Source organism: Bartonella sp. AC130YNZD (assembly GCF_042196865.1).
Lineage (GTDB): Bacteria > Pseudomonadota > Alphaproteobacteria > Rhizobiales > Rhizobiaceae > Bartonella.
Genome location: NZ_JBHIQZ010000014.1, coordinates 1 through 44,675, shown reverse-complemented (window position 1 = coordinate 44,675; position 44,675 = coordinate 1). Strand labels below are relative to the sequence as shown.

The 44,675-nt window shown below is 36.3% G+C and carries 40 protein-coding genes, 3 tRNA genes and 1 pseudogene; 24 read left to right on the top strand and 20 right to left on the bottom strand.

What is annotated here, in order from left to right; genetic code table 11:
* The first annotated feature begins 6 nt into the window (after positions 1-6).
* The 3 genes from ACFINU_RS06650 (at position 7) to ACFINU_RS06640 (ending at position 1,483) form a co-directional block, all read left to right on the top strand.
* A complete protein-coding gene (locus ACFINU_RS06650; protein ID WP_375618525.1) occupies positions 7-234 on the top strand; it encodes a hypothetical protein in 228 nt (75 codons plus the stop codon).
* A 24-nt stretch (positions 235-258) separates the two neighbouring features.
* Positions 259-1,044, top strand: coding sequence for a DNA adenine methylase (locus tag ACFINU_RS06645; protein ID WP_375618521.1), 786 nt, complete (start codon positions 259-261; stop codon positions 1,042-1,044).
* 64 nt (positions 1,045-1,108) lie between these two features.
* Positions 1,109-1,483, top strand: coding sequence for a helix-turn-helix domain-containing protein (locus ACFINU_RS06640; protein WP_375625180.1), 375 nt, complete (start codon positions 1,109-1,111; stop codon positions 1,481-1,483).
* A gap of 88 nt (positions 1,484-1,571) precedes the next feature.
* Here the strand turns inward: ACFINU_RS06640 and ACFINU_RS06635 are convergent.
* The 3 genes from ACFINU_RS06635 to ACFINU_RS06625 form a co-directional block, all read right to left on the bottom strand.
* A tRNA-Val gene (locus ACFINU_RS06635) sits at positions 1,572-1,646 on the bottom strand.
* 97 nt (positions 1,647-1,743) lie between these two features.
* Positions 1,744-2,106 (bottom strand): cell cycle two-component system response regulator CpdR, encoded by a 363-nt coding sequence (gene cpdR / locus ACFINU_RS06630; RefSeq protein WP_005773448.1) that lies wholly within the window; start codon positions 2,104-2,106, stop codon positions 1,744-1,746.
* Positions 2,107-2,948: 842 nt separating this feature from the next.
* Positions 2,949-3,866 (bottom strand): serine aminopeptidase domain-containing protein, encoded by a 918-nt coding sequence (locus tag ACFINU_RS06625; protein WP_375618519.1) that lies wholly within the window; start codon positions 3,864-3,866, stop codon positions 2,949-2,951.
* A gap of 260 nt (positions 3,867-4,126) precedes the next feature.
* Between ACFINU_RS06625 and ACFINU_RS06620 the strand changes: the two genes are divergently transcribed.
* Positions 4,127-4,594, top strand: coding sequence for an Hsp20 family protein (locus tag ACFINU_RS06620; protein ID WP_375613075.1), 468 nt, complete (start codon positions 4,127-4,129; stop codon positions 4,592-4,594).
* Positions 4,595-4,845: 251 nt separating this feature from the next.
* Here ACFINU_RS06620 and ACFINU_RS06615 read toward each other — a convergent pair.
* Positions 4,846-4,922: transfer RNA gene (locus ACFINU_RS06615), tRNA-Pro, on the bottom strand.
* A 608-nt stretch (positions 4,923-5,530) separates the two neighbouring features.
* Between ACFINU_RS06615 and ACFINU_RS06610 the strand changes: the two genes are divergently transcribed.
* Positions 5,531-5,896 (top strand): iron-sulfur cluster assembly accessory protein, encoded by a 366-nt coding sequence (locus ACFINU_RS06610; protein WP_375618518.1) that lies wholly within the window; start codon positions 5,531-5,533, stop codon positions 5,894-5,896.
* Between the two features lie 63 nt (positions 5,897-5,959).
* Here ACFINU_RS06610 and mazG read toward each other — a convergent pair whose 3' ends face one another.
* From mazG to ACFINU_RS06570, 8 genes are all read right to left on the bottom strand, one after another.
* Positions 5,960-6,781: a nucleoside triphosphate pyrophosphohydrolase gene (gene mazG, locus ACFINU_RS06605; RefSeq protein ID WP_375618517.1), complete on the bottom strand. Its 822-nt coding sequence runs from the start codon at positions 6,779-6,781 to the stop codon at positions 5,960-5,962.
* A gap of 33 nt (positions 6,782-6,814) precedes the next feature.
* Positions 6,815-7,744: a lipid A biosynthesis lauroyl acyltransferase gene (locus ACFINU_RS06600; protein WP_375618524.1), complete on the bottom strand. Its 930-nt coding sequence runs from the start codon at positions 7,742-7,744 to the stop codon at positions 6,815-6,817.
* A 6-nt stretch (positions 7,745-7,750) separates the two neighbouring features.
* Positions 7,751-8,779, bottom strand: coding sequence for a zinc-binding dehydrogenase (locus ACFINU_RS06595; protein ID WP_375618516.1), 1,029 nt, complete (start codon positions 8,777-8,779; stop codon positions 7,751-7,753).
* Between the two features lie 57 nt (positions 8,780-8,836).
* Positions 8,837-10,111: a beta-ketoacyl-ACP synthase gene (locus ACFINU_RS06590; RefSeq protein ID WP_375618515.1), complete on the bottom strand. Its 1,275-nt coding sequence runs from the start codon at positions 10,109-10,111 to the stop codon at positions 8,837-8,839.
* A gap of 15 nt (positions 10,112-10,126) precedes the next feature.
* Positions 10,127-11,302 carry a beta-ketoacyl-ACP synthase gene (locus ACFINU_RS06585; RefSeq protein ID WP_375618514.1) on the bottom strand — a complete coding sequence of 392 codons (1,176 nt, stop codon included), beginning with the start codon at positions 11,300-11,302 and terminating at the stop codon, positions 10,127-10,129.
* A 10-nt stretch (positions 11,303-11,312) separates the two neighbouring features.
* Positions 11,313-11,597, bottom strand: coding sequence for an acyl carrier protein (locus ACFINU_RS06580; protein ID WP_005773457.1), 285 nt, complete (start codon positions 11,595-11,597; stop codon positions 11,313-11,315).
* A gap of 189 nt (positions 11,598-11,786) precedes the next feature.
* Entirely contained in the window at positions 11,787-14,105 is a 2,319-nt protein-coding gene (locus ACFINU_RS06575) for an NADP-dependent malic enzyme (protein ID WP_375618513.1), read from the bottom strand.
* Positions 14,106-15,096: 991 nt separating this feature from the next.
* The gene (locus ACFINU_RS06570; protein WP_375618512.1) at positions 15,097-19,656 is read right to left on the bottom strand and encodes a hypothetical protein; all 4,560 of its coding nucleotides are present in this window, start codon (positions 19,654-19,656) and stop codon (positions 15,097-15,099) included.
* Positions 19,657-20,307: 651 nt separating this feature from the next.
* Here ACFINU_RS06570 and hfq point away from each other — a divergent pair.
* The 4 genes from hfq (at position 20,308) to ACFINU_RS06550 (ending at position 25,143) form a co-directional block, all read left to right on the top strand.
* On the top strand, positions 20,308-20,547 hold the full coding sequence (hfq, locus tag ACFINU_RS06565; protein WP_005773461.1) for an RNA chaperone Hfq: 240 nt from the start codon (positions 20,308-20,310) through the stop codon (positions 20,545-20,547).
* A 53-nt stretch (positions 20,548-20,600) separates the two neighbouring features.
* Entirely contained in the window at positions 20,601-21,944 is a 1,344-nt protein-coding gene (gene hflX / locus ACFINU_RS06560; protein WP_375618511.1) for a GTPase HflX, read from the top strand.
* Between the two features lie 144 nt (positions 21,945-22,088).
* A complete protein-coding gene (locus tag ACFINU_RS06555; RefSeq protein WP_375618510.1) occupies positions 22,089-23,915 on the top strand; it encodes a hypothetical protein in 1,827 nt (608 codons plus the stop codon).
* A 151-nt stretch (positions 23,916-24,066) separates the two neighbouring features.
* Entirely contained in the window at positions 24,067-25,143 is a 1,077-nt protein-coding gene (locus ACFINU_RS06550) for a COX15/CtaA family protein (RefSeq protein ID WP_375618509.1), read from the top strand.
* 20 nt (positions 25,144-25,163) lie between these two features.
* Here ACFINU_RS06550 and argC read toward each other — a convergent pair whose 3' ends face one another.
* Complete coding sequence (gene argC / locus ACFINU_RS06545; protein WP_375618508.1) at positions 25,164-26,096, bottom strand: N-acetyl-gamma-glutamyl-phosphate reductase; 933 nt, start codon at positions 26,094-26,096, stop codon at positions 25,164-25,166.
* A gap of 320 nt (positions 26,097-26,416) precedes the next feature.
* On the opposite strand from argC, the gene glyA reads away from it, so the two are divergent.
* From glyA to nusB, 6 genes are all read left to right on the top strand, one after another.
* The gene (gene glyA, locus ACFINU_RS06540; RefSeq protein WP_375618507.1) at positions 26,417-27,730 is read left to right on the top strand and encodes a serine hydroxymethyltransferase; all 1,314 of its coding nucleotides are present in this window, start codon (positions 26,417-26,419) and stop codon (positions 27,728-27,730) included.
* 11 nt (positions 27,731-27,741) lie between these two features.
* A complete protein-coding gene (gene nrdR / locus ACFINU_RS06535; RefSeq protein WP_375618506.1) occupies positions 27,742-28,224 on the top strand; it encodes a transcriptional regulator NrdR in 483 nt (160 codons plus the stop codon).
* Positions 28,217-29,347, top strand: coding sequence for a bifunctional diaminohydroxyphosphoribosylaminopyrimidine deaminase/5-amino-6-(5-phosphoribosylamino)uracil reductase RibD (ribD, locus tag ACFINU_RS06530; RefSeq protein WP_375618523.1), 1,131 nt, complete (start codon positions 28,217-28,219; stop codon positions 29,345-29,347). The genes nrdR and ribD overlap by 8 nt, the downstream gene beginning before the upstream one ends.
* Entirely contained in the window at positions 29,329-29,946 is a 618-nt protein-coding gene (locus ACFINU_RS06525) for a riboflavin synthase (RefSeq protein WP_375611571.1), read from the top strand. Before ribD ends, ACFINU_RS06525 begins: the two co-directional genes overlap by 19 nt.
* Before the next feature lie 81 nt (positions 29,947-30,027).
* On the top strand, positions 30,028-30,483 hold the full coding sequence (locus ACFINU_RS06520; RefSeq protein ID WP_375618505.1) for a 6,7-dimethyl-8-ribityllumazine synthase: 456 nt from the start codon (positions 30,028-30,030) through the stop codon (positions 30,481-30,483).
* A gap of 2 nt (positions 30,484-30,485) precedes the next feature.
* Complete coding sequence (gene nusB / locus ACFINU_RS06515) at positions 30,486-30,956, top strand: transcription antitermination factor NusB (protein WP_015856452.1); 471 nt, start codon at positions 30,486-30,488, stop codon at positions 30,954-30,956.
* Positions 30,957-31,032: 76 nt separating this feature from the next.
* Here the strand turns inward: nusB and ACFINU_RS06510 are convergent, their stop codons facing one another.
* Positions 31,033-31,512: an outer membrane protein assembly factor BamE gene (locus ACFINU_RS06510; RefSeq protein ID WP_375618522.1), complete on the bottom strand. Its 480-nt coding sequence runs from the start codon at positions 31,510-31,512 to the stop codon at positions 31,033-31,035.
* Between the two features lie 221 nt (positions 31,513-31,733).
* Here ACFINU_RS06510 and ACFINU_RS06505 point away from each other — a divergent pair, with 221 nt between their 5' ends.
* From ACFINU_RS06505 to ACFINU_RS06485, 5 genes are all read left to right on the top strand, one after another.
* A complete protein-coding gene (locus ACFINU_RS06505; RefSeq protein WP_375618504.1) occupies positions 31,734-32,291 on the top strand; it encodes a DUF177 domain-containing protein in 558 nt (185 codons plus the stop codon).
* A 149-nt stretch (positions 32,292-32,440) separates the two neighbouring features.
* On the top strand, positions 32,441-33,511 hold the full coding sequence (gene plsX, locus ACFINU_RS06500; protein WP_375618503.1) for a phosphate acyltransferase PlsX: 1,071 nt from the start codon (positions 32,441-32,443) through the stop codon (positions 33,509-33,511).
* Positions 33,512-33,560: 49 nt separating this feature from the next.
* Complete coding sequence (locus ACFINU_RS06495; protein ID WP_375607115.1) at positions 33,561-34,535, top strand: beta-ketoacyl-ACP synthase III; 975 nt, start codon at positions 33,561-33,563, stop codon at positions 34,533-34,535.
* Between the two features lie 77 nt (positions 34,536-34,612).
* Positions 34,613-34,927, top strand: a complete 315-nt coding sequence (locus tag ACFINU_RS06490; protein WP_273791377.1) for an integration host factor subunit alpha — start codon at positions 34,613-34,615, stop codon at positions 34,925-34,927.
* Positions 34,928-35,123: 196 nt separating this feature from the next.
* Positions 35,124-35,627, top strand: a complete 504-nt coding sequence (locus ACFINU_RS06485; protein ID WP_375618502.1) for a MerR family transcriptional regulator — start codon at positions 35,124-35,126, stop codon at positions 35,625-35,627.
* Between the two features lie 1,045 nt (positions 35,628-36,672).
* Here ACFINU_RS06485 and thrS read toward each other — a convergent pair.
* From thrS to ACFINU_RS06470, 3 genes are all read right to left on the bottom strand, one after another.
* Complete coding sequence (thrS, locus tag ACFINU_RS06480) at positions 36,673-38,649, bottom strand: threonine--tRNA ligase (RefSeq protein WP_375618501.1); 1,977 nt, start codon at positions 38,647-38,649, stop codon at positions 36,673-36,675.
* A gap of 112 nt (positions 38,650-38,761) precedes the next feature.
* A complete protein-coding gene (gene yidD / locus ACFINU_RS06475) occupies positions 38,762-39,112 on the bottom strand; it encodes a membrane protein insertion efficiency factor YidD (RefSeq protein WP_375618500.1) in 351 nt (116 codons plus the stop codon).
* A complete protein-coding gene (locus ACFINU_RS06470) occupies positions 39,113-39,541 on the bottom strand; it encodes an iron-sulfur cluster assembly scaffold protein (RefSeq protein ID WP_375618499.1) in 429 nt (142 codons plus the stop codon).
* Positions 39,542-39,666: 125 nt separating this feature from the next.
* Here ACFINU_RS06470 and folE point away from each other — a divergent pair, with 125 nt between their 5' ends.
* The 4 genes from folE (at position 39,667) to ACFINU_RS06450 (ending at position 42,511) form a co-directional block, all read left to right on the top strand.
* Entirely contained in the window at positions 39,667-40,278 is a 612-nt protein-coding gene (folE, locus tag ACFINU_RS06465; RefSeq protein WP_375611579.1) for a GTP cyclohydrolase I FolE, read from the top strand.
* Positions 40,279-40,415: 137 nt separating this feature from the next.
* Positions 40,416-40,500: transfer RNA gene (locus ACFINU_RS06460), tRNA-Leu, on the top strand.
* Between the two features lie 194 nt (positions 40,501-40,694).
* Positions 40,695-41,867: an alpha/beta hydrolase gene (locus ACFINU_RS06455; RefSeq protein ID WP_375618498.1), complete on the top strand. Its 1,173-nt coding sequence runs from the start codon at positions 40,695-40,697 to the stop codon at positions 41,865-41,867.
* Between the two features lie 137 nt (positions 41,868-42,004).
* A complete protein-coding gene (locus tag ACFINU_RS06450; protein WP_015856440.1) occupies positions 42,005-42,511 on the top strand; it encodes a hypothetical protein in 507 nt (168 codons plus the stop codon).
* 401 nt (positions 42,512-42,912) lie between these two features.
* On the opposite strand, the pseudogene ACFINU_RS06445 reads toward ACFINU_RS06450, so the two are convergent.
* From ACFINU_RS06445 to ACFINU_RS06435, 3 genes and pseudogenes are all read right to left on the bottom strand, one after another.
* A pseudogene (locus ACFINU_RS06445) lies at positions 42,913-43,956 on the bottom strand (tyrosine-type recombinase/integrase).
* Positions 43,957-43,965: 9 nt separating this feature from the next.
* The gene (locus tag ACFINU_RS06440) at positions 43,966-44,178 is read right to left on the bottom strand and encodes a hypothetical protein (RefSeq protein WP_375618497.1); all 213 of its coding nucleotides are present in this window, start codon (positions 44,176-44,178) and stop codon (positions 43,966-43,968) included.
* A gap of 197 nt (positions 44,179-44,375) precedes the next feature.
* On the bottom strand, positions 44,376-44,675 hold a 300-nt coding region (locus ACFINU_RS06435), incomplete at its 5' end, for a DUF488 family protein (protein ID WP_375618496.1).

The window sequence follows — 44,675 nt, the reverse complement described above, 5'->3', positions numbered from 1 at the left end:
GCTTATGTGGTTGGCAAAATGAGTAGGAAACGTCATGAGGAACAAGATCTCTCAGAAACAGAACGACAGCTTCTTCATGAGATGATAGAGACTTATCAAGGTTTAAAGATGATGTCACGTTTTATGAAATGGATAGCTTTTATTGTCTTTATGTTTGTTATCGATTTTGCCCGCCTTATGGACGCACTAGACAATATCTTATCACACCTCAAAAAATGGATAACAAAAAGTTAGATATCAAATCTCTCCTTTAAAAATATGATGAAACAAGAATTTACACAAACATTGTTTGCGTGGATGGGTGGTAAACACTATCTGCGTAAGAAAATTATACCGATTTTAAATAGCATTGACCATGAAACCTATGTTGAACCATTTTTAGGTTCTGGTGTTATTTTCCTAAATAAAGGACCAGCAAAATATTCCGTTATTAATGATTTGAATGGAGAGATCACGAATCTGTTTCAATGTGTTCAAAATGACTTTGATGATTTAGCCAAACGACTAGAATGGTTTGTTTGTTCAAGACAGTTGTTTTTTGAACTTGCGGCGATTGAACCAGAAAGCCTTTCCAAAGTTGAAAGAGCCGCCCGTTTTTTGTTTCTCCAACGTTGTGTCCTTTATGGGAAAAAAGATTACGTTTCTTTTAGTTTTGGAAGAAAGAGACCCGCTGGTTTTAATCCCGAAAAGCTATTATCAAGGATGAGACGTGTAAGGCAAAAATTGCTTGATACAACCATATTAAATTTGTCGTGGGAACGGGTTATCGAGCTCTTTGATGCGCCCGATAGTTTGTTTTATTTAGACCCGCCTTATTTTTTGCAAAGGAAATATTACAGTTCTGGAGATTTTGTTGAAGAGGATTTTGTCAGTATGGCAAAAGTTCTCAAGGGTATCCAAGGGAAATTTGTCTTGAGTCTGAATGATTGTGATGCGGTTCGAGAGATCTTTAAGGATTTTGACTTTTTAGAAGTTGAGACCCTTTGGACCTCTGGTTTTGCTAAAAAAACACCCCGAAAAGAACTCTTGATTCGTAATAACTGAAGAAAATCATAAAAAGATTTGTTAGAATCAGAAGAAATATTTCTTCTCTAATAGGACTTTTTATATGGTTACATCTTTTGGTAAAATTTTACGGAAACTTCGCATTGATCACTCCGAACGCCTCTTAGATATGGCTAAGAAATTAGACATATCTGTAGCATTTTTATCTTCTGTCGAGATTGGCAAAAAATCTGTTCCTGTAGGACTGGAGGAAAAGATCATAGAGCTTTATGGTTTAGATAAAGAGAAGGCTTCTCTCTTAAAAAAAGAAGCCTATTCTTGTCGAAAAAGCATCATCATAAAGCCTTCTACTCCGTTGCAACGTGAAACTGTTGTTGCGTTTATGAGACTTTTAGATGGCTTACATCAAGAAGCGTTAGCAGACTTCAAAGAAACATTAGAAACATTGTGCGAAGCGTGCTTTATAGAGAAATGTTAAAAATCCTATTCCCTAACTTTTATTTACGCGTCCCTCACTGTAAAAAATATATGGAAAATCAATAAATTATTGTTGATATAAAATGCAATGGTGGGCGTGACAGGGATTGAACCTGTGACCCCTACGATGTCAACGTAGTGCTCTCCCGCTGAGCTACACGCCCATTCATTGATGTTGCATACACCATATAGAATGCCAAACGTCAATGCCTAATTTTATTTTCTCTTTCAACAGATGCAAATAACTTTAAAAAATACTTTTTAAGCAGCGATAAGGATCTTTTCAACTTCATTGACGAGTTCACGTAAGTGAAATGGCTTAGAGAGAACCTTTGCATCAGGAGGGGCATCACTATTTGAATTGAGTGCTACCGCTGCAAAACCCGTAATGAACATTACTCGTAAATCGGGGTCAATCTCAGTCGCACGTCGTGCAAGTTCGATTCCGTCCATCTCTGGCATCACAATATCAGTCAGGAGAAGGGAAAATGGCTCTTCTTGTAAACGTTCATATGCGCTAATACCATTATCGAAATCGGCGACTTCGTAGCCTGCACGTTCTAGGGCTTTTACGAGAAAGCGACGCATATCGTTATCATCTTCTGCGAGCAGGATTCGTTTCATGATTATATTCCAATGGCTCCATTTGTCAGAGTTTTGCCGCATCAATTATACAATATAGAGTATTTATAAAAAAGATGGTAAAATGCTCATAATTGAAATGAATGGCAAAATGGTTAATTCTTACATTCTGATTCAAAATACAGCATATTCGTTGTGAGTTGGTTAAATTCGAAATATATGTGATTTTGAAAAAAGAAGGGGTTTTCTAAAACTACTAAGATGATTCATTACTATCTTTTCTTTTAAAGTTACTGATTATTATCAGAATTCCATTAAAAAACTTATGAAAACCGTTATTGTAGGGTTTTCATATATCGAGAAATTAGAAGAATATTATGTTAATTTATTGTTTTTAAAAAGTTCTCCTAAGAAATAGAAATTTTATAGTTATTTATTTTTATAGAGATTTGTAATAAATATTATAAATGCGCTTTATTTCCATTTTTTTCTTAAATAGATGAAAACTATTGTTTTCCTAGATATAATATTAAATTATCACTTAATAAAATATCAAAAATAGTATTTTGATGCTTTATTTGTAAATATGTATCATGTTATATTAAGATATATTTATTATTTTTATTTATATAAATAGTTTTTTTATTAAGTTATTTTTTATGATGTAAAATAATATTGTTTAATGTAATGATATACTTTGTATATTAGTTTTTTATTAGAATGCGTGGTGAATATTTAGGTCATGGCTTGCCTGTAAAGGCTAGAAAACGAATCATATGAGTGGTTGGAAAGAAAAATCTATTATATTTATAAAGTGTTTGTAGATCCAATGCTCGTAGAAATTTTCTTTTTTGATGGGGTGGAGCGGAAATTAAGGTTTAGTGTTATTTTACAGATACATTATCGGGAATAAAGGCATCAAATGCAGCCCAAAATTGTTTTTTATAATCTTCGTTAACCATAATTGTATCCAGTTCAGCGCCTGTAATAGTAATACTTTCTGTTAGACGTGTGTGTTGGCATAATTGCCGCACTTCAATGTTGTTTGCAATATTGTTTTGATTGGCAAGAATAAAGAGTGTTGGGATTCGTAAATTTCCATGAAGTACATTTCTTTTCATAGAATCAATCGCATTAAATACTGAAGCCATCCATTGGGATGTTGGGGGCTTAATGGAAGGGAGCGGCACTTTATGTATGTGTCCCAATTGTATATTTTTTTGTTTTGTCTTGTTTAATTTTTTCCCATCTTTCACTGGTATAAAGCCAAGACCTATATCAGAAAGAAATTGTGTTAATTTATGTTGAAAACTATTCGTTTTATTGCCGAATGGAGCAAAAAGAGGAGAAACACAGAGCAATCTATTAAACTGATGATTAATGAGATCTAATCCGCTAAGTGCTATCAATCCACCTATGCCATAGGTGAGCATAGAGTAAGGCGGCGGACAATTAGGATAAACAATATTTTTAAGAAATTTATATAAGTCATTAATATCATTATTTATATCAAAACAATGATATCGTCTTTGTTTTCTTATCTTGAAGGATATTTTTTTTTGATCAAAGCAGCCAAATATTGCTGTATGAAAACCGCGTTTAGAAATTTCATTTATTAATAAAAAATATTTTTCTAAAGTATTTGCGTAGCTTTTGAGAATAACAATTGTTCCCTTAGATTTTTTCACCTCAGGATATGTTATAGCAAAACGAATTTCGTGATCTATTGCTATTTTAAGAGTATCATGATGGATATTAAGAGAAGTGGAACCCCAGTCTATGGGATAAAGAGGTGTTTCCAATTGAAATCCTTTTTACAGTGTATTTGCCGTTTAGTGCTTTGATATTTATGTAATGAAGAAAGAGGATTAAAAAAGGGGTATATTGCTTTTTAGATAGTTTTTATCAATTTAGGTCCCAAAGAGTTGAAATAAAGAAAAACGATTACTAGATAATATAGTGCGGTTGCCATGATGGGGCCGCAGGTTCACAAGTAAGTTTGCCATGTGGGAACTTTGTGAATTAATTATAAATTATAGTCGCTCTAGAGGAGGGCAATATTATGCGTCAAGTAGATTTTTCACCATTTTATCGTTCCACAGTAGGTTTTGATCATCTTTTTAACTGGTTTGATTCTAGAACACAACCAGACGAAGTTTCTTCTTATCCCCCTTATAATATCGAGCGTTTAACTGAAGATTCTTATAGAATTTCTATGGCTGTTGCTGGTTTTTCTCAAGATGAAATTGATATTGAAACGCATTGTAACCAGCTGATCGTTAAGGGAGATAGAAAGTCTAAAAATGATGATGAAGAGCGAGAATTCCTTTATCGAGGTATTGCTTCGCGTGCTTTTGAACGGCGTTTTCATTTGGCTGATCATGTTAAGGTTATTGGGGCAGAACTTGGAGATGGGCTTCTTCATATTCAGCTTAAAAGGGAAATGCCAGCTGAATTAAAACCCAAAAAGATAACCGTACAGATGTCACCATCCATTACAAAAAATGATAACAGCGACGTTATCGTGTAAAGAAAATTTAGAAAATATGAGATCGGATAACTATAAATTTTTCTGAAGAATAAAAACGCGAGGCAAAAGGTCTCGCGTTTCGTATGTGTTTTCCTAAGAACGAAGCGCGTTTTAATAAAACAGCTTATCTCGAATTTATGATAAAATATCATTGCACATTATTCTACGTTGAAGAAAAAGTTCATGTGTGTGCAATTGAAATGCATAATAATTCACTTTTTAAGTAAGCTTATTTTATAGCATTTTAAAAATGGTCGGAGCGGCGGGATTTGAACCCACGACCCCTTGACCCCCAGTCAAGTGCGCTACCAAGCTGCGCTACGCTCCGAGTTCGTGTAAAACGATTAAATGACTGTTTCTTTAAAGGCAAGAGAAAAAATAAACAGAATAAAATCTAAAATGCTTTTGCACTTAGAGCTTTTGAAAGTAAAAAATTTGGGACATCAATATTTTGTTGTTAATTCAAGATAAATAACGAATTTGTAAAATTCTTTGTGATCATTAAATTTTTAGCTTTATAGTTAATAGATGTATGCATTTAATTACTTTTGAGATTGTGAGTAGGGGGGTAAGATTGGTGACTTTAGGGGTATGAATTGGAGCAAATGAGTGCGGAAGGTATATTGTTTTTTTACCTAATCGTTACTTTTCTAAAAAGATAAGGATTTTCAAAAGAAGAGGAGTGAATGTATGGTTTTGAAAAGTTTCGTTTTTTTAGAGTTTTATAGATGAGGTATTTTGCATTTTATGTGGATAAAAAATTGTAAGTTCTGGATTGTATAATTACAAATCTCATTTTACGGGTATGTATTTTTATCCAAATAAACAAGGTCAGAATGCTTTAATTGATGTTTCGTTTTTTTTCTAAAATATCAGATAAAATATTATAGAGGAAAAACTTTCAAAGTGTCTATTGAACTAAGAAAAGAGTAAAGGATGAGCCGTTTTTCGGTAATAAATTTGACGCAAGCAGCAGTGGATCGTGTTAAAGCGATTATGGATGCAAAAGATGCACAGGGTATTCTTGTTGGTATCAAAAAAGGTGGTTGTGCAGGGATGGAGTATACAATTACTCTTGTCAAAGAAAAGGGGATAGATGCGGATGTTGTTGAAGTGAATGGTGCCCGTGTTTTTGTAGCACATGATGCGGTATTATTTTTATTAGGGACGCAGATGGATTATGAAGTGACAACGCTTCGGTCGGGTTTTGTCTTTAAAAATCCTAATCAAGTTTCAGCATGCGGGTGTGGCGAATCGGTGGAACTTCGTCCTGCTACGCAGGATCAATATAAAACAAATTGAGCTGAGCTAAATTATAATTTAGTAATTTTAGAGGGGCTTGTTCTTTTAGGTAGAAGAAATCTACTATTTTTTATCGTTCATTTTAGCTTGCTTCCAAAGTTCTTCCATTTCATTCAAGGATGCGTCAGTGAGTGTTTTAGATTGAGTGGATAGCTTTTCTTCAATATAGGCGAAACGATTTCGAAATTTTATATTCGTTTTTTTTAATGCTTTTTGTGAATTAATCGCTAAGTGGCGCGCGAGATTAAGGAGTATAAAGTAGAGATCTCCAAACTCTGCTTCTATCTCTGAGTTTTGTTTATTTTTGATGGCTTCTTTGAGCTCTTCGAGTTCTTCTTCTATTTTTTCAAAAACTTTATCACTTTTTTGCCAATCAAAACCTACTTTAGCTGCTGCTTCTTGTAAAGCAAGTGCCTCTTGGTTTGCTGGCTGGATTTGTTTTACTTTTGCGAGTATGCTTGTGGAGGAATTGTTGTTTTTTTCTTCGCACATTCTTTTTTGTTCAACCTGTTCTCTTTTTTTTATATATTCCCACTCCTCTTTTATAAATCCTCGTTTTTTTTGCTCGGCATTTCCAAAAACATGAGGATGGCGTCGAATCATTTTTTCTGTGATTGCATAAACAACATCTTCAAAAGTAAAGCTGCCTTCTTCTTGTGCTATGGTAGCATGATATACAACTTGTAAAAGAAGATCCCCAAGTTCTTCACAGAGATCCTTTCGATTTTTTCGTTCAATGGCATCGATGACTTCGTAAACTTCTTCGAGCATATAGGGTATGAGGGATTCAAAAGTTTGTTTTTTATGCCAGATACAACCATTATCAGAGTTTCGTAATGCAGTGATAATTGTAGTGAGATCTCTGATATCTTTTGAGGCTAACATTTTGCACTTCCTTTGTAAGCAATAGAGCTTATGTTAGATGTCCCAACGTCTATGTAACCACATCCATTGTCCAGGATATTCACGGACCCAAGATTCAACAATATCATTTAATTTTTGCGTAGAAGCAGCTATATCGATATCATTTTTTTCATCACGTGGAAGTTCTACATGTTCATATAACTCTAAACGATGACGTCCACTAGGCAAACGAATACAACGTGCTGGATAAATATCACAGTCATATTGTCGAGCAAGTTTTATAATTAAGGGGTTTGTTTTAAGAGGTCTGTTAAAAAATGTTCCCATGATACCGCGGCGAAATTTTTGATCAACGAGCATACCAACATTTTCACCATCTTCTAATTTGGCTGCTAATGCCCATGCTGCACCGGCCTTGGAGGGAACAAGATGTCCCATAGAAGTTTGTCGTGCTTTAAGGATTCGTTTGGCAACATAGGGATTATTGGGTGGTCTAAATAATACCGTAACATTAAGATTAAAACTTTGTGCACAAATAGGCAGAAGTTCAAAATTGCCAGTATGTGCGGTGAAAAAAATATGTGGTTTTTTTTCATTTTTTAATCGCTCAAATATTTCAATGCCTTTAACCTCAATGAAACCTGGCTCGTCTGCATGAGGATCAAAATCAAAAATTTTATCAAGAAAAATATATTCAGCTAGGAAACGTCCTATATTTTCCCACATTTCTATTGCAATCGCACGGAGTTCTTGCTCTGCTTTTTCTGGATATGCACTCCTAAGGTTTGCAAGTGTGATTTGATGACGATGTACAAGGGGACCAATTTTTTTTGCTAACCAAGCAAAAAAAGAAATTCCCATTTTGGCTGGAAAACATTTTAGAATAAATAAAGAACCAAAGAGTAGATATGCCCATAACAAGTAGGATATTTTTTTAGCTATAATTTTAATACGATATATGAGATTTTTAAGAGAAAGCTTCATCATGATTTAATCGATTTTAAGGATAATTTTACCAAAAACATCACGACTCTCCATTCGTTTTAAAGCTGTATCAATTTCATCCAGCCCAACAATTGTATCAATGACAGGGTGTACGGCTTTTTGTGCCATTTTTTGCATGGCATTTTTCATATTTTCCATACGGCAGCCAAATGAACCGAATATCTTAAGCTGTTGCTGGAATAATTGCATGAGATTTATTGGTACTGAAACACCAGAGGTAGAACCGCAAGTCACTAAACGTGCTCCTTTTTTCATACATAACAGAGAACCGTTCCATGTATCGACACCAACATGCTCAAAAACAACGTCAACACCTTTTTTTTGGGTTAATTTACGCACTACACCTTCAAAACGATCTTTACGATAATTAATCACATGATCTGCCCCAAGAGAGTGCGCTTTTGCAATTTTTTCATCTGAACCTACAGTTGTGATAACTGTACAGCCCATGTGTTTTGCAAGTTGAATGGCTGCAGAACCAATACCTGAGCCACCAGCCTGTACCAGGATTGTTTCTCCTGCTTGTAGTTTTGCGTTATCGAAAAGCATATGTTCTACGGTACCAAAAGTAATTGGAGCAACTGCTGCTTGCAATTCATCACATTGGGGAGGTGATGGAACTAATAAACGTGCTGGCAAATTGACAAGCTCACACGCAAATCCATCAAGGTGAAAACCATAGACTCCCTTTACATTACTGCAAAGATTATCCCGCCCTTCATGACAAGCTTGGCATACTCCGCAGGTTTGTGCACCATAAATTGAGACAATCTGTCCAAGTTGGAGATGTTCAACGCCATCTCCTATTTGTATAACCTCACCAGAGGCTTCTGCACCAATGATGAGTGGCATTTTTCTTTTCGCAAAAGCCATGCCACGCCATCCCCATACATCAATATGATTAAGAGCAACGGCTTTTATCCGCACAGTTACTTCACCTATACTAGGTGAAAATGGCGGGGAAATATTGCTGATTTCAAGCCGACGATCATCGAAGAGTTGCAGTGCACGCATTATCATCCCCCTTAAATATATTATTGGTTAGCGTTATAAAATTTTATTATTAAAGGATTATCCTTTATATGCAGTGATAACAAGACTCATATTTTGACCACCAAATCCAAATGAGTTTGACAAAACCGCATTGACACAGGACTTACGGCTATGATGAGGAACAACATCTAAAGGGATAGTAGGGTCAGGATTATCATAATTTATTGTCGGTGGAAGTATTCCCGATTGAATGGTTAAAAGCGAAAAAACCGCTTCTATTGCACCAGCTGCAGTTAATGTATGCCCAATCATTGATTTATTAGAAGAGACAGGAATATGCTCTAAAAGATCACCGAATACTGTTGATAATGCAAGATATTCCATTTTCTCATTTTCAGGTGTTGAAGTTCCGTGGGCATTAATATAGTCAATTTCATTGATGGTTATTTTTGCATCGTCTAAAGCTTTGCGAACGGATTCAATTGCTGGTGATGCATCGGGTTTTGAACGTGTACGGTGAAAGTCATCGGCGGTTTCTCCACAGCCAGCTAAAATTCCTAAAACTGTAGCATTACGGTTTAATGCGCTTTGAAGAGATTCAAGAACAAGAGCGCCTGAGCCTTCTGCCATAACAAAACCATCTCGATCACGGCTAAAGGGTTTTGCTGCTTTTTCTGGAGGCTCATTCTGAGTTGAAAGAGCAGATAGTAGCGAAAAACGAATAAGAGATTCTGCTGAAACTGATCCATCTGTCGCAATTATGAGAGCTCTATTTGTCTCTCTCCGTCTAATAGACTCAACACCTAATTGAATTGCTGTTGCACCAGATGCACAGGCAGTGGAAAGTGTAACAGGAAGTCCTTTTGTGCCAAATGTTTTTTGAAGTTTTTCTGCAATTGCACCAAATTGTGTGGATTCAAAAAGCGTCTCATGGAGTTTATCTTTACAGACTTTAAGAAGATGTGCATAAGAAGGCTCATTATTGAATTCTTCCTCTTGATCAAGACTAAAACGTGCTTTCCATTCAAGTTCAACAGGAGGAGCAGCTAGAAAGAGTGGTCCATTAAAATTTTTTTTATCAATAGTAGCTTGTTCTAAAGCTTCTTCAGCAGAAAGATGTGCAAGCTTCTCAGAGAGAGCTGAAGCACCAAACGTACTTTCTTTGAGGAAATCAATCGTTCCAGCAATATATGTGTTTAATCCCTCAATGGGAAAACGTGTTATTTTGTGGATTCCGCTTACACCGCTTGTTAATTTTTGCCAATTTTCATGTTTTCCTCGTCCTAGTGATGTGACAACGCCTACACCAGTTATTGCTACAAGTGGACGTCCAAAATGATCATGATATTTCACGATAGAAATTCCCCTTCAAACAGCTGTAAGACGCACGATACCTTCAGCTCTTTTTATACCAATAGTTGTAATAAATATTTCACGCACTTCTTTAGGAAAAGGTTTTTCATGAGGACTTAATGCTGGAAAACAGTGTTTTTTTTCAATTGCAAGTGCTGCCAGAGCAAGCGCTAGAGGAAATTGTGCTTCCCGCATATAACCAAATAATGTTGTAATACCGCGATAAGATAGATCAGCATCGTCAAGAGCATATTGTTCTGCTTTTGTTGCTTCGTGAGCACCTGAGGCTGCTGAAATGACTAAGGCAGATTTAGCGCCCACAGTTTTCAACATTGTTGCAATTGACTCTCTCAGTGAAGTTTTGGTTCTATCTGTTTGGTCTGTAACAATTTGACTAATTTCAGCATAAGCACGCGCGTTACGTTTTTTCGCATGCTCTCTACTTTCAAGAACTAGAAAGATACCACCAGAACCGGTTATAATACCGCCGCCGGGGTGAATTTCACGATTCCACACTGGGCTCCATCCATTATGGGTTAAAAGACCACCAAGCTCATGCGCCAACAACATATCATAACTTTGTGCATTATAGGAACTTCCTACAAGAGCATGGGTACTTTGACCTGATTTAATACGAGCTACAGCAATTTGAAGTGCAGAAAGACCACTGCCTTCTTCTCCCATAAATGTACGAGATGATCCAGTGACTTTATGAACAATTGAAATGTTTCCTGCCAAAAGGTTTGAAAGTTGTGCCAAAAATAATGTTGGACGAAGTTCAGTTGAAAGAGCAACATTTAACATAGAAGCATGATCGGCAACTGCGCGCGCTTTAGAAAGAATCTGTGTATCAACAGTAATATCACGTTCTCCCCCACTTGCCGCTACGATCATATCCATTGTTGAAGTGAGTTGTTCATTATTTTTTATGCCGGCATCATCAAGAGCAAGACCAGCCGCATAGGTACCAAGACGCTGCCATGTTCCCATTTGCCGTTGATCACTTTTTTTAGGAATTTGTAAACTCCAATCAATTTCGGGCAATTTATGAACCGTGTAAGGTGAAAAAGTTATATAATCTAGGTTTGGTGTACGGATTGGATCATTTAAGAGATTCCAATGTTGATCAGTTCCTGCCCCCAGAGAGCTTATGAGACCTATACCAGTAATGAATACAGATTGATCATGCATGGCGAAAAAACTACTCCGCCTGTTTTAAGGCAACGAGATCATCAATTTTTGCACAAAGGTTTTTAAGAACAAAGTATTCTTCTGTTGCAACGGTACCTTCGTTGACTTCTTGTGTCCATTGTTCTAGAGGGACTTTTATTCCGAAAGCTTTATCAATAGCGAAAACAATATCAAGAAAATCAAGACTGTCGATTCCTAAATCGTCAATTGTATGACTCTCAGGTGTAATTGTATTGCGATCAATTTCACTGATTTCTGCAATGATATCAGCAACTTTATCAAACGTGGAAGGCAATGTACGGATTCCTTATTATAGAGTTAGTAAATTCAAAATACATTTAATATTGTTCTTCTAGCCTTTTTTCTCTTTAAAAAAAAGACTTAATCCAGAATATAGCTGTCTTTATCTATAGAGAAAAGAGGTTTACAGTACATGAAATACTATATCTCAATATTTAAAAAACTTTGAAATTTTATTGCGCATTTATTTTACAAGACTATTTTTTCTATTGGCAGCAAGGACAGCAAGGGCTGTTATATTAACAACTCCCCGGGAAGTTACTGAAGGCGTTAAGATATGGGCGGGACGTGCTGCCCCGATTAGAATAGGACCAACATGGAGTGCATTTGTGAGGCTTTTAACAGTGTTGAGCGTGATATTGGCTGAATCAAGTGTTGGAAAGACAAGCAAATTAGCTTCACTTTTAAGACGAGAATTAGGAAAAACACGATCACGAAAAACTTTGGAAAGGGCAGCATCAGCATGCATTTCACCATCTGCTTCTAAATCAGGGTGTAATTTGGCAAGAATTTCTGTTGCACGTCGCATTTTACGCGCACTTTCTGTGTTTTTAGAACCAAAGTTTGAGTGTGATAATAAGGCTGCTTTTGGTGTTATTCCAAATGCTTCAACTTCTTGAGCTGCCAACACAGTCATTTCAGCGATTTCTTCTGCAGAAGGATTTTCATTGACGTAAGTATCTGTGAGGAAAAGAGTACGTTGTTGAGAGATAAGCAAACTCATAGCAGAAAAACGGTGAACATGAGGATCAAGACCGATAATTTGTTCAATCAATTCAAGTTGACGTTCAAAGCGTCCTTCTAAGCCGCAAATCATTGCATCTGCTTCTTCACGCATAACGGCAAGAGCAGCAATAGCCGTTGTTGATGTTCTCACTACTGTTTTTGCCATTTCAGGCGTAACACCACGCCTCCCTGTATAATGAAAAAATAAATTAACATAATCACGAAAACGTGGATCATCTTCAGGGTTTGTTAATTCAAAATCTATACCAGGACGAATTCTTAAACCAAAGCGTTTTAATCTTGCTTCTACGACATGTGGACGGCCGATAAGGAGGGGCGTTGCTGTTTGTTCTTCAATGACAACTTGTGCTGCACGAAGGACGCGTTCATCTTCACCATTGGCATAGATGACGCGTTTACGTTTTGCTGTTTTTGCTGCAGCAAAAACAGGTTTCATTGTTAAACCAGAAAGAAAGACAAATCGATTGAGGATATCATAGTAGGCCTCCATATCTTCAATGGGACGAATGGCGACACCAGTTGTCATTGCTGCTTTAGCAACAGCGGGAGCAATACGCAGTATTAAACGCGGATCAAAAGGAGAGGGGATCAGATAGTCTGGTCCAAAATTGGGTGGTTCTTTCGAGTATGCACGTGCTACAACATCTGAAGTTTCTTCACGTGCAAGGGCAGCAATCGCATGAACAGCGGCCATTTTCATTTCTTCATTAATTGCACTAGCACCTACGTCTAATGCACCACGGAAGATATAGGGAAAACAAAGGACATTATTAACTTGATTGGGATAATCAGAGCGTCCTGTGCAGATCATTGCATCTGGTCGTATAGAGCGTGCTTCTTCAGGCATAATTTCTGGTACTGGATTAGCCAGTGCTAAAATGAGTGGATTTTGAGCCATTCTTTTAAGATATTCAGGCTTTAAAACACCACCCGCAGATAGTCCTAGAAAAATATCCGCATCATCAATAATATCAGATAAAGTTCGTGCGTCCGTTTTTTGTGCGTAATTGATTTTCCAACGATCCATAAGGGTCTTGCGACCTTCATAAACAACTCCCTCTAAGTCACTAAGCCAAATATTTTCAACTTTTGCCCCAAGACGAACCAAAAGATTAAGGCAAGCGAGGGCAGCAGCACCTGCACCTGAGGTAACTATTTTTGCATTTTCAATTTTTTTTCCTGAAAGATTTAAGGCATTTAATACAGCCGCAGAAACGATAATGGCAGTTCCATGTTGGTCATCATGAAAAACTGGAATTTTCATTTTAGCACGAAGTTTTTCTTCGATGTCAAAACATTCAGGAGCCTTAATGTCTTCAAGATTAATACCACCAAATGTAGGTTCTAAGGTCGATATTGTTTGTACCATTTGTTCTATATCGGATGCATCAATTTCAATATCAAAAACATCAATATTCGCAAATTTTTTAAATAAAACGGCCTTGCCTTCCATAACTGGTTTGGAAGCGAGTGGACCAATGTTCCCTAAACCAAGAACAGCAGTTCCATTGGATATAACAGCGACTAAATTAGCACGGGAGGTATATTGAGCAGCGAGATTGGGATCTTCATGAATCGCAAGACATGGTGCAGCAACGCCTGGAGAATAAGCAAGAGCTAAATCACGTTGATTATCAAGAGGTTTTGTTGCTTGTATTTCCAATTTTCCAGGTTTTGGGTGTTGGTGATAAAAAAGTGCGGCACTGTCAAGTTCAGCTTTTGGTGAACTGAAATCACTATTTTGTTCTCTAGACATTTTTATGATATCCAAGTTAGCGTATGTGTATATGAGATGTTCCATCTACGATAAGGTTTTGTCCACTAATAAATCCTCATTTCTCTGAATATCAAAATGTATGAGTATGAGAAAACTCTTCTGGATCGTAAAACCAGTTTGATAATTCTTTTTGTTTGTGTGCATGAATAATTTCATTGATAGCAGCACGATCAGTTTTTTCTTTCCTTAATAAAACCCGTAAAAATTGATTAGTCTACAAACGAATAAAATATTACTAATAATTACATTACCAAGCCATTATTTTTTTTGCAATGCTTACAACTTAAGGAAAGAAAAGAAGAGTGCTTTCTATTAACTTCATCTTCTTTATTTAAATTTCTATAGGGAGGTAGAAGAAATTTTAAATAACAATTTGCAATTTATAAATTATTTTTGCAGCTATTTAAAGGAAATTGGAACTTTAAAAATGGGAGTTGTTTTGTTTATTATTCAATTGAACTCTTAATAATGCAAACTTTATAATTTATAATGAATCATCTCGTATGTTGAATGAGAAATTTGAATACAATAAGATTCTTTTAGCTCAAATTCACCTAATATAATAAAAAATATTTACTTAGATAATTCAACGAGAGTAATATGTGGATAAAAAAAATAAATAGAAGTGTTTCTATGAGCTATTTTAATACAAAAGCATGAATTTTTTTCACAATTAATAAAAATAATTATTACCGATTTTGTACCTTTATAAAACTATGAAAAATAAAGGAGTTAAGAAAAAGATAAGGAAATAGAAAACATGCTTTATCATTCTTAGAATGATACGGTGTTCGATAAGTCATTACGCTTCTTTAGGGTTATTGCTTAGGATGTCAAAGAAAACCGCATGCCAATTATCCCAACCTTTGAAGTACAAAGCTACAGTTGAAAAAAAAGCATTCTATGATGAGCCATTAAAACAACTGGAGAGAGAAAGTGGAAAAAATATCTTTTTCCACTTTCTTATTTGTTATTGGATTCGACCACTTGCATGAGCAAGCATAGTATAAACTTTTCCGGTATCTGATATCAAGTACTTGCGAACTAAGTTGGAAGAGCCAGAACTGCGCGATATATCACGTAAGAGCTTTTCGAAATCTGTAACATATTGATTCACTGAACGTTTAAACCCAAAATCGCTCATATATTTTTTCTTAATCATTTCAAATATTTTTTGTCCATTTAAGGTATAAAGGCGTTCTGTTACGATGTTTTTTTGTCCACGTTGATAATGATCCCATAGCTCAACAATGGCATTGTGATTAATAGCTTGCACTATACCAGAAGCTAATGAATTAAGAGAACAGTTTGCAGGAGATGGTTTTGTTTGCACTGATGTTAAAACATCATCACTAGGGGGAGCATCATAAAATGTTTCTTCACGTGAAGCTCTTTCTAAGAGATTTGATACCCATTTATTTGGTCTTTTTTTGCTTTGATCTTGTTGCAAAATAGGCTTAGGTGGCACAATCTTTTTAACAGACTCAGTAGAACTGTCACTTTTTTGATTAAACATTGATGATGTAGGAAATGCTGATATTAGCTGTTTTTGTGCGCTCTTTTGATCATTTTGTATAACACTGACTAAATCTTGTAACGCTGTAATCTGTTCATTCAAAGCTGTGCGAATTGTTTGCGTTGTTTCTTTTGTTTTTTCTGGAAGTTTTTTTACATTTTCATTGATATCATTATTAATCTTTGAAAGCTCTAAACGAACTTCATCAGCGGAGCGACGTATATCTTCTGCTGCTTCTGAAAAACGCGTTGATGCTTCACTAACAAGCTTATTAAGTGATTGTTGGAATGAATTTGTGGAGTTACGCGCATTCTTATCAGAGCGTTCAAGTGCTGAGTTGAAGATTTTTTCATAATGCCCAATCATTTGATTAATTTCATGAGACTTTGAAACAAGAGCATCGCTTAATACAGAAAGCGTATTATGTTTTTCTTCAAGTGTTGCACTAAGTGAATTTTCAGACTGTTCAAGAACATGAATAGTTTGGGAAAGTGTCTTTGCATGTTCACCAAAACTGCTCGTTATATGATTAATTTGTTCAAAGGTACTCTTTGAAAGTCCTTGCAGAATTTCAACATTAGTATTGAGCGCTTGATTTGAGGCTGACAAACGCTCTGCTACTTGGTTCGTGTTGCGGAAAAAATTATTTGTACTCTCATTAAACTGCCCATCAATATTTTGAACAGCCGATAATAAAACATTACTATTTTCCTGAAAATTGTAAATTGATTGATTCAACTGTGTTAAGATGGATGAGACATTATTAACAAGCTCTTCCTTCATAATCGTTATTGTTTGAAGTGTTTCAGAGTTAGCTTTGGTTAAGCTATTCACTAAAGATTCATTATGTGCATAAATTCTTTGTTCAGCATCTTGTGTGGAAAGAGAGAGTTGTTCACCGATATGCTGTGTTAAAGAATCAATTGATTCTGTTGTATTTTGCGCTGCTTGATTTAAGTGATTTGTAAGCTCTGTTATTTTTCCAACATGTTCTGAAATTTGTGTTGTTGTTTGATTTCCAGCATCTTCCAGACGGCTCGTTACATCAGAGAGTTGATATCCTAAATTATTTTTAAGATTTTGCATAGAGTGATGAAGAACATCACAGCGTTCATTAAGAACTTGTTCTATTACTGTTGTTGATGTGTGAATAGTTTCATTCAATAATGCTTGTGCATTATGACTGGCTGTTGCGAAAGCTTCGACAGTATGCGCTGTTTGTTCAGACAGAACGGACAGAACTTTTTCACTGGTATCATAAACAGTTTTTTTGACATTTGATACAATGCGATTGCCTGATTCTGAGAGAATATTTTCTGCTTGTGCAGTAACATTTGTAACAGATGAAAGAATTTGTTCACTCGTAGAAGAAAGAATATCAGAAGCTTTTATAATCTTATTATGCAGGTTATCTGTCACTGTATTAACAGAGTCTTCTAAGGTTACACGCATATTGTCAACACTGCTTTCCAGCGCTTGTTGAATTATCTGACTTTGCTCATTATTAATCATGAGAGACGTTTTTAATGTGTCAGAACGTTCCTCAATAACAGATGTTTGCATATCAATGGCCTCACAGATTTGGCTAAATTTTTCAGATAATGTTTCCTCTAGCGTTGTTGTCCGTTCAAAAATTTTGTGTGCACGATCTTCTAGATCTGTATCGAATGATTCCATACGTGTTTCAAGGGTTTCAAAGAAAACACCACTCGATTGAGAGAGAGTATTCTTTAAAATTTCGGCATGGCTTTCAAGGTTTTTGATATGATCTTGAACCGTTTCAGTAATGTTTTTATTATTGGCGACAATTGCACTCTCAACTAAATCTATTTGTTGTTTCAATGCAACATCGACACGTATATCACTTTTTGCAATGAGGTTATGGATTGTTTCCATGCGTTGTTCAAGTGTACGTGCTTGATCGGCAAGAACTTCATTGAGAGAAAAACTATTAATCGCTAAAGAATCGCGCAGAGCATCGGCACGGATATCAATATTTCTCGCTTGTGCTTCTAAAGCATCTTGGGTTGTATTACAACTTTGTACAATGACATCTTGTAACTTTTCAGTGCATTGAATGATGTTTGTAATATGATTTTCAGCTTGTTTATCAACGACTTGAACATTGTTAGCCAAAACTTTTTCAATATGAGAAGTATTTTGGGATAAAACATCAATTTGATTTCTTAATGTGTCCGCAATTTTATTCTTCTCGTTATCGAGCATGTCTGCCATAAGAGCTCGTTGATCAGAAAGTTGTACTTTAAAATCTTGTGAACGTTCTTGTATGATATCAACAATGGCATTGTCGACATATTGAATTTCTTCTCTCAGACTTTCTTTACTTTTATCAATTGCAGAAAGAATAGCTTCACGTCCATTTGTAAATGCATGGGTAATGTCTGCTGTTTTTTCTTGGAGGTTCTCATTTATTTTCAAGACATGAGCTTCCAAGAAGTTACCAAGTTTTTCAGCATTATCCTCTAAAGCCTGACTACGTTCTATAAAGGAATCAATGATGGAATCACTATGTTTTTTAAGAGAAAGATCAACCGTTGCTAAACGTTGTTCAAAGGCTCCAATTGCTTGCGAGGTTACGTTATCAAATTTAGAAGAGAGTTTATGTGCTTGGTCGTCGAGCTTTAAGATCTTCTCATCAAAATTCTGTAGAGATTGATTATTACGATCAATAAGAGCTTTATCCAAGGCTTTAAACTTTTCATCGACAGCGTGCAAAGTTTGATCTGTTACTGCTTGTATATGTGTTGCAATTTTAGCAACATGTACTTCTGCTTTTTCAGCTGTTTCATTAAAAGTTTTTTCTATTTGTTTTTCATTATGATCAAGTCGTTTTGCAAAGCCATCGAAGTTTTTTCCTAATTCATGAAAAAATTCCGTGTTTTTCTGCTGAATTTGTGTTGTTGTTTTGTTAAATTTTTCAACAAGCTGATTTGTTACGCCATCACCAGCATAGGAAAGTTTTTCAACGAGGTCTTCGCCTTGTTTTTGTAAAGTTTGAGAAAGGGTTTGTGCAAGCTTTTCAACATTAGTTACAATGTTAGAGGTAACCAAACCAAATTCATCACTCAGTTGTTCTTGGGTTCCTTTAATTGTTGATTGTACGCGATCTGCATGATTCAAAATGGCTATGCGTTCATTACTCAATTCTTTGATTAATGTGTGAATGCGTGATTCATTCTCAGCATAGGCTTGTTCTAGATTGTGAACTTCACCTTGTATGATTGCTTCAAGTTCAACAGCACGTCCGAGGGTACGTTCAATACCTTCGTTCATTGCCGCTACTTCTTCACGAATGGTTTGCCCTATAGCAATAGCTTGTTTTTCAGATAGATGTTGTGGTTCACTAAGGCGCTGTGCAGCATTGGTCATAAGAAGTGCAATATTATGTAAGTCGTTTGAACGTTTTGTTAATTGAGCAACGCCCCAAGATATAAGGATAGGAATTGCTGTTCCGGCTGCTACAGCAAGTCCTGTTGGGGATGTAACAAAAGTGCTGATATTGGATAAGGAGCTGAGTCCGGTAGGTGCGAGCTTATGCGCAATAAAAGCTCCTCCCGTTGCCCATAAAGCACTAAGCGCTGTTGTATACCAGTAGACTCGCGAGGAAGAACGCTGCTTGAATGGTCCAAAATTTACAGGGGTTGTTATATCATCATTTGCGGGAAGAAGTTTTGTAGGCAATAATGTATTATGAACAGTTCCACCTGAAATATCAGGTGAAGGTTTTGGAGCAAAAAGCTGTTCAACAACGGATTTATCAATAACAGCTTCATCATGAATATTAGAAACAAAAGTTGACGTACCGTTTTCAGCAAAAAATTCTTCTTCTGCCATTGCAATTTTTTGAATCAGATCATCGACATTAACAACATTTTCAGAATTATTGGATGATATCGTTTCAAATCCTGTGTCATCGAAATCAAAGTTCATAGCTTTTGTGAGGGCTTCTTCAACTTCAACTTCAAATGTTTGCAATTTTGTTCTGCGTGCCATACTCGCCTCGTACTCTTACAGCCGGAAAAGGGATACGTCCTCTTCCACATAATTTCTACATACTAGCTGTTAATTATTTAGAAAGGAATATGCTTAGGGAAAAATTTTAAAAACTTATCAAGATAAAGTTAACGCGATTTCTTGTACCCTGTTTAAATATGTTATAAAATATAGTAAAAACAATTTATTATTTAAATCTAACTAAAACAAAAATACTGTTTACAACTTGTGTTTATAGAAAGCTTTATAAGCCGGCAGTCTTTGAAATAAGGACTTTAATAGCGGTTATATATACAGTAAGGTGCAAATGCCTCTCTTTAATATCGATAATCGTTAATAAATGTTGTTGTCCGCTTACTTTTATTGATTCTAAACGAAGCAGATTCATCATCACATATAGTCTGTAATAGCTTAGGATGTATAAAAGTATGCCTTTGAATTGTAAGCTCATAAAAAGTAAACGTGGAAAAATTTTTAATTTAATATAGCTTTTCGTAAGTTGTACTTTATTATTGTGTTAAAGAGCCGTTTTTTCTCTAATTTCAGTTGTTTGTTGCTGAATTTTTAAGCTTCTACGTTGACAATTGGATATTTTTCAGTCGATATGCATGCACGAATATTTTATGCAATCTAGATAAAGGTGTAAGAATAATGGCAGAGCGATCACAACACCTGCAAGATGTGTTTTTAAATACGGTGCGTAAGCAAAAAATTTCCCTTACAATTTTTCTTGTCAATGGCGTTAAACTCACGGGTATTGTAACTTCATTTGATAATTTTTGTGTTCTTTTGCGCCGAGATGGACACGCGCAATTGGTTTATAAGCATGCTATTTCTACGATTATGCCTGGACAGCCTGTACAGATGTTTGAGGGTGAAAGTCCTGAGTAAACATATCATTTTAAGATAGACCTCTTATCCCATTTAAAAGTACTTAGATTGCTATGATAAATGAAAATGAGAGATTAGGAGGGGTATTTTCGCAGAATACAGGACAGGTGCGCGCACTTGTTTTAATACCGATTTTTCAAGAAAATAGAAGTGAAAGCTCTTTGAGAGAGTGTTCTATATCTTCTCGTGTTAAAGAATCATTGGGGTTAGCACGTGCTATAAGGTTAGAAGTTGTTAATTATGAAACGATTAATATTGCAACGCCTCGCTCTGCGACTCTCTTTGGAAAAGGTAAAGTAGATGCGTTAACCTGTTATATAGATGAATATTCTATTGAGCTTGCGATTGTAGATCACTTTTTAACGCCAGTACAGCAGCGTAATTTAGAAAAATTGTGGAATTGCAAAGTTATCGATAGAACGGCTTTGATTCTTGAAATTTTTGGGGACCGTGCACGAACAAAAGAAGGAGTTTTGCAAGTAGAGTTAGCGCGTTTGTCCTATCAAAAAGGGAGGCTTGTGCGGAGTTGGACGCACTTGGAAAGGCAACGGGGGGGGCGTGGCTTCCTAGGTGGACCTGGTGAGACGCAAATTGAAGCAGATAGGCGTCTTTTACAAGAAAAAATTATTCGTATTCGCCGCGAATTGCAAACGGTTATTAAAACACGTGCACTTCATAGAGCAAAAAGGAAAAAAACATCTTATCCTGTTGTAGCACTGGTAGGATATACGAATACAGGAAAGTCAACTCTCTTTAACCGTTTAAGCGGTGCAGATGTTTTAGCAAAGAATATGTTATTTGCAACGCTTGATCCGACTTTGCGCAAAGTTGTTCTTCCCCATGGAAAAACTGTTCTTTTGTCTGATACTGTAGGGTTTATTTCTAACTTGCCAACGAATTTGATTGCAGCTTTTAGAGCAACCCTTGAAGAAGTGGTTGAAGCGGATCTCATTCTTCATGTAAGAGATATGTCAGATCTTGATCATCTAGCACATGCCCAAGATGTTTTAGAAGTGCTTTCAAGTCTTGATATCGATATTGATGATATGGAGCACATCATAGAAGTTTGGAATAAGATTGATATGTTAGATGAGCAAGCATTGAATGTTTTACAAACAAGCGCAAAGACGCGATTAAATCCTGCTCTCATGGTATCAGCACTTAAGGGGGATGGACTCGATCAATTATTAAGAGCCATTGAAAAGCGAATTTTTGGAGAGGTGCAAAGCATTGAATATCTTTTACAACCTCATGAAATGTCGCTTATTGATTGGTTTTATGAAAACTCTGCGGAAATAGTGCAAGAAGGGCATGATGATGGGTCTATTACCATTAGAGCGGTTGTTACTTCTGAAGCAAAAAAACAACTAGAGAGCCTCAAAAAAAATATGAATTAAGTTCTTTAAAGCTATTTTTGAACATTTGTGCTTAAATTTTATATTTTTATTATCTCAAAATAATATGACAGCAAGTTAAGAGGATAGTTACTACTTTCTCTTAATAAAACAATATGAAGAAGTATTTTGCTGGTTAAAATAAAGATGAGTCTTATATGTAATAAAAGACTATTCGTACGTACCGTATGGCGAAGCATTTTGATTGTTTTGCTATTACAAATGCTATGTGTATCTTTGATTTGGTTGTATTATTTTGTCCAGCCCCGTGGTTACCAAGCAACTTTAACATTTTCATTATCTGATTCTGTAGGAAAGCCATTACCAATTAAAAAGCAAGACAATGTTATCGCTTTTTTGTTTTCACAGCCTATGTTCTTCAATGATTCGAATTTTTCTTTAAGTGCTTCTTATAAGAAAAAAAATCATGAAAATATCCGTTTATCGCGTCATGGTGATTTTATCGATCTTATTTTTGAAGCCGAGACACTTGAAGCAGCTCAACGTGGGTTGGAAACTTTGTTTTCCGCATTTTCACAAGCAATCATAAAACAGAAACAATTCTTGTTAAATGATAAATTAGAAGATAAACAATATGATAATATTGCAATCCTTAATATCGTGCAGGAATTTTGTAAATCTATTGATTCTTTTATTCAGCGTGGTGTAAAACAAACAGAGCTTCATAATCTTTCGATGCAATTAACGCAAGCAACTTTAAAGCGTATTCATTTAACAAGTTTGAATTCAACGATTAACATGATGCGTGAAAATGGGCAGTCTTTACTGTCTTTATCGTTTATTGCAGGCAATTCAGCAATTGTTGCTCTGGAATCTAAACGTGATCTCTTGGAAACGCAAAGAGCACATATGGCTGCACAATTAGGGTGGACACATCCTCAAATTAAAGCGATGACTGCAGAATTAGAGACAGTTTCTCATCAATTAAAAAATAAAATTTTACAGATTGTTTATCAAGTTCATTCAGATGAGGTTATTGCAACGGAATTGGAAAAACAGCTTCAAAAAAGGGTGAGTTTTTTTATAAAAGATCAATCCCAATCTTTGAATGAAATATTTAATGAATTTGAAAATAAAATAAAAGCAGCGATCGATGTCCAAAATAAAGCGATGAGTAAGTCTGTTCAACGAAGAGAAAAAGTCATTGGTTCATATTGGGGATTGAGTGATAATCCTCTTCTCTTACAAAATACAAATATCCACGTGGTTATGCCAATAACGTTAGCACCAATTTCTTTTATGGCTCTTTATGGAAAAAATATTCTTGTGAGTGCATTGGCCAGCTTCCTTACTCTTTTGCTAGGAATCTTGTTATTCTATCCGTGCTTTAAAAGGAAAAAAGACCAAATCTCAGAAGAGGATTTGAGATCAAAAGAAAATTCTCTTAAGAAGAATGAGAATATTTTAGTCTCTCAAGAAATGAAAAATTTTGAAGCTTTTATTACGATAGAGGGATTATCTGATGTTTTGAAATGGCGTGCTTCAACCATTATTTCAATCATTGGACCAGAGGCTGCACGGACAGCGGCAAAGCTTTCACTTCATCTCACAAAAGAGAACAAAACAATTTTGTTGGTCGATATTTCTGGTCAACAAATAGAGAAAGTCATTGGCCCACATCGCGGACTGAGTGATATTTTAACGGGCAATGCCAAGTTGCATGATGTTATTTACCGTGATTATGATACGGGGGTTGATATTCTTCCTCAGGGGTTAACAAGTGCCATTTCAGCACAAGATTTTTCAAATGATATTTTTCATATATTACAAGAATTTAAAAAAGAATATGATTTTATCATCCTAGAGATGGCAAGCGAACCAAAATATGGGTTTGAGCAATTTGCAGAGCTAACAGACTATTATATTTGTAATACTGTTCTTAATGAACAAGAATGGATGATGCGGATGGTAGACAGCTTTCCAAAGACTGTTTATCGTGTTGTAACATCATAAGCTTCGTAAAGTAAAAAAGAAATATATATCGCATGTTATAGTGGTACGCTTGTTTTTTGCTAAAGTTGTAGTACATACTAAAATAGACAAAAAGTTAATGTTTAAATTTTAAAATGCATTTTAGTTGGAGAGAAGCGTGGGGCAATCAGAGATGGTAGTAAAGAGATTAAACAATAGCATTTTAACGCCTGTGCAAAAGGAAAATAGAAAACATATACAGGTGTGGCTTTACTCTATTTTATTGCTGTGTTTGGCAATTGTCTTAGTGGGTGGCGCTACTCGTTTGACGGGATCAGGATTATCTATAACGGAATGGAAGCCAATACACGGCGTTATTCCACCGATTGGTGTGGATCAATGGCAAGAGGAATTTTTAAAATATCAACAGATAGCACAATATAAGCTGCTTAATCCTGATATGACCTTAAGTGCTTTTAAGGTCATTTTTTGGTGGGAATGGGCGCATCGTGTTCTTGGGCGTCTTGTTGGTCTTGTCGCTTTATTGGGGCTCATTTGGTTTTGGGCGACTAAGCGTGTTGAAAAAAATATCTTACTCCCGCTTATTGTTGTACCTATTCTTATCGCCTTTCAAGGCTTTATTGGTTGGTGGATGGTTGCTTCAGGGATTGGGCAAAGTAGTTTAACAAGTGTGAGCCAATATCGTTTGGCATTTCATCTTATAACGGCATGTTTTGTTATTGTTTTTGTTACTTATTTATCTCGAGGACTTGCAGAATACTCAGAAAAGCCAGCAAATCAAAAGGTGCAATATTTTGCGGCTTGGCTTGTTATTCTCGTCTTGATAGAGATTTATTGGGGTGCTTTGGTTGCAGGGCTTCATGCAGGAAAAGTCTATAATACATGGCCCCTTATGGATGGTCAGATTATTCCTGATGGATTGTTACAGCATCGTCCTGTTTGGCTCAATTTATTCGAAAATCCCTTAACGGTTCAGTTTATTCATAGATTTTTTGCTTATTTTTTATTGATTGCCTCGGCTATTCATGCTTTCTATGTACAAAAAAATGTTCCCCGTTCAACCCACTCTCGTCGTGCATTTCTTATCTGTGTTATGATTATTATCCAAGCACTTTTAGGTATTTTGACACTGTTACATGAGGTTCCGATAAGTTTAGGGCTCATTCATCAAAGTATGGCATTAGTCGTGTTGTGTTTTGTTGTTGCGCATTGGCGAGCAACAAAAGGGGCTTATCCCGTTGTTGAATAAAAGTTTGTGAGTAGGGAGGTTTAGTTGCTTGAAAGCATTAAATCGAGGTTTTGGATAGCTGCAGCTGATGCGCCTTTTCCTAAATTATCGAATATAGCGCTGAGATTGAAAATACCTTCACGATCATTTCCAAATACGAACAGTTTCATACCATCTTTATTGGCTAAACACTCTGGATTAAGTCTTTCAAGTGAAACAGTTTCTTCTTGTGATGCGACTAAAATGGTATTTTGTCCTTCGTAATGGTTTGCGAGAATTTCGCGCAAATCAGAACAGTTTGCTGATTTTGTGAATAAATGGCGATGCAGAGGAAGATTCACAATCATTCCTTGGGGAAAACGACTCACACTTGGTATAAAAACTGGGGTTTGATTGATTTGTCCATAGATTTTAATTTCTGGCACATGTTTGTGTTCAAGATTAAGACCATAGATAAAATAATTGTCCTGAATATTTTGTTGAGATTGATTTTCCATTTGTAAAATCAACTGTTTTCCACCACCGGTATAGCCGGAGATTGCATTAATCGAGATGGGATAATCGGCGTCTAGCAGTCCTGCTTCACGGAGTGGGCGAATCAAACTAATGGCACCGGTAGGATAGCATCCGGGATTGGTTATATAATGTGCTGCTTGGATGCGCTTTCTTTGTCCTGCTGTCATTTCAGGAAAACCGTAAACCCAGTCTGGTGCAACACGGTGGGCTGTCGAGCTATCAATAATCCTAATGTTTTTATTTTTTTTAAGCCAATGAACTGTTTCGCGTGCAGTATCATCTGGAAGACACAAAATAGCAATATCGGCTTGATTAAGATAGTCTTGTCGCAGATGAACATTATGGCGATCTTTATGAGCAAGAGAGAGTAGTTTTAAATCTGTACGCCTTTCTAAGCGTTTTTGTATTTGTAGTCCGGTTGTGCCATGTTCACCATCAATAAAAACTTTGGTTAGCATTCTTATTTGCCTTCGTATTAACTTTGCCTATTATATTCAGCTTTTCACATTATAAATTATTTTTAATCATTAAATTATTGAATTTCTTTAGATTATAGATTTTTTTTGTAAAAGGTGTAAACAAATAAGAGTGTAAAAAAGAAATGTAATTTCATTTTTTACCATTCTCGAGAGGGAAGTTTTTCGCTGTTTTTATAACAAAGAATAAGATAAATATTTGCCTCATTATTTTTGAGTGTAAGTAGTTTAAAATGTTTGGTTTGCATGGTTTGCTGTGTTATCGTTCCTTGAATTTATTTTTTTATGTTAGGAATGTGTTTATGACTCAACAAGAAAATGACGCACAAAAGCGCTTTTTTAATGATAATTTACAAACTGTTGATGGTGCAATTTTTGACGCAATTAGAGGGGAGTTTGAGCGTCAACAACATGAAATTGAGCTGATTGCTTCAGAGAATATTGTTTCAAGAGCGGTCCTTGAAGCGCAGGGGTCTGTTTTAACCAATAAGTATGCAGAAGGTTATCCAAGAAAGCGCTACTATGGTGGGTGTCAATTTGTTGATGTCGTTGAAGATTTAGCTATTGAAAGGGCAAAACAGCTTTTCGGTGCTGCGTTTGCGAATGTACAGCCTAATTCTGGTAGCCAAATGAATCAAGCTGTCTTTTTAGCTTTACTTCAGCCTGGTGACACATTTATGGGATTGGATTTAAATGCTGGAGGTCACCTTACGCATGGTTCACCTGTTAATATGTCAGGAAAATGGTTTGATGTTGTTTCCTATGGTGTGCGTCAAGAAGATCAGATTATTGATATGGATGAGGTTGAGCAGCTTGCAAAAGAACGTAAGCCAAAACTTATTATAGCAGGGGGCTCATCTTATCCACGGCTATGGGATTGGAAACGATTCCGTGAAATTGCAGATGAGATTGGTGCTCATCTACTCGTTGATATGTCTCATATTGCTGGTCTTGTTGCTGGTGGCGTGCATCCTTCACCTGTTCCACATGCGCATATTGTAACAACAACAACACATAAGTCGCTTCGAGGTCCTCGTGGTGGTTTAATATTGACAAATGATGAGGCTTTATCCAGAAAAATTAATTCTGCAATTTTTCCGGGTCTTCAAGGTGGTCCTTTAATGCATGTGATTGCCGCAAAGGCTGTTGCGTTTGAGGAGGCTTTGCGTCCCTCTTTTAAGAATTATAGTGCCAATGTTGTCGCTAATGCGAAAACTTTAGCAAAAACATTACAGGGTAATGGTTTTAATATTGTTTCTGGTGGTACAGATAATCACTTGTTGTTAATTGATTTACGTTCCAAAAATCTAACAGGTAAACGTGCTGAATTGGCTTTGGGACGCGCTCATATTACCTGCAACAAAAATGGCATTCCTTTTGATTCTGAAACGCCATCTATAACATCAGGAATTCGTTTGGGATCACCTGCTGCCACGACGCGTGGTTTTTTAGAAAAAGAGTTTATTCAAGTTGGTCATCTGATTTCAGAAGTTCTTGATGGTCTTCGGAGTGCAAAAAGTGATGAAGATAATCATGCCGTTGAAATGGCTGTTGAGAAAAAGGTAAAAGATATAACGAATCAATTTCCTCTTTACTCTTATCTTACCACTCGTTAAGGATACAAAGGATGCGCTGTCCTTACTGCCAATATGAGGATACACAGGTCAAAGACTCACGTCCAGCAGAAGAGGGGGCAGTGATTCGCCGCCGCCGTGTGTGTTCCGTTTGTGGTGGTCGTTTTACAACTTTTGAACGTGTTCAGTTGCGTGAGCTCTTGGTTGCTAAAAAAAGTGGACGATGTGAACCCTTCGATCGTGATAAGTTAATGCGATCAGTTGATGTGGCTGTACGTAAGCGCAATATTGATCCTGATCATATTGAACGAGCAATTTCTGGCATTGTACGCCAGCTTGAAAGTTTGGGAGAACCAGAGATTTCTTCAGAAAAAATTGGGTATCTTGTGATGGAAGCATTGAAAAGAATTGATGATATTGCTTATATTCGCTTTGCTTCTGTGTATCGAGATTTTCGTAATGCAAGCGATTTTCACGATGTTATAGATGAATTGTCAAAGGGTATCGCGGATACAGAATCTCGTTTTGATGAATAAAAAAGTGCAAGATGAACGGTTTATGGCTGCAGCTATTCGTTTAGCAGAACGTCATGTCGGTCTTACAGGTGAGAATCCTTCCGTTGGTACGTTAATTGTGCGAAACGATAATGGTGCTGTGGGGGCGTTTATTGTTGGCTATGGCGTAACAGCTATTCATGGGAGCCCTCATGCGGAAGTGCAAGCTTTACACATGGCAGGTTCTTTGGCTCAAGGAGCGACTGCTTATGTTACTTTAGAACCTTGTGCGCATTATGGAAAAACTTCGCCGTGTGTGAATGCGCTTATTGATTCAGGTGTTTCTCGAGTTGTTGTTGCGCTGACTGATTGTGACAAGCGTGTTGATGGTCATGGTATTGCTCTTTTGCGAGCGGCGGGTATTGAAGTGGTTGAGGGCATTTTAGCTGAAGAGGCTTTTGAATCCTTATGGACGCATTGGTGCATAAGGAAGATACAACGCTGTGCGGTCACTTTTAAAATGGCAATTTCTGCCGATAATGGTGTTGGAAAAAGAGAGAAGGGCAGCGTAAAAATTAGTGGAACACTTTCTCATGCCTATACGCATATTCTACGTGCTCAAAATAATGCTATCCTCGTTGGTATTGGTACTATATTAGCAGATGATCCACAACTCAATTGCCGCTTGCCAGGGATGGAGATGCGCTCACCAATTCGTATTATTTTGGATGCAGATTTATCTATCCCCCTTGATGCAAAAGTTGTCCAAACAGCCATAAAAATTCCTACATGGGTTATTTGTGATGTGGATCTTTCAAAGAAAAGCAAAAAAAATGCATTGGAGCAATATGGTGTGTCTGTTTATTCGGTCGAGATGAACAATGGTTGTGTAGAACCCTTTGCTCTTTTACAGATGCTTTATAAACATGGGATTAATAGTGTTTTATTGGAAGGAGGCGTCAAGACAGGGGAAAAATTTTTGAATGCTGGTTGTGTTGATCATTTGATATGTTTTCATACCCCCATTGTTTTAGGCAAAAATCGTATTGAAGCCCCTCATTTTGGAAATTATCTCTCGCAGTTTCATGAAATTGAGACAAGAATGTTTGGAAATGACCGTTTTTATAAGTGGAGACGTAAGACATTATGTTCACAGGAATTATAACGGATATTGGTTGTGTTGAAGATGTTCAACCTTTAAAGCAGGGGATGCGTTTAAAGATTTCTACCCGCTATGCTATAGAAAGCTTAGCAATTGGCGCGTCAATTGCTTGTTCAGGAATTTGTCTGACAATTGTAGAGCGAGGATTAAAGCAAGAAGATTCCAATTGGTTTGTTGTCGAGGCGTGGGAAGAAACATTACGTTTAACAAATCTTGCACAATGGATAAAAGGAACTTTTGTTAATTTGGAACGTTCGCTTCGATTGGGTGATGAAATGGGAGGACATTTAGTTTCTGGTCATATTGATGGTTTGGCTGAAATCATTGATCAAAAAAATGAAGGGGATGCAATTCGCTTTTATTTAAAAGTTTCAAGACAATTTATGCCTTTCATTGTTAATAAGGGATCTATTGCACTTAATGGGACATCTTTGACTGTTAATGGTGTTGAGGATTGTGTTTTTGATGTTCTTATTATTCGCCATACACTTGAAATGACAACGTGGGGACAAGCTAAAATTGGAGATCGGGTCAATTTGGAAATTGATCAACTTGCTCGTTATGCTGCAAAACTTTTTACTTTAAAAAGAGAAGATGAATAAGCCAACACTCTATTGATCGTTTTCAGAATTTTATGCTTTATAACTTTGATTTTTTTGATTCGTTTTTTGTGGAATTCCATTATGATGAAAGAGATAGTTAAAAAGCCTCACGTATTGATTGTTGAGGCACGTTTTTATGAGGGGATTTCTGATGCGCTTTTGAGAGGTGCGGTGAATACTTTGCAAAAAGCTGAAGCAAGTTATGATGTTGTAACGGTTCCTGGAGCATTAGAAATACCAAGTGCAATAGCTTTTGCTGAACAAAACAAGATATCGTATGATGGTTATGTTGCTCTTGGTTGTGTTATTCGGGGTGAAACATATCACTTTGAAATTGTTGCTAATGATTCTTGTCGTGCATTGATGGATTTAACTGTTCATCAGCACTTGGCTATTGGAAATGGTATTTTGACTGTTGAAAACAAAGAACAAGCATGGGTGCGTGCAAAACTAGATGACAAAAATAAAGGTGGTTTTGCGGCTGAAGCTGCTTTATGTATGATCGCTCTAAAAAAGAGATTTGGAGATAATCGTTAAATATGGCTGATATAAAAAGCAGACATTTTCCGCGTTCAGCCAATAAACGTGGAGCAGCAAGACTCGCTGCAGTTCAAGCACTCTATCAAATGGATATCGTGGGTTCGGGGGTGATGGAAACGGCAGCTGAGTATGAGGCTTATCGTTTGGGAAAAGATATTGATGGAGACCAATATCTTGAAGCTGATTTTCAATGGTTTTTGGCTATTATAACGGGTGTTGTAAAAGATCAAAAGCAGCTTGATCCGCTGCTTCATCAACAGCTTTCTGCAGAGTGGTCTCTTTCACGTCTTGATTCTATATTGCGAGCAATTTTACGAGCAGGTTTATGGGAGTTGATCAACCGTAAAGATGTTCCCGTTGCGGTTGTCATGAATGAGTATGTTGACATAGCAAAGGCATTTTTTGAAGGTGATGAGCCAAAACTTGTTAATGCAGTTCTTGACAGTATGGCAAAAAAAGTTCGCCTCTAAGAGTTACAAATCCCCCCTATTATAGATCTGATATTATCAGACCTATAATATTGAAACGGTATGCAGACTATATAATTTAGTTATGGGGTGGCAAATTCGCAGGGCCTTTTATAATTTGAATTAAGAAAGGATGTTCTTTCGTTACAGTTGGCGTTGTTTGTGTAATAAAATCAAACACTTGACCGTCTTGTAATCCGTAATTTGCAACTTTTGCAACTTGATTATTTTTATTGAAGTAAATGGCTAAAACTTTGCGATCAATAATCTTTGTTTTCATAAACTGCATCCCACGATAACGTGTCTGTGAGATGTAATAAAAAACTTCATTATCATATTTTGTTTTTAATGAAGGGGTCCCTAAAGTTAAAAGAACTTGCTCTTGACTGGAGCCAATAGAGATAGAACTTAGAGCATTTTTATCAAGAACATAGCCTTCTCTATAAATTTGGCTCGAACCTGAAGAATCAAGAAGGCTACACCCAGAAAGCATTCCTATGCTTGCTATTGATAGACCAATCAATAATTTACGTTTGATTAAGGCTATTATGTGAGGCATTTGAAACAATAGTATCTCCTTTTTATACTGAGATGTAGGACAAGAAGGCAACCTCAAGTTTTTTCTAATTTTAACTTAATCTACCGTAGCTTACACTGAGTTTCCCTGTTATAAAGCAAATTATGCCATATAGAATTTCTTTAGAAAAGAAAAAAATGCATAAATACTTGAGATAAATAAAAACATAGTGCTTTACGCGTTTTTATGTTTGGGAGTTGTCAATGAATGTTCAAAATGTTCCTCAAATGACATTTGCTTTAGCTTATCCAATATCTGTACGTTCTCTACCTGCTAAAGGTATAAGGGTTCATTTTTGTGCAAACAAAAAAGAATGTACACATTTAGCCCAGAACCATGATTTAATTGAAGTAAAATCTTGTGAGGGAAAATTCCATATTTTCCCATGGAAAAAACGCGGAGTGCGTATAAAAGGTCTGTTGCAAGCGCGTATACTACAGTTATGTGTTGTTACATTAGAACCATTAGAAAATATCCTTTGTGAAAATATTGAGGTTGTTTTTGTTCCTGAAGATTCAAATTTGATGAAGCCCAAAATATCAGAGGATACAGGGGAATTGTTTTTAGATGTGGAGGGGCTTGATACTCCTGAAGTATTTTATGATGATAAAATTGATATTGGCGCAATCATGGAAGAGTTTTTTGAGTTGTCTATTAATCATTATCCACGTAAAGAAGGGATAAAGATGAATATGGGTGAAAATTTAGAAGAAGCAGAGCGAAAATTCTCTCCATTTTCTGTTCTGAAAAATTGGAAGTGATTGTAAAAACATACAAAAAATATCTATTGTATGCTAAACGGTATTTTCTGCGAAGCGATTTTCGCAAGATGTGCTGTGTGAGTATTCAGGAGCCAAAAATCATAATATGTATTTAAAGATGTAAATGAAAAGATGTGGGATATGCAAGCGTGATTAGAATTTCTGTGGATGTCATGGGCGGTGATTACGGTCCAGAAGCAGCTATTGCAGGAGCAGCAATTGTACAAAAATATTTATCAAATATTTATTTTCTATTTTATGGAGTAGAGGAGGCTGTTCGTCCGGTTTTAAAAAAATATCCCTGTTTGGATTCTGTATCGCGCTTTTGCCCTACAGAAAGTTATACACGCATGGATGAAAAGCCAAGCCAAGCACTTCGTAATGGACGTGGTAAATCATCAATGTGGTACGCCATTGAAGCGGTAAAAAATGGTGAAGCTGATGCTTGCATTTCTGCTGGTAATACGGGTGCACTCATGGCCATGTCTTATTTTTGTTTGAAAATGCTTGCAGAGGCTGAACGTCCTGGTATTGCGGGTATCTGGCCAACACTGCGCAGTGAGAGTATTGTTTTAGATATTGGAGCAACAATTGGTGCCTCTGCTAGTCAGTTGGTTGATTTGGCGGTTATGGGAGCAGGTATGTTTCGCGCTTTATATCACACTGAAAGACCAAGTGTTGGGCTTTTAAATGTGGGGGTGGAAGAGGTTAAAGGACTTTATGAAATAAAAAAAGCAGGAATGATATTGCGTGAAGTGCAATTAGAAGGATTGGAATATAAAGGATTTGTTGAGGGCAATGACATTGGAAAAGGAACAGTCGATGTTGTTGTGACAGAGGGGTTTTCTGGTAATATTGCTTTAAAAACCGCAGAAGGAACCGCGCGACAGATAGGAGAGATTTTAAACTCTGCAATGCGCAGTTCTTTTTTAACATCTCTTGGTTATTTTTTATCACGGGGTGCTTTTCGTATACTGAAACATAAAATGGATCCTGATAGGGTGAATGGAGGAGTGCTTTTAGGTTTGAATGGTGTTGTTATAAAAAGTCATGGCAGTGCTAATGCTAATGGCTTTGCTTCTGCTATCCGCGTTGGTTATAAAATGGTTAATAATGGACTTTTACAAAAAATAACGGCTGATTTACGGCGATTTCATGAAAATAAAGAAACACTTTTTGACCAAGAAGATGAAGCGGTGATGAATGGAGAGTCCTTATGATAAGCTCTTATAATAGAAATGAAAAATTTGAAGAAAAGGTAAGAGCTAAATGATTCGGTCAATTATACGTGGTGTAGGAAGTGCTTTGCCGAAAAGAAGTTTATCAAATGATGAGATTGCAAAGTTTGTTGAAACGTCAGATTCATGGATTGTTCAGCGTACAGGAATACGCCAACGTTATATTGCCAGTGAAAATGAAACAACTGTTTCTTTAGGAGTTGAGGCTGCGCAAGCAGCACTTACAAATGCTGGTTTAACAATAAAAGACATCGATTGTATTATTTTAGCAACGTCTACCCCGAATCGTACTTTTCCTGCTTCTGCTGTTGAAATTCAGCATGCTTTGGGAATGAGCCATGGATTTGCTTTTGATATTCAAGCTGTTTGCTCTGGTTTTATTTTTGCTTTAACAACAGGAGATTCTTATTTACGGTGTGGGGGAGCTAAAAGAATTTTAGTTATTGGATCCGATACATTTTCTCGAATTTTAGATTGGGAAGATCGTACGACATGTGTTTTGTTTGGTGATGGTGCGGGTGCTGTTATTTTGGAAGCACAAGAAACTGAGGGGGATATTGCTTTTGAGCGTGGTATATTGTCTGCGAAATTGCGCTCTAATGGTGCTTATATAGATAAGCTATATGTTGATGGTGGACCTTCAACAACACAAACGACAGGCTATTTGCGTATGGAAGGACGAGAAGTTTTTAAATATGCTGTTGGTATGATAACGGATGTGGTTGATGATTGTTTTGCAGCTGCTGGTATGGATTCTTCACAACTAGATTGGTTTGTACCTCATCAGGCTAATAAGCGCATTATTGAAGCATCTGCTAAAAAGCTGGGAATTTCACTAGATAAAGTTGTGATTACCGTTGATCAACATGGTAATACGTCTGCTGCATCAGTTCCGTTGGCTTTAACAACAGCTGTTTGCGATGGAAAAATAAAAGAAGGAGATCTTATCATGTTAGAAGCCATGGGAGGTGGATTTACATGGGGAGCAATTCTTATTCGTTGGTAAATTATGGCTACTTGACCATATTTCAAGAAAACGTATAAGTCATTTTGTAATTTTTAATATTTTAATAGGTGGTTATAATGACAAGTAAGACAGTAACGCGTGCAGATTTAGCGAGCGTAGTTTGTAAAAGAGTGGGCTTGTCACATACTGAATCAGCAGCTTTAGTCGAATTGGTTTTGGATGAGATTTGCAACTCACTTGTAAGAGGTGAAGCGGTTAAATTATCTTCTTTTGCAACTTTTCAGGTTCGCAGTAAAAATGAACGTGTTGGACGCAATCCAAAAACAGGTGTTGAAGCACCTATTCCGCCGCGACGTGTTGTGACGTTTAAGGCTGCCAATGTTCTTAAACAGAGAATTTTAGATTCGCATCGTGCAAAACAGAAAAAATGATATCTCATAAATAAATGCCATGGTATGTTTGGTATTTGTTAAAGAAATGGATAAAATAAGGGTCTTTATTTTTTAGAAAAAGACTGGTGAGTAAGGTATCAATGATGGTCTTATTTTTGACTAATCTTGTTGAGAAATTGAGACAGAATGAGTCATTGTGAAGTAATTTATTTTGTTTTAAATAAGGTGTTACAAAATGGATAAAAGCTCTGATGCTTTTCGCACAATTAGCGAAGTAGCGGAGTTATTAGAGCTTCCGCAGCATGTCTTAAGATTTTGGGAAACACGTTTTAGGCAGATTAAACCAATGAAACGTAGCGGAGGAAGGCGCTATTATCGTCCGGTCGATGTTGATTTGCTCAATGGTATTAAGCAGTTACTATATGATCAGGGTTATACGATAAAAGGTGTTCAACGCCTTTTGAAAGAAAATGGTGTTGCTTTTGTAACTGCATTGGGTAATGGTGATCTTGATGCTATGAATGTGGTCATAGAGAAGAAACATGCAGGACAAACTTCTGAAAATGCTAGCAATAAGCCTAAGAAATCTTCTTTTGGGCTTTTGAGTTTCATGAGGAGTGAGGGAGAAACATCTGTCGGTTCTGTGAATCTTTACAAAGATAAAACTGATAAAGCATTGTTACAAGAAATTCTGTTTGAACTCATTGAATGTAAGCGTGTTCTTGATAGAGCACGATAATAATATTTTTTATTTTATATGTGTTTCGTAGATATTTAGATGTTTTATGGATGTGCCCAGAATTTTATACGTTCAACGAGTAGTCATATATCGTATGTGTATATTTAACGAGTTTTTATAAGAGTTTTTCATTTGGTAAAACATGAAGAAGAGAAAGAATAAACGCTGAGTTTTGCCATTTTTTTGATTTGGCTTTATAAAAATTAAGGCAATATCTCATCAGTGTAGATTGCGGGATGTAGAATGCCATTAGTTTACCAATTCATGTGCTTGTTTTAAAGAGATGTTTCTTAAGGCTTCTTAATCTTATTTTACCATAATGCCTCGTGAATGATTAATGGTAAACTCGTTGAGTACCGCTATTTTTATATTTATGAAGGATCAAGTCGGCATCATCATTATAGTTATAGCCTGTTCTCAATGACTGCAACAATCCTTAGCACTTTAGGCGGTTCATTGTAGGCATTTTAAAAGTCCTTTCTCAATAATTTTTATCCACACACTCATTCCGCTTGTTTCGTGCAAGCAAATGATTTTGATAGATTCAACATAAACATATTAAAAATAAGAGAAGCCTATGATATTCGAAACCTTATTTAATATGAATAATGATATATTATCATTATAAATCAATATCTTGTCCTTTTTATAAGGGCTTATCTTACGAATAAGAAATATCATTGTTCAGCTAATTTTACATATTTTTTATTAATAAATATAATCTTGTTTTCAGTTTCCTTGCTTGATGTTGCTATAATTATTGTAATGATCTATCCATGATAATAGAAGAATCTTTCCATTATAAAGGTAAAAGGTTAATGTTATTATTAATATTCAATTGTCTATGATTTTTTCATTTAAACAGCTCATAGCTTATATTCAACTTTTTCACCAATCCACCTTGTAGAGAGAGAGCACGTTATTCTTTCTGATGATAGGTCATTGTGCATGAAACAAAAACACACTACAATATCAAATTATTTCATTTTGTACAAAAACTGAAGATTTATAGTAAAAAATTAACGTATTACCATCTTCCGTGATATTATGCATTTATTACACGTTGCAAATCTGGAGGTGTTGCTTCATTTGAGAGTTGTTTAATCACATCTTCTACAGATAAAAGGGTTTGATTTGTACTTCCTAAGCGGCGCATATTTACGCTGTTTGTTTCAGCTTCACGTTTGCCACATACCAAAATTACGGGGACTTTTTGTAAAGAATGTTCTCGTATTTTATAGTTAATTTTTTCATTGCGGAGATCTATTGTTGCGGAAAGCCCAGTAGCTTTAAGTTTTGCTGTTATTTTTTGGGCATATTCATTTGCTTCGGATGTAATTGTTGCAACAACAATTTGTTCAGGAGCAAGCCAAAGTGGCATATGTCCAGCAAAATTTTCAATTAATATACCAAGAAAACGCTCCATTGATCCAAAAATAGCACGGTGGATCATAACAGGTTGACGTTTTTCTGAATCTTTATCAATATAGAATGCACCAAAACGTTCAGGGAGATTAAAGTCTATTTGTGTTGTTCCACATTGCCATTCACGACCGATAGCATCCTTTAATGTATATTCAAATTTTGGACCATAAAATGCTCCTTCACCTGGAAGGATGCTTGTTTTGATTTGTCCTGCAAATTTTGTTTCAATCGTTTTAAGGACAGATTCCATGATACTTTCTGCATGATCCCATAATGCATCAGATCCAACTCGTTTTTCTGGACGTGTTGAAAGCTTAAGACTAATTCCTTTAAAACCAAAATCAGCATAAGTTGATAAAATAAGATCATTAATACTGAGACATTCATCGGCTAATTGTTCATCAGTACAAAAAATATGCGCATCATCTTGTGTAAAACCACGCACACGCATAAGACCATGTAAAGAGCCTGAAGGCTCATAACGATGAACAAGTCCAAATTCAGCAAGTCTAATAGGCAAATCACGATAAGATTTTAAACCATGTTTAAAAATTTGCACATGACCAGGGCAATTCATTGGTTTAAGGGCATAAACATTCCCATGATCTGAATCTTCTTCTGCTGAAATTACTTTGAACATATTCTCCTTATACCAACCCCAATGGCCAGATATTTCCCAGAGTGACCTATCGAGAACTTGTGGTGCATTAACTTCAGCATATTGATGATCATCAAGGCGTCTACGCATATAGCTGATCAAATTTTGGAACATTTTCCAACCTTTTTTGTGCCAAAAAATCATTCCTGGCCCTTCTTCTTGAAAGTGAAATAAGTCCATTTCACGTCCCAAGCGGCGATGATCACGTTTTTCAGCTTCTTCTAGCATATGGAGGTAGGCTTTTAAGTCATTTTCATTTGCAAATGCTGTTCCATAAATTCTCGTGAGCATTGGATTATTGGCATCGCCACGCCAATAAGCTCCTGCAACTTTCATTAATTTGAAAGCATTCCCAATTTGCCCTGTAGATTGCATGTGCGGTCCGCGACAAAGATCAAACCACTCCCCTTGATAATAGATTTTTAAATCTTGATTTTCAGGAATGCTATCAATAAGTTCAACTTTATAAAATTCCTTTTTCTCAGAAAAAACTTTTCTTGTTTTTTCACGAGACCAAATTTCTTTTCTAAAAGGTTTATTGCGTTGGATAATTTCATGCATTTTCTGTTCAATGACGGTGAGATCATCTAATGTAAAAGGTTGTTGGCGTGCAAAATCATAATAGAATCCATTCTCAATGACAGGACCTATTGTTACTTGCGTTTCAGGAAAGAGCTCTTGCACTGCTTCAGCAAGGACATGGGCGCAATCATGCCTTATGAGCTCAAGAGCGCGTGAATCTTCTCGGGTAATAATCTCTACTTGACCAGATTGTCCCAATGGATCCGATAAGTCTCGCATGATACCATCAAGATTATAGGCGACTGCTTTTTTTGCAAGTGATTTAGAAATAGATTCTGCTAATTCCAAGCCTGTCATTTCGGCGGGGTAATTACGTTTTGAACCATCGGGAAAAAAAAGAGAAATAGAGCAAGACATAAAAACACCCTTTTAATCCAATTCCGCTAACGATTGCGGATGGTTTCGTGAAAATTGAGTAAAAAGCTTATAGACTAATTTTTTTATCAATACATGTGAAAAAAGAAAAGGATTATTTGTTGTGTTTGTCAGAAATTTTCCAGTAACGCCAAGGTTTATAAAAACAGCAAGAATTTCCAAGCGATGGAGGGACTGGATCAAAGCCATCTGTTCCAAAGGGACCACAACGTATGATACGAAAGAGTCCCATCCATGCACCAGCCCAAAGCCCATGGCGTGCAATCGCTTCATATGTATATTCTGAACAAGTTGGGGCATGGCGACATTGATTGCCTATAAGGCTTGAAAGTGTTATTTGATAGAAACGTATTAAGAAAACACCCAATAATCGTCCAGATGTTTTTTGCCAAGTGCCTGTGTAATTCCGAGTCAACTTTTTTTGTCGAGATTGTAATTTGAACATTTATTTTTCTTCAATTTTTTGAATGCAGTCTATCGTTGCATCAAAGGGTAGTAGTGTTGCTGCATGGCGCACTTTATAGTCTTTAATGGGCTGTAAGCAAGAAAAATCCTCAAATGGAGCTTGAGGAGAAGGGCCATTTTGCGTTAGCATTTGGTAGATAACTTCACGCAATATTTTAAGATCTTGAGTTGTTTGTCCGATGATATGAGATGCTAAAAGTGAAGCTGAAGCTTGCCCTAGCACACATGCATGTATTTCGTGAGCAAAACCGGTAATAATACCATTTTCCACTTTTAAATCTACAGTGATTGTCGAACCACAAAGGTGCGCATGTTTTCTTGATGTTGCATCAGGATTATTAAGACGCCCAATTTTGCCTATATGTGCAGCATATTTAAGTATTTTATCATTATAGATATTATCAATCATGCGCTATTGCCTGAAATTTTGAGAGTCGTGATTGTTTAAACTTTTAATTCGCTTATATAGAGATTATACAAAATGAGATAGGTATGGAGCAAATGCTTTGTATAGAGTAAGCTTGGAGTTTTTGAATGCGTAATGTTGTTAAAGAAGACGCAAATTTATCTGAAGAAAAGCGTCCGAGTATTGAAAAGGTGGAAGAAGCGATTCGTACATTACTCTTATGGATAGGGGAAAATCCAAATAGAGAAGGGCTTTTAGATACTCCAAAACGTATAGCCAAGGCATATCGCGAGCTTTTTAATGGTTATAGTCAATCGGTTAAAGAAACCTTAGGTACAGTTTTTGAAGAGGTTTCAGGATACAATGAAGCCGTAATCGTAAAGAATATACCTTTTTATTCACACTGTGAGCATCACATGATCCCAATTATTGGGAAAGCACATATAGCATATCTTCCTAATGCAAAAATTGTTGGTCTTTCAAAAATTGTACGTGTTGTAGATATTTTTTCTCGCCGTTTACAAACTCAAGAAGCTATGACAGCGCAAGTGGCTCACGCGTTAAAAACGTATCTGAAGCCTCATGGTGTAGCAGTATTGATTGAGGCTGAGCACATGTGTATGGCTATGAGAGGAATCCAAAAACAGGGCTCTACAACAATTACAAAAAACTTTCATGGTTATTATGAAAAAGATCAAGCGGCACAAGCACATTTTATGATGATGGTTCAAAGGTCATAGTAAAGCCCATATTTCTCGTAATCTTTGTTAAGTTATAAAGCATCCGGATAAAATAAATTATGAGAAAAAGAAAATTGGCTTGTACCTTTCTTTATGATTTGTTAAAGGCTAAAAACTAGGATTTTTTCTTTCCACGTGCGGTCGTGGCGGAATTGGTAGACGCGCAGCGTTGAGGTCGCTGTGGGGTAACCCGTGGAAGTTCGAGTCTTCTCGACCGCACCAATTAGCAGTGAGTCATCTCCATAATGAGATGAAGTTATGTTAGAGAGAGGGGATTTATAGGCATTATAGAAAAATCTTTTTTGTATGTTATTTGTTGGTGTGTTGCCAATAATGTTTCGTTTTTTATTACTTTATCTATGCATTTGAAATGTTATATTTTTATAAGGTGGGGTGAAGTTGCATTGAGAAGTATAATGATTCTGAGATATTTAACACTTCTTATTTGTATTTCTTTATTATCAGCGTGTAGTGATTCACGTGCTGTACTTTGGCATGGGGTGCATGCAACACCTTCTATGACTGCCGTAGAAAGGGAAGTTGAAGGGAAACCAGTTTCTCCAAAAGCCATCGTTCCAGTGTATGTTGCAACGAGTCGTATGATGCAAAATAATTACGCTCAACCTTATGGTGCAGAGCGATCAAATAAAGTTCATTATAATCGTGTTGACGTAGGAATTCCTCAGCAACATGTAAAGGGAGTTGTTGAAATAAATGCCTATAAACCTACGCATGATAAGTATTTTGCAGCAGTAGCATTGCAAAAATACGATAATAAAGAACAGTTTAAACAGCGATTAAATGCTGCTTTAGCAAAAAAGCCAAAAGGAAAAAGAGAAATTTTTCTTTTTATCCATGGGTATAATAATAATTTTGCAGATGGTACATTTCGTACAGCACAGTTTACACACGATTATTCTTTAAATGTTGTCGCTGTGCATTATTCTTGGCCTTCGGCCGGATCAGTTCCTCTTTATATTTATGATCGTGACAGTGCTAATTTTGCCCGTGACGGATTGATAGAGCTTTTAACACTTATTAGTGAAACCAATGCTGATCAAATTTCGGTTATTGCACATTCTATGGGCAATTTTGTTATAATGGAAGCATTTAGAACGTTAGCGTTACAGGGAAAATATAGGCCTATTCGTCGTATTACAAGTTTATTAATGGCTGCACCAGATATTGATGTTGATGTATTTGAGCGCCAACTTAATGATATAAAAAAACTCCCGCAGCCAACCGCTATTTTAGTATCCAGAGCGGATAAAGCTCTTGCGGTTTCAGGACGTCTTACGGGTGGTCATCATCGTGTGGGCGATGGCTCAGATATTGAAATGTTGCGTAAAAATGGAATAGCTGTTCTTGATTTCTCTCATGTGGATGGGGGAGCACACAATGTCTTTGCATCTTCGCCAACGTTGATGGCTCTTTCTCGAGAAGGTTCTTTGGCTTCCACAATTATGCAAGGTACAGAATTGTCACCTAGTCAAGCCCTTCTTGCTGATGGTAGTAGTGTGTTGGAAAAAACAACACATCTTATCCTTTATACACCTGTACGTTTTCTCTCTCCACGGATTCCACGTTGATCGTGAAAAGAGAGAAGGGGCTCCATCGAATAATGTATTGGAGGTAATATTTTTTAGCACTTTCTTTAGAATGGTCTTGTAAAATGAAAAATAAATAGCGGGATGAATGTAAAAAACAGTCATTAGGTGAGTTTGTGATGATTGCACGGAAACGCTATGTTAATACGCCTACAGTTGTTGATTATTTATCTCATTCCGCAATTAAGTTATTAGACATTCATGCTATGCTTGTGAAGGTGAGAAAAGGTGATATGGGGGAAAAACCAAATTTATTGCGTCAAATTGATTCTACAAAAAAACAGTTAGATGAGATAAGCCATGCTCTTATTTTAGAATATCGTAAACGCCAAGAAAATGAGCGTTTTTTAAAACAAATTCTGCTATCCATTTCTGATCAACTTTTTGCACTTAATAATGGTTTTAAGGAAACAGGACGTCTTTTTTTTCAAGAAGTTAGAATACTTCAATCTCAGATGCAATGTTTGTATGAGGGAAAGGAGAGGCTGCATTTGTTGAATAGCCAAGAATCTTTTTGTTCTCCATCAAAGATTGATGAAGTCATTAAACAGTTACAAAAAGCACGAGAAAAGCTTATTCTTGAAAGCCCACATCTCTTTGAAAAAAGCACAAAAGCTAAACAATGAAAGTTCTTTAGTTGAGCAGATCGATAATTTGAATTTTACAGCAAAAACGCTGTTAGATAGAAGGCTATAACCTTTTTAAAGAAAAGAATTTGCTTTAATAAATGAAACGCATGTATTTTATAATCTCACTCTTTATCGCATTAAAGCTTTAGAAGACTTTGGTTATATCTTTGCTAAAGCTAAGGCTGATGAATTAGGTGGCTTTATTGAAAATAAATGTTTGTGGAAAGAATTTTACAAAAAACTTTCTGATTCTTTTAATAATAGCCCGCCGGATAATCTTACCAATGTTATGAAGTTGCTAGTATATTCATTAGGCAAATAAAAAGCAAGTAAAATAAAATAGTTATGTCTAATATAAGGGAATTGAGGAATCCTGATTCTATTACATTTTTTTTCCTCTATCCCCCATCTTTTTGAAGCTTTTTTATGGCTTCAAGAGCGAGTTTTTTGCGATCTGCGCTCTTTGTGTAGAGAGATGCCATAGCATCATGTGTCCAGCCAAAAATTGCTTTGAGTTGTGATACTGTTGCACCAGAGTTAGCTGCGCGTGTTGCTGCTAATTTTCTCAATCCATGGGCTGATTTTTTAATACCTGCTGTATTACATGCTTCACGAAACAGGTTGCCAAAACTTTCTTTTACGAGCTTATTTCCATTTTTCCCGCAAATGAATGTTTCATTTCCAATAGGACCAATTTTAAGGGTTTCTGCTAATTCAGGCAAAATGGGTAGAAAAACATCTGTTTGGAATTTACTTTTTTCTGTTTTGAGATGAATGATATTATCTTTAACATCTTTCCAACCAATACGAACGGCGTCACCACGGCGCAACCCCGTGTAAAGAAGAACATCAATCCAAACACGTTCATGGGTACCATGGGACCATCTTTTATAATATTTCTCAACATCTTCTTCTGTCCAAACAGGAAAGCCCCCTTTATTTTTTAGAGGAGGTTTTTTGACCCCTAAAGTCGGATTGTTTTCCAAAAGACCTTGGTCAATCGCCCAATTAAAAAGCCCATTAAGTACTTTCAGAAATTCTCTAGCCATTGCTGGTGTTTCTTTACGCCGTTCAACTCCAGCTATGATATGTTTCTTATTAATTGCTTGGTATGGGATATCTCCTACGGAATCGCATATCTTCATAAGGATGTATTCTCTTTGCTTTTTTGTAACTGTAGAGAGGTTATGCCAATTAGAGCTGTTTAAATACTGTTTAAGCAGCCATGCAAATCACCCTTCAACAAGTTTACCGGTTTTGGATTTAGGAAGTATAAGCCCTTGTAATTCGGCAAGTGCGCTTTTGTAGTTATCAACAAACTCTTGCGTTCCATAGGTACCGCGTATTCTAATGCGTTTGCCGTGACCAATACGTACATACCATACAATTTTGCCATGTTGAGTAATTTGTTTAACGAGATGAGGGGGGCGTGGTTTTGGCATGGTGATCACCTATAAGACGATATCAAATTCATAATCATCACGAGATAAATTCCATATTTTATCAGGATGTGCTGTTGAGTTTGGTATTGGGATATCTGCTTTAAGATAGATAAGCAGTTCACCGGTAGGTTTGATTTCTATGAGTTCGCATTTTTGTTTTTTTGCTTCTCTTAAAGCTCGTGCAATGTCTGCTTGCGTTATGATAGCTTTATGAGGTGCCATATCTTTTCTCCTACATTGAGACGCAATTCACCCATTTCGTGAATCACGCATGACTTGAAAGTGTTAAGAAGGGTGGTGGTGCTAGGAGGCATTTTTGAAGAGAAGCACCTCCATATGTAAAAAATCTGTAAGTTTATTTTTTAGATGTGTTTAATTTCATATTTCCAATCAGGTAATTGAGTGAGAGCTAATGCGAGTTATCCTCTGTGACACATGCATACATTGGCTTCAAAACAGGTGATTGCAACGCGCTTTTTGTTTAAAAACATTTGATATAATTTGTTTATTGCACAAAAATTATTCTTGAAAGTTGTATTTTGATAATCTTCAAAAAGGCGGTCATAATCTTTTTGTGTTTTCAAATTTCTTCGTTTTTCAGAGGCAATTCCAAATTCAGGCATATGCATATATTCAATATCTATGTTGCTTACAGCTTGCTCTAATTGTCTTTTTGAAAATCCGTGTTTTCTACTTATTGGATTTTTACGAACATCACA

Coding starts and splice junctions, on each gene's coding strand:
- ACFINU_RS06645 (WP_375618521.1), top strand. CDS start 259: ATGATGAAACAAGAATTTACACAAACATTGTTTGCGTGGATGGGTGGT.
- ACFINU_RS06640 (WP_375625180.1), top strand. CDS start 1,109: ATGGTTACATCTTTTGGTAAAATTTTACGGAAACTTCGCATTGATCAC.
- cpdR (WP_005773448.1), bottom strand. CDS start 2,106: ATGAAACGAATCCTGCTCGCAGAAGATGATAACGATATGCGTCGCTTT.
- ACFINU_RS06620 (WP_375613075.1), top strand. CDS start 4,127: ATGCGTCAAGTAGATTTTTCACCATTTTATCGTTCCACAGTAGGTTTT.
- ACFINU_RS06610 (WP_375618518.1), top strand. CDS start 5,531: ATGAGCCGTTTTTCGGTAATAAATTTGACGCAAGCAGCAGTGGATCGT.
- mazG (WP_375618517.1), bottom strand. CDS start 6,781: ATGTTAGCCTCAAAAGATATCAGAGATCTCACTACAATTATCACTGCA.
- ACFINU_RS06600 (WP_375618524.1), bottom strand. CDS start 7,744: ATGAAGCTTTCTCTTAAAAATCTCATATATCGTATTAAAATTATAGCT.
- ACFINU_RS06595 (WP_375618516.1), bottom strand. CDS start 8,779: ATGCGTGCACTGCAACTCTTCGATGATCGTCGGCTTGAAATCAGCAAT.
- ACFINU_RS06585 (WP_375618514.1), bottom strand. CDS start 11,302: ATGCATGATCAATCTGTATTCATTACTGGTATAGGTCTCATAAGCTCT.
- ACFINU_RS06575 (WP_375618513.1), bottom strand. CDS start 14,105: ATGTCTAGAGAACAAAATAGTGATTTCAGTTCACCAAAAGCTGAACTT.
- ACFINU_RS06570 (WP_375618512.1), bottom strand. CDS start 19,656: ATGGCACGCAGAACAAAATTGCAAACATTTGAAGTTGAAGTTGAAGAA.
- hfq (WP_005773461.1), top strand. CDS start 20,308: ATGGCAGAGCGATCACAACACCTGCAAGATGTGTTTTTAAATACGGTG.
- hflX (WP_375618511.1), top strand. CDS start 20,601: ATGATAAATGAAAATGAGAGATTAGGAGGGGTATTTTCGCAGAATACA.
- ACFINU_RS06555 (WP_375618510.1), top strand. CDS start 22,089: ATGAGTCTTATATGTAATAAAAGACTATTCGTACGTACCGTATGGCGA.
- ACFINU_RS06550 (WP_375618509.1), top strand. CDS start 24,067: ATGGTAGTAAAGAGATTAAACAATAGCATTTTAACGCCTGTGCAAAAG.
- argC (WP_375618508.1), bottom strand. CDS start 26,096: ATGCTAACCAAAGTTTTTATTGATGGTGAACATGGCACAACCGGACTA.
- glyA (WP_375618507.1), top strand. CDS start 26,417: ATGACTCAACAAGAAAATGACGCACAAAAGCGCTTTTTTAATGATAAT.
- nrdR (WP_375618506.1), top strand. CDS start 27,742: ATGCGCTGTCCTTACTGCCAATATGAGGATACACAGGTCAAAGACTCA.
- ribD (WP_375618523.1), top strand. CDS start 28,217: ATGAATAAAAAAGTGCAAGATGAACGGTTTATGGCTGCAGCTATTCGT.
- ACFINU_RS06525 (WP_375611571.1), top strand. CDS start 29,329: ATGTTCACAGGAATTATAACGGATATTGGTTGTGTTGAAGATGTTCAA.
- ACFINU_RS06520 (WP_375618505.1), top strand. CDS start 30,028: ATGATGAAAGAGATAGTTAAAAAGCCTCACGTATTGATTGTTGAGGCA.
- nusB (WP_015856452.1), top strand. CDS start 30,486: ATGGCTGATATAAAAAGCAGACATTTTCCGCGTTCAGCCAATAAACGT.
- ACFINU_RS06510 (WP_375618522.1), bottom strand. CDS start 31,512: ATGCCTCACATAATAGCCTTAATCAAACGTAAATTATTGATTGGTCTA.
- ACFINU_RS06505 (WP_375618504.1), top strand. CDS start 31,734: ATGAATGTTCAAAATGTTCCTCAAATGACATTTGCTTTAGCTTATCCA.
- ACFINU_RS06495 (WP_375607115.1), top strand. CDS start 33,561: ATGATTCGGTCAATTATACGTGGTGTAGGAAGTGCTTTGCCGAAAAGA.
- ACFINU_RS06490 (WP_273791377.1), top strand. CDS start 34,613: ATGACAAGTAAGACAGTAACGCGTGCAGATTTAGCGAGCGTAGTTTGT.
- ACFINU_RS06485 (WP_375618502.1), top strand. CDS start 35,124: ATGGATAAAAGCTCTGATGCTTTTCGCACAATTAGCGAAGTAGCGGAG.
- thrS (WP_375618501.1), bottom strand. CDS start 38,649: ATGTCTTGCTCTATTTCTCTTTTTTTTCCCGATGGTTCAAAACGTAAT.
- yidD (WP_375618500.1), bottom strand. CDS start 39,112: ATGTTCAAATTACAATCTCGACAAAAAAAGTTGACTCGGAATTACACA.
- ACFINU_RS06470 (WP_375618499.1), bottom strand. CDS start 39,541: ATGATTGATAATATCTATAATGATAAAATACTTAAATATGCTGCACAT.
- folE (WP_375611579.1), top strand. CDS start 39,667: ATGCGTAATGTTGTTAAAGAAGACGCAAATTTATCTGAAGAAAAGCGT.
- ACFINU_RS06455 (WP_375618498.1), top strand. CDS start 40,695: ATGATTCTGAGATATTTAACACTTCTTATTTGTATTTCTTTATTATCA.
- ACFINU_RS06450 (WP_015856440.1), top strand. CDS start 42,005: ATGATTGCACGGAAACGCTATGTTAATACGCCTACAGTTGTTGATTAT.
- ACFINU_RS06440 (WP_375618497.1), bottom strand. CDS start 44,178: ATGGCACCTCATAAAGCTATCATAACGCAAGCAGACATTGCACGAGCT.